This window comes from Plesiomonas sp. ZOR0011 (assembly GCF_000800945.1).
GTDB classification, from domain to species: domain Bacteria; phylum Pseudomonadota; class Gammaproteobacteria; order Enterobacterales; family CAMTGL01; genus Plesiomonas; species Plesiomonas shigelloides.
Map to the genome: position 1 here is coordinate 1 of NZ_JRKB01000037.1, position 57,671 is coordinate 57,671.

Sequence of the window (57,671 nt, forward strand, 5' to 3'; positions counted from 1 at the left end):
GATTGCCGCCGACATGCTCGGCGGCTAGCCACAGCATCAGAACGGCGGTTAGGCCGGATGCCAGTACCACCAAACTTTGTGACCACGCAGCAAGCGAAGCTTCTTGCGCCTGACGTTGCTGCCATTGACGCTCGGTCGCATCCAGTTGCTCACGAACACGGCGCAGGGCGCCGAATAACACCAGCTCCGCATTGGCTTGCAACCATTCCACCAGTTGCACCCGATAGCGGCTGCGCTGTGCGGTAATATCGCGTCCGATCGGTTTACCAGCATGGTAGAAAATCACCGGCAGGATCAGCAGCAAGGCCAGCATGATGCCACCCAAGGTCAGCGCCAGACGGGTATCCAGCAACGAGAGCAGCAAAGTGGTACTGCCGATCACCACCAAGGCGGAGAGCAAGGGAGAGATCAGCCGCAAATAGATGTGGTCGAGGGTATCGACATCCGCCACCAAGCGGTTTAACAGCTCGGTACGACGAAAACGCGCCAGACCACCCGGTGACAGCGGGATCAAACGGCTAAAGCAGAACACCCGCAGACGTGTCAGAACACGAAACGTGGCATCGTGCGAGACTACGCGCTCAAAGTAGCGGGTCGCGGTGCGGCCAATGGCCAAGCCGCGCACCCCGCCCGCAGGCAGCATATAGTTGAAAGTTTTAGCGGCGATAGTCATCCCCGCCAGCGCAGAGGCAGCAAGGAACCAGCCAGACAACGCCAACAGGCCGATACTGGCACCCAGCGCCAGTATCGACAAGAGAATGCCTAGGGTCATGCGGATCCAGTGACGGCGGTATAAAACAAGAAACGGCAGTAATACACGCACGGTCAAATCTCCTGGTTACGGTTGGCTAGCATGGCGGCAAAAGGGCCATCGCTACTGCTCAGTGTGGCAAAATCGCCTTGCTGAACCAGCTTGCCGTGATCCATCAGCCAGATTTGATGGCAATTGCGCACATCCTCCAGCCGGTGGGTGATCATAAAGGTGGTGCGCCCTTGGGCGGCGTGCGACAGCGCTTGCATCACCAGCTGCTCACTGCGCGCATCCAGACTGGCGGTCGGTTCATCCAGCAGCAAAAATTCGCCACCGCGCAGTAGCGCACGCGCTACGGCAATCCGCTGCGCTTGACCGACAGATAATCCTGCACCTTCATCGCTGACTGGGGTATCCAGCCCTTGCGGCAGACGGGCGATAAACTCATCCGCGTGCGCCGATGCGGCGGCGCGCTGAACCTCCGCCTCTGATGCGAGTGGTGCTCCGAGCAGAATATTGTCGCGAATCGTACCTTGCAGCAGGCGCGGATTTTGTCCGACCCATGCCAGATGGTCGCGCCAGCTTTGCGGATCAAGCTCGCTCAGCTCTTGGCCGTTCACCTTGAGTGAACCGCGGTAGGGCAGAAAGCCCAGCAGCACATTCATCAGTGACGTTTTCCCTGCGCCACTGCGCCCTACGAGCGCAATCTGCTCGCCTGCTAAAATCCGAAAATCAAGCGGACCGGCTAACACCGTTCCTTGTGGCGAGAGGATCTCAAGATTTTGCGCCCAGATATGCGGCATATCGGATGCGTGCTCGGCACTTGGCTGGCTGTTTTCATGCGCTGAACCAGCAGCTCGTGCTTGATACGGTTTATCTCCTTGGGCGGGTGTTTGCGCTTCTGCTGACAGGAAATCGACCAGAGTTTCGGCTGCACCAACCGCCTGCGCCTTAGCATGATAGAAGGTGCCTAAATCACGCAGTGGCTGGAAAAATTCTGGCGCCAAGATCAGGACCAGAAAACCGGCAAACAGGGTGACGCCCTGACTGTAATGGCCAAAGTTCAGCTCACCCAGATAGGAGAAACCAAAGTAAACGGCAACAATGGCAATGGAAACGGAGGTAAAAAATTCCAGTACGGCCGAGGACAGGAAGGCCATGAACAGCACTTCCATGGTGCGCTCACGAAAATCTTCCGCATCATGGCGGATATGATTCACTTCTGCATTTGCGCGGTTGAATAAACGCAGCGTTTCCAAGCCGCGTAAGCGATCTAAAAACGAGCCACTCAGGCGAGCCAGTGCCTGAAAATTACGCCGGTTAGCATCGGCGGCGCCCATCCCAACCAGTGCCATGAAAAATGGGATCAGTGGGGCAGTGACCAACAAAATCACCCCTGCCGCCCAGTTAATGGGGAAGACCACGCACAGCACGATCAGTGGGATAAATACGGCCAGATACATTTGCGGCAAATAGCGCGCAAAGAAATCCTGCATGTTTTCCACTTGTTCCAGCACCATGCTGGCCCAACTGCCGGCTGGTTTGCCGTTGATCCACGCTGGCCCCAGCTTTTCCAGCCGGTCGAGCACCAGTGAGCGAATTTGGCGACGCACTTCCATCCCGCAGTAAAAGGCGCAGCGTTCGCGCAAGCGGGTGACGATCGCCCGTAGTACCACGGTACCAACCAGCATCAGGAAATAGCGGCTCAGAGAGTCGCGCGGTTGTTGCAAGATAATCAGGTCATTAAGTAAAACGGCCAGTAACCAGGCCTGTAATGCGATGAGTAATCCGGAAACCACACCCAGCAGCATGGTCAGGCTTTGCCAGCGGCGTGCCAATTTACTCTGCTGCTTTAGCCAGCGAGTCAGCTCGCGTTGTTTGTTTTTATCCATGATGTGTGCAGTGTCTTAACCTACGGGGTTCTGGCTCATGACGTGTCTGCTTTGATGATTGGGTGGGTTTGACTCACCACACCGGCGTCGTATCAAAGTGTTATTGCCAAGCTTTGGGGTAAAAGCTCGCACGCCAAAAACGCAAAACCGAAAAACAACCGCTGCAAAAGACGGGATCCAATGCATCGGCCGTCAATACATAAACGGGAGCAAACTGCTCCCGCTTGCAGGAGGCGTATTCGTTATTTGAACTCAATGCGCAATGGTGTATGTGCTACACAGCATGTGTACACATGCATTACATATGCGCATAGTGAGCACAAATAGCGCACCAATTATTTGGTTAACGCATCCAGATAACGCTCTGCATCCAGCGCCGCCATACAGCCGGTACCGGCAGAGGTGATGGCTTGACGATAAATGTGATCCATCACGTCACCGGCAGCGAACACGCCCGGAATGCTGGTTTGGGTGGCGTTACCTTCGGTGCCTGATTGCACTTTGATGTAACCGCCATTTAGCTCCAGCTGACCTTGGAAGATCTCGGTATTTGGGCGGTGGCCAATGGCGATAAACACCCCGTTGACTGCCAGATCGTCGGTACTGTTGTTATCCACGTGACGCAGACGCACGCCGGTGACGCCCATGTCATCACCTAGCACTTCATCCAGCGTGCATTGGGTATGCAGCACGATGTTGCCGTTGGCTACTTTGTCCATCAGACGCGAGATCAGGATTTTTTCCGCCCGGAAGCTATCACGACGGTGGATCAGGTGTACTTCAGCCGCGATGTTAGACAAGTACAGCGCTTCTTCTACTGCGCTGTTACCGCCACCTACCACCGCCACTTTCTGGTTGCGATAGAAGAAACCATCACAGGTTGCACAGGCGGATACGCCACGGCCTTTGAACGCCTCTTCAGATGGCAGGCCCAGATAGCGAGCCGAAGCACCGGTTGCGATGATCAGCGCATCACAGGTGTACTCAGTGCTGTCACCGTACAAACGCAGTGGCTTAGATTGCAGGTCAACCTTATTAATGTGGTCGAAAATAATTTCGGTGTTGAATTTCTCAGCATGATCACGCATGCGCTCCATCAGACCTGGGCCAGTCAAATCGCTGGCATCACCTGGCCAGTTTTCCACTTCGGTGGTGGTGGTCAGCTGGCCACCTTGCTGCATGCCAGTCACCAGCACAGGATTCAGGTTAGCGCGAGCGGCATACACAGCCGCGGTATAACCGGCTGGGCCTGAACCAAGAATCAGTAATTTGCAATGTTTTGTCGATGTCATTGTTATTCTCCACGTACGACAGGTGTATGCCCGATTGTAGGTAAATTGGATACGCAAAAACAGCAAAAAAGCGTGGCAAAAAAACAAATGTGTCAGCTACGCTTCGCTGCTGGGCAAAACCCAGAGCGAAGCATTACGAGGGAAGGGCAAATCAGCGCTGTTACGCGCGTGCGGCATTGAGGATTTGGCTCAGTGGGGTAAAGCTGCGCTCTTGGCTACGCGCCACCGGCTCAGAAATCAATTGGCTACGGTACACACTCAAACCGTTGGCCAGATGGGGATTAGCGCGCATGGCCGCGATGGCTCCTTGATTAGCCAATGCCTGCACGAAAGGTAGCGTGGCATTACACAGCGCTTGGGTTGCAGTTCGGGCAACTGCTCCCGGCATGTTGGCTACGCAATAATGAATAATGCCTTCTTCGGTATACAGAGGTTCGGCATGCGTGGTCGGGCGTGAGGTGGCAAAGCAGCCACCTTGGTCAATGGCGACATCTACCAGCACCGAACCGCGCTTCATCAGACGCAAATCTTCGCGTGATAACAGTTTGGGCGCGGTTGCGCCGGGGATCAGTACCGCGCCAATCACCAAATCCGCCTCTTGGATATGCGCCTGAATCAATTGGCTAGAAGGGATTAGCAGTTTCACACGCCCAGCAAACTCACTATCTAAACGGCGTAATGTTTGGATATTGTTATCAAACAGCGTGACATCAGCGCGTAGGCCACAGGCCATGCGCGCGGCATTAGCACCCACCATGCCACCGCCGAAAATCACCACGCGGCCGGGTTCGGTACCCGGAACGCCGCCTAATAACACCCCGGAGCCGCCTTGTGCCGTTTCTAGCGCATGCGCGCCGGCTTGTACTGACATACGCCCAGCAATTTCTGACATCGGCGCTAACAGGGGCAAACCACCGCTATTGTCGGTAACGGTTTCGTAAGCGATGCAAATTGCATCACTTTGCAATAAATCGTGCGTTTGCTCCAGATCAGGAGCCAGATGGAGATAGGTAAAAAGCAGTTGTCCGGGTCTGAGTTTGGTACGTTCTACTGTTTGTAGCTCTTTTACTTTGACAATCATCTCTGCATTTGCGAAAACATCATCTGAGGAAGAAACGATACATGCTCCCGCAGCAATGTAATCTTTATCGGTAAATCCGATATGAGTGCCAGCATGGGATTCAACAAGGACTTGGTGCCCGTCGGCAACCAGTGTTCTGACTCCCGCAGGGATCATGCCAACGCGATATTCATGGTTTTTGATTTCTTTCGGGATGCCGATAATCATCTGAAACCCTCATGGTTAATGGTGAATCAGGCGGTGTAATAACAGAAACGCTGGTTATGTTGCTAGTATATAACGAGTAGGTTGGCAGAGTGTTTCTTTTTTCGAGCTCAAGCAGCAATTAATTCACGCAAGGACGTAAACGGGTGGAACAAAATGGTAGAGAATAAAAAGCGGCCAAGCAAAGATCTCGACAGAATCGATCGTAATATTCTGAACGAGTTACAAAAGGACGGGCGTATCTCCAACGTTGAATTATCAAAGCGAGTGGGTCTGTCACCAACCCCGTGTCTTGAACGGGTTCGGCGTTTAGAGCGTCAGGGTTTTATTAATGGCTATACTGCATTATTGAACCCGCATTATCTGGATGCATCCCTGCTGGTGTTTGTGGAAATTACCCTGAACCGTGGGGCAGCCGATGTATTTGACCAGTTCAATGCGGCGGTACAAAAGTTAGAAGAGATTCAGGAATGCCATCTGGTATCCGGTGATTTCGACTACTTGCTGAAAACCCGTGTGCCAGATATGTCGGCATACCGTAAGCTGCTGGGGGAAACCCTGCTGCGTCTGCCGGGTGTTAACGACACCCGAACTTATGTGGTAATGGAAGAGGTCAAACAGACTAACCGTCTGGTGATTAAAACCCGTTAAGCATGAGAGATGCAAAACAAATTCAGCTTGGTTAAAATACTGGTCATTCATCCAGACTGAAACGCTCGAGCGGCTTTTGCCGCTCGGCGTATTTTTGGTCTTTAGCTATTGCCTCCTGGAGAGACATACTTGAGCCAGGTACTTGTGGAAAAGAAAATCAGAAACAGTAAAAAACTGAGTGGATTGCACCGCATCATGGAAGCGATTCTGATTGTCGGTGTTGTGTTTGCGGTTTATATGATGGTGGCCCTGCTCAGCTTTGATCCCACAGATCCCAGCTGGTCTCAGGCTTCGTGGCATGATGCAGTCAAAAATATTACCGGCAGTGTCGGTGCATGGATTGCCGATGCGTTATTTTTATCTGTCGGAGCTCTGGCCTATACCATACCTCCTATTTTAGTGATTGCGGCTTGGGTGTTATTTCGCCGCCGCAGTGACGATGAACGCTTCGATTTTCTCAATTTGGCATTACGCCTGATTGGCGTCGTATTACTGATTGGCGCGTCCTGTGGATTAGCCGCGATCAGTGTCGATGATTTCTATTATTTCCCGTCCGGTGGTTTTATCGGTGCGGCCATCAGTGATTACACTGTCCCTTGGTTTTCCCGTATTGGCGCTACGCTAATTTTGCTGTGCGTGTGGGCGGCGGCGGTGACTCTGTTTACCGGTTTGTCATGGTTGACGTTGGCGGAAAATATTGGTTCTGCCATCTTAAATCCAGTGGCTTTTATTACCAATGGTGCGCGCAGTCGTAAACAGCAAGCGGAAGACGATGAGTTCGTTGCCGATGATGATGTTGCCGATCTGCCGCCTGCGGATGAAGATGATATTTTGCTGGGTAAGCAAGAGCCGACAATACCGCCGATGCGTCCTCTTAGCGCTTATGATGATGAGAGTGAATTAGATGCGGCGCCGACGCCGAGCGGTAATAGTGCGGATAAAAGTCAGGCGGCAACGCCAGCAAACCAACCTCAGCATGCTCAGCCAGTGTCGGCTGCTGCTATTGCTGCTGGCGCGGCTACCGTAGCGCCTGCGGGGCAGGCTGCGGCAAGCAGTGCGATGACAAATGCACATGCTACAGCTCCGCACATTACAGCGACGAACGCTACGCCTAGCCATAGCGTGGCGCAGAATCTGGCTGTAAACAATGCACCCGCGGTGCATAGCCCTGTAGCCCGTAAGCCAACGGTCTCTTTCTCGGCGGCGGATGATGAGCAGGGCAGTGACTATACGCCGGTATCGATGTTTACCGATGCGAATAACCACGCGAATGCGAATTCTGAGAGCAATTCTGCCGCGAGCCAAGACGCGAACGACGATAACTGGTTTGAACCGAAGATTGATTTCGCTGGCCTTGATGATCTGATCAAGCAAGAAGAGCCGGTCAATCCTCGGGCCGCAGAGTCAAGTTCTGCACCAGCGCATCAGTCTAACCAAGCTGCGGGAATGTCTACTTCGGCATTTTCACGCAAGCCGGCCAGTGTTGATGCAGCTTTTGACGTGGACGATGTGTTGCCGTCATTTGGCTCCGCGTTGGCCGATGATCCATTTATGCCAGCGTCTGGCTCGGCGTCTGCGGGTCTGCAAGCCGCCTCTTTGGCGGGGATGGTCGCTGCGGGTGCCGCTTCAGCTGCAACCTCTGCACCGGCCGCTGCGGCAACGGCGTCTGCTGTTGCTGGTGGATCGACCGCGTTTGGTTTCGCTGATAGCGGTGCTAGCGATACTGAGACGCCTGCTGCGCGGCCGCAGGTGAAGCCGAACGTGCCTGAAATGCCACGTCCGAATCCGGTGAAGATCCCGACCCGCCGCACGTTAGCATCGCTTGGCATTAAGTTGCCGTCTGAGCGTATGGCTGAGCAGCGTGAACGTGAGATGTTGGAGCAACGGGAGCGGGAGCAGGCCGAGCGTCAACGCGCCGAAGAGGCGTTGGCGAAAGAAAAATCCCTGATCCCTGGCGTAGAAATTCCTTCTTTCTTTAATGCGTTGGAAGACGATACCTCGGCGTTTTCGTTCAGTGCTCGTGATGACGAGCCTCAGGTGAGCGTGCGTCCAGCCTCTGCTGCAGCGGAGTCTAATGCCGCAGACGCGGCGAGCGAGATATCTCCGACTTTGTCTACTTCACCGGTCTCGCCAGCGGCGAATGCTGCGGCAAGCTCTTATGCGGCTCGTGGCGCACAAGTGGCCGAAGACGATGATAGCCACATGCCATCATTCTCAGCCATTCAAGATGATCGTGATGAATCGGTAGCAAACGAGCAATTTGCGGCTGACGCGCAAGCTGATGATGAGTCGGATGAGGACGCGCAGTTCAACGCACGGTTACGCGCCGAATTTGAAGCGCGTGAACAAGAGCGTCTGGCGCGTGCGGTGGAAGCGGTACGCCGACCTTTGCAGACGGAAACCTCCGCGTTAGTGCGTCCGCAAACAAGCCGTGAGCCTGTCGCGCCAACACATGCGACAAGCAATCCGATGACGCACACCGCGGCACCGTTTACCTTTGAGCCGGTGCGTGAAGAGCCGTCCATGGATGACTCTGTGAATGATGTGGCAGCTGATGAGCCTGCTGCACCACACGCTTTTGCATCAAAACCGTCGACATCGAGCGCATCGGCATTCATGCCGGCTACAGAGTCTGCAGCGGCTTTTACTCCGGCAGGGAAGGCTGAACCGGAGCAGGATGACGCAAACGACGAGGCGAACAGCGAACAGCAATTCCATGCTGCTGAAATTATGCGGATGCGCAAGCGCGCAGAGCAGGAGCACATGGCTTTTTTGCACCCGTTCTTGATGCCACAAGAAGATGTGATGCCAAAGCCGACCACGCCATTGCCGACGCTGGACCTGCTGGCTGAGCCGCCGCGTAACAATATGCCGGTGAGCGAGCAAGAGCTCGAGATGACGGCGCGCTTGGTGGAAGCGCGTCTGAACGATTACCGCATCAAGGCTGATGTGGCCGAGATCTCTCCGGGGCCTGTGATCACACGTTTTGAGCTGGATCTGGCTCCGGGCGTGAAGGCCGCGCGCATCTCCAATCTGTCGCGTGACTTGGCGCGAGCGCTGTCAACAACGGCGGTGCGGGTGGTGGAAGTTATTCCGGGTAAATCCTATGTGGGATTGGAGTTGCCGAATAAAGATCGCCAAACCGTTTACCTGCGCGAAGTGCTGGACTGCGATAAGTTCCGTCAGAGCGCATCACCACTGACCGTGGTGCTGGGTAAAGACATTGCCGGCGATCCGGTGATTGCTGACTTGGCGAAAATGCCGCACTTGCTGGTGGCGGGTACTACCGGCTCGGGTAAATCGGTCGGCGTGAACGCCATGATCTTAAGTATCTTGTATAAAGCGACGCCAGATGAAGTGCGCTTTATCATGATCGACCCGAAAATGCTGGAGCTGTCAGTCTACGAAGGTATTCCACATCTGTTGACCGAAGTGGTCACCGATATGAAAGATGCTGCCAACGCGCTGCGTTGGTGCGTGGGCGAGATGGAGCGTCGTTACAAACTGATGTCGCTGCTCGGCGTGCGTAATATCAGCGGCTATAACGATCGGGTGGTGGAAGCGGAGAAGATGGGCCAACCAATCCCTGATCCGTTGTGGCGTCCGGGCGATAGCATGGATCCGATGCCGCCAGCGCTGACCAAACTGCCATACATCGTGGTGATGGTGGATGAGTTCGCCGACCTGATGATGGTGGCCGGTAAGAAGATTGAAGAGCTGATTGCGCGTCTGGCGCAAAAAGCACGCGCCGCGGGTATCCACTTGGTGCTGGCAACGCAGCGTCCGTCAGTGGATGTGATCACCGGTCTGATTAAGGCCAACATCCCAACGCGGATTGCGTTTACCGTATCCAGCAAAATTGACTCGCGCACCATTTTGGATCAAAGCGGCGCTGAAAGTCTGCTGGGGATGGGGGATATGCTCTATCTTCCGCCGAACTCATCTATTCCTGAGCGGGTGCATGGTGCTTTTGTTCGCGATCAGGAAGTGCATGCGGTCGCCCAGGATTGGAAAGCGCGTGGTCGTCCACAGTATATCGATGCCATTTTGGCCGGCGATAGCAGTGAAGGCGGCAACGGCTACGACAATATGGATGAAGAGCTGGATGCCCTGTTTGATCAGGCGGTACAGTTCGTTACGGAAACGCGCCGTGGCTCTGTCTCTGGTGTACAGCGTAAATTCAAGATTGGCTACAACCGCGCGGCGCGGATCATCGAGCAGATGGAAGCGCAGGGGATTGTGAGTGCGCCGGGCCATAACGGTAACCGTGAAGTGCTGGCTCCGCCGCCAATCAGAGATTAAAACGTTAACGGTACATAGCGCGGCCAGTGCTAATACCTAGACTTGATAAAATCGAGCGTAGGTAATAGAGCTGGCCGTTGCACAATTTCGCATCTCATGCTGGACACTAAATGCAAACTATACCCAAACAACGTGAAGTTGCAGGTAGGCGGCAAGTGAGTGAATCCCCATGGGCATAGGCAAACTATGTGATTGGGGTGAACGAACATTGGTGTGAACGAACGTAGTCAACACCGCTGCAGCTTCAAGTAAGAAGGGTATACATGGTCTAAGTGTGCTAGCGATAAATGTTCAACATGATGATGCGCTATACGATTATGAGTGCGCAGTGCGTGCGTTAACCGACGTTTAAACGGTGACCGCTGACACTGGCCTTGATGGCAATGAAGGGAGTGACAATGAAAAAGTGGTTTATCACCTGCGGTATTGTTCTCGGCATGATGTCATCCACGGCATGGGCTGATGCCCGTTCTGATTTGCAGAGCCGACTGGGAAAAATTAATTCATTCAGCGCCTCGTTTGAACAGACTGTGACCGGTCCGAGCGGCGCGGCGATCCAACAAGGCGAAGGCAAACTGGCAGTGACGCGCCCAAATCTGTTTCGCTGGGAAGCTAAAACACCAGACGAAAGCCTGCTAGTGACTGACGGCAAAACCTTGTGGTTTTTCAATCCGTTTGTTGAACAAGTCACGATTAGTAATCTGAAAGATGCGACCAGCAATACACCGTTTGTCCTGCTGACGCGTAACAATCCTTCCGATTGGGCCAAATACAACATCACCCAGAAAGGCGATCAGTTCACGCTTAAGCCTATCAAGTCTGATGGCAACATGAAGCAGTTTGACCTGACTGTCACTCCGGCCGGGGTGATCAAAGGTTTCTCAGTGGTGGAAATGGATGGTCAAAAGAGCCAGACCGTTTTGAATCGCTTCTCCACATCGGCGGTGAGCAAGTCACAGTTTAGCTTTACTGTCCCGAAAGGGGTTGAGATTGACGATCAGCGTAACTGATAGGTCACCATTGCCGCGCTCCGACTGATATGGGCTCGGTTGTTCATTGGTTGTTGCCATAAACACTGTGAACAATATTGCGATCAACAACCTCGCGCGGCAAACCAGATCTACAAATACTTGTGACATGTAAAACGCGGAAAAGAATTCAGCAAATAAGGCTGCGTGGTGAGTAATTTATCTTTGGATTTTGCGGCAGATTTTCAGCCGCTGGCCGCACGGATGCGTCCGCAGACACTGGATCAGTATATTGGTCAGGCACACCTGCTCGCGCCGGGAAAACCGTTGCGCCGCGCAGTTGAGGCAGGTCATCTGCACTCGATGATCCTGTGGGGGCCTCCGGGTACCGGAAAAACCACCTTGGCAGAAGTGATTGCGCGCTATGCCAATGCCGATGTCGAGCGCGTGTCGGCGGTGACATCGGGTATCAAAGAGATCCGTGAAGCGATCGAGCGTGCTCGGCAAAATCGCGATCGGGCGCGGCGTACTATCTTGTTCGTCGACGAAGTGCATCGGTTCAATAAAAGTCAGCAAGATGCGTTCTTGCCGCATATCGAAGATGGCACGATCACGTTTATTGGGGCGACGACCGAAAACCCGTCTTTTGAACTCAATAACGCACTGCTATCTCGTGCGCGGGTTTATCTGCTCAAATCCCTCACCGAAAACGATATTCTGGCAGTGCTTGAACAAGCCATGCAGGATAACGTGCGCGGTTTAGGCGGCCAGAATATTGAACTGCCGCCTGACACGGCTTTAGCACTGGCGCAGCTGGCGAACGGCGATGCGCGAATGTCCCTTAATTGCCTAGAGCTGATGGTGGACATGGCCGCCGAGCAACCGGACGGCCGCAAAATTCTGACTCCAGAGTTACTGCGCGAGGTCGCCGGTGAGCGCAGTGCGCGCTTTGATAATAAAGGCGACCGCTATTACGACCTGATTTCTGCCCTGCACAAATCCATTCGCGGCTCTTCTCCGGATGGTGCACTCTATTGGTATGCCCGCATTCTGACCGCCGGTGGCGATCCGCTCTATGTCGCACGGCGGTTGTTGGCGATTGCTTCGGAAGATGTGGGCAATGCTGACCCGCGTGGGATGCAAGTGGCGATCGCTGCATGGGATTGCTTTACGCGCGTTGGACCGGCGGAAGGCGAGCGCGCCATTGCTCAGGCGATTGTGTATTTGGCCTGTGCACCGAAGAGCAATGCAGTGTATACCGCATTCAAAGCGGCATTAGAGGATGCGAAACAGCATCCTGATTACGATGTACCAGACCATCTGCGCAATGCGCCAACGCGATTGATGAAAGAGATGGGGCTCGGCGCGGAATACCGTTATGCCCACGATGAACCGAATGCTTATGCAGCCGGAGAGAGTTATTTCCCTCCTCAATTGCAGGGTACGCGTTACTATCATCCGGTTGCGCGTGGGCTGGAGAGCAAGATTGCTGAAAAATTATCCTGGCTGACTCAGCAGGATCAAAATAGCCCGATAAAACGCTATCAGTAACTTAGCCTTTGCGTTAATGTGTGTAATATAGGGTGCAGGTCTGCACCTGTTAGTCTTTTAACAGTCTATAAATTTCTCTAAAACGATAAAAAGCGGGATAAAAATGCTCGATCCGAATCTGTTACGAAACGAGCTGGACGTGGTGGCCGAGAAGCTGGCCCGTCGCGGCTTCAAACTGGATGTTGATACACTCAATGCCCTGGAAGAGAAACGTAAAGTTCTGCAGGTAAAAACAGAAAATCTGCAAGCTGAGCGTAATGCTCGTTCCAAAGCGATTGGTTTGGCTAAATCGCGTGGCGAAGATATTCAGCCATTGCTGGATGAAGTTGCTTCCATGGGAAGTGAGCTGGATGCAGCAAAGGTTGAGCTGGATCAGCTGCAGGAAGAGTTACGCGGTATTGCGCTGAGCATCCCGAACATTCCTTCAGATGAAGTCCCGACTGGTAAAGACGAAAACGATAATCAGGAAGTCCGCCGTTGGGGTACACCGCGTCAGTATGATTTCGACGTGCGTGACCACGTTGATCTGGGCGAAATGGCTGGCGGTATGGATTTCGCGGCTGCGGTTAAGCTGACCGGTGCACGTTTTGTGGTACTGAAAGGCCAAATCGCTAAGCTGCACCGTGCGTTGACCCAGTTCATGCTGGATCTGCACACCACCGAGCACGGTTATCTGGAAACCTATGTTCCTTATCTGGTGAACCAGGAAACCCTGTACGGTACTGGTCAGCTGCCGAAGTTTGGTAACGATCTGTTCCACACCAAGCCGCTGGAAGAAGGCGATCCAACTTTTGCGCTGATCCCAACCGCAGAAGTGCCAGTGACCAATTTGGTTCGTGGTGAAATTCTGGAAGAAGAATCTCTGCCTCTGAAGATGACTGCGCACACGCCGTGCTTCCGCTCTGAAGCGGGCTCTTATGGCCGTGATACCCGTGGTCTGATTCGTATGCACCAGTTTGATAAAGTTGAGCTGGTTCAAATCGTGCGTCCAGAAGACTCCATGCAGGCGTTGGAAGAGCTGACCGGCCATGCTGAGAAAGTACTGCAGCTGCTGGGTCTGCCATACCGTACCGTGCTGCTGTGTACTGGCGACATGGGCTTTGGCTCTCACAAAACTTACGATCTGGAAGTATGGCTGCCAGCGCAGAATACCTACCGTGAAATCTCCTCTTGCTCCAACATGGGCGATTTCCAAGCACGTCGTATGCAAGCGCGTTGCCGCTCTAAGACCGATAAGAAGCCACGTCTGGTTCACACCCTGAATGGCTCAGGTCTGGCAGTTGGCCGTACTCTGGTCGCGATTCTGGAAAACTATCAGCAAGCTGATGGCCGCATCGAGATCCCAGAAGTTCTGCGCAGCTACATGGGCGGTTTGACCCATATTGGTGGTTAATCCCTCCATGCTGTATCGCCCAACATAGGGCGCAGTATCGAAATACTAAAAACCCGCTACGGCGGGTTTTTTTATACCTACGTTTTATTTGTCCAGTTTATGGCTTGCTCAGGAGCTAGCCGGTGAAAAGACGCTGATGGCAGCTTATCGAGATGCTGCTATCCCCTTGCTAACCAGTGGCAAATTGTCAGAGCCTGACTACCCTTACCACATATGCTCGGCAGTAAAATCGGACTGTGTCAGGCGCATTCATCGGCTTACACACTCGGGTGCGATAGCTGCGTTTAGCAATAGTCGCGTTTTGCGATAGGGGAAGCGAAGATGAATGATCCAGATTTCTTTCTAGGCACTGACAGCACCGTTCTGTGTGGTTTATTGCTAGCGTTGATGTTGCTGGCATCAGTGATTGGCTTTACTGTCGGGCGCTTGCGCCACAGTGAAGATGATACCAATGGTGCGACGGTGCAGATTGAGTCGGCGCTATTTGGTCTGCTCGGGCTATTGCTAGCGTTTACGTTTGCAGCCGCGGCGAGCCGTAACGAAACGCGCAAAGAGCTGATGGTGGATGCCTCTAACGCGATTGGCACGGTCTATCTGCGTACGTTTCTCTACGAACCACAAACCGGAAGTACGCTGCGCGTGCATCTGAAAGACTATCTCGACCAGCGCATTGCGTATTATGACGTGCGCAGTGATATTGCTGCGATTCGGCAGGTATTAGCCAAAACCGATCAGCTACAAAATCAGTTGTGGGGGCAGGTGATGCAGGCGTCACGTCAACAGGAGCATTATCTGGCGTCGATGCAGATGATCCCGGCGATGAATGAGATGTTTGATTTGGCCAGCAGCCGCCTCTCGTATGATCGTACGCATATCCCCGATATTTTGCTGATTGTCCTCACTATTCAGGCTCTGGCTGCGGCATTTGCGAATGGCTATAACAGTTCAAAGAGTCGGCACTTTAACTTCTTTGCGTCGATTGGTTTTGCACTGCTAACGGTGATGGTGGTGTACCTGATTTTGGACTTGGATAGACCTCGGCGTGGCATCTTGAACTTAGATGTGCAGCAGCAACTGTTTACGGAGCTAAGGAGCAAAATGGATGCGGATGCCAAATTAGCTCTGCCTTTCTCAAAGCCGCAGTAACCTAAAAAATATCTTTACGCTCAAGCTGTTGCAACGGTTTGTGGATGAGCAGCTTGAGCGTTGAGCGGTGTTTATATCAGCAATGAGTGAGTTACTTCGGCAAGTATAGGCGCGTGGATATGATACTGTATGAGCCGGATAACAATACTGTATATCCATACAGAAAAATGTAAAATTAGGCTTGCAACGAAAGCGGATAGTGCTTATCTTATACTGTATAAGCATACAGTGTTTGAGAGGCTATCATGGAACTGAGCATTTCCCGACCCGATGATCTGTTCACCTACCGTCCAGTGGCATTTTTTAATGATACAGAGTCGTCGTTATTGTCCTCACCGTCTTTGGTGTCTGGCCGGCAGCGTCTTGATCTCAACTTACACTGTATCAAACGACCGGATGATACCTTTTTCGTCCGTATCAGCGGGCTGTCGATGGTCGACTCAGGCATTCGCCCAGGCGATATTCTGGTCGTAGACCGTATTTTAGCGCCGAAAAAAGGTGATTTGGTGGTGATGATGGAGCAAGGCGAAGTCGTGGTGTATGAGTTGCAGGTAAAACCTGAACTGAAATTGCTATCACTGAGCGCCGATCACGCTGATCGCGTGGGTATGGAAAGTCTGTCTGAATTGCAGCAGATGGGGCAAGTGGGCATTGTGACCAGCATTATCCATCATATCCGCCAGTGATATGTAACATGCTTAACGAAATGCGTGGCACAGGGAAGGCGGTAAGCGCACTAGCACCTCTAGCACCTTTTAGATACTAGGTGACTGGTAGAGTCCGGTATTGCTCGGTGCGAGTACCGCCAGAAGTAAGACTGGCCTTGTGTCCTACGGGTATAGCGCCTGTAAAATCTGTGGAGCCTTTGACGCAGTTACTCGGTCTTTTCCTTGAATTCACACAAGTCTTCGATGATACACGAGCCACAGCGTGGTTTACGGGCGATGCAGGTATAACGCCCGTGCAGGATCAGCCAGTGGTGCACATCCAGCTTAAATTCAGCTGGGACGACTTTGAGCAGCTTTTGCTCCACCTCATTGACGTTCTTACCCGGTGCAAATCCCGTACGATTAGAGACGCGAAAAATATGCGTATCGACTGCAATGGTCGGCCAACCAAAGGCGGTGTTCAGAACCACGTTAGCCGTTTTGCGGCCAACGCCCGGCAAGGCTTCCAGTGCTTCACGATCCTCTGGTACTTCCCCTTGATGCTGTTCTAACAAAATCCGGCAGGTCTTGATGACATTTTCTGCCTTGCTGTTAAATAGCCCAATGGTTTTGATGTACTCCTTGAGCCCATCTACGCCTAAATCCAAGATAGTCTGTGGTGTATTGGCGACCGGATAGAGCTTATCGGTCGCTTTATTCACACTTACATCGGTGGCTTGCGCCGACAGCATCACCGCTATCAACAGCTCAAACGGCGTACTGTATTTCAGTTCAGTGGTAGGTTTGGGATTCTCTGCCCGCAGGCGTTCTAAGATCTCGATCCGTTTCTTCTGATTCATTACTGCCGCTTTAGCTGTGTTTGATTAATGACAACTGTGAATTTTCTTCAGATCGTCCGCCGAAGCTGAAGGCGCTGGCGTGGCAGCGCGATTTTTCATGCGCTGGTCGATCATGTATTTGGCCGCAAGCATCAAACCTAAGCCGATAAATGCGCCAGGAGGCAAGATGGCCAGCAGGAAACTGTTGTCTAGATGGAAGACCTCAATGCGCAGCACTTTGGCCCATGAGCCCAGCAGTAAATCGGCACCATCAAACAGCGTCCCTTTACCGATGATTTCACGCAGGCTTCCCAGCACAAATAAAGCTAAGGTTGCGCCTAAACCGGTAGCGAAACCGTCGAGTGCCGAGTCAGCCACGTTGTTCTTGGCGGCAAAGGCCTCGGCACGACCGATCACGATACAGTTGGTGACGATCAGCGGGATAAAAATCCCCAGTGACTGGTACAGTCCAAATGCATAGGCGTTGATCAGCAGCTGTACTGCCGTAACCACTGATGCGATGATCATGACGTAAATCGGGATCCGAATTTCACTCGGCACCCACTGGCGAATCGCTGAAATCACTACGTTAGTACAAACCAGCACCAACATGGTGGCCAGACCCAGCCCTAGCGCGTTGGTCGCGGTTGAGGTCACGGCCAAAAGAGGGCACAGGCCGAGCAGCTGAACTAGGGCCGAGTTATTCTTCCACAGACCTTGAACGAGAATGTCACGTGAATTGTTCATATACACTCCGGTGATGCTGGCCGTGAATTATTCGCCACAATCAGGTTGCTGAGTAAACAGCGCCTGACCATGGTGACGGACATAAATTAGCGTGTTCTTCACGCCACCGACAACGGCACGTGGGGTGATTGTCGCGCCGGTAAATTGGTCGAACATGCCGCCATCTTTGCGTACTGCCCAACGAGGGTCGTTATCGTCATGCAGCACTTTGTCTTTAAAGCTTAAGATCCAATCAGAGATCCGCAGATCGATTTTATCTCCTAAGCCCGGTGTTTCGTGGTGTTCGAGCACGCGAACCCCCAACGATTCGCCACTGAGGGTTGCGCCAACCATCAACTGAATCGCACCGGAATAGCCGTTCGGCGCGGTGCTTTCGATAGCCAGAGCCACTGGTTTGCCATCTAAACGCGCCAGATAGGCTTTGTGTGGGACGGCTGAGCCGAGCAGGGCGGGATCAGTTACCATGACACATTCTTTGAGAGGGTCATTGTTGTACAGGTTAGAGGGCAATACCTGATTGAGCAGGATCTTTTGCTGCTGCTTGGTTTGTTCGGCAATGCGATCTGCCGTAAGCAGATTGACGACCACGACAGTGCCAACGGCAATCAAGGCAAAGACGGCCAGCGTAATACCGTGCCGGCGCATGGTTGGTAACATGGAGACTCCTTAGCGTCCGTATACGCGTGGCTGGGTATAGTGGTCAATCAGCGGCACGGCCATGTTGGCGATCAGTACGCCAAAGGCGACGCCGTCAGGGTAACCGCCGAGAGTCCGGATCAGGTATACCATCAGTCCGACCACGGCACCAAAGATCAAACGACCGCGGAAGGTCGTAGATGCGGTCACTGGATCAGTTGCAATGAAAAACGCACCGAACATGGTTGCACCAGAGAACAATTCAAACAGCGGCGTGCCGCTTGCGTCTGGCGCGACCAGCCAACCGATCGTAGAAGCAATGGTCAGCGTCAGCAGGAAACTGACGGGGATCATCCACTGGATGGTTTTGCGGTACAGCAGATACAGACCACCGAGTAAAAAGCCGATGTTGACCCACATCCAACCTAAACCGGCAAAACTGCCGAAGATCGGCTTTTGCATGATTTCGTGGGCAGTCAGACCGTTTTTCAAGCTGGTTTTCAGCGTGTCGAGTGGGGTGGCTTGTGTCACGCCGTCGATGTCCAGCATCAGCTGATGCAACGTATTCCCTTCACCGGTATGGCCGGTGAAGATGACGTTCAAGCAATCCATAAAGCTGACCGGTTCGCTTTGTAATCCTAGAACCGGTAACCACGAGGTCATCTGTACGGGAAAGGAGATCAACAAGACAACATAGCCCACCATCGCTGGGTTAAACAGGTTTTGCCCTAAGCCGCCGTACAGCTGTTTGGCAATAATGATGGCAAACAAGGTACCGATGACAATGATCCACCAAGGTGCGAGTGGCGGGATACAGATCCCAAGCAACAGACCGGTCAGCGCTGCCGTACTGTCTTGCAGGGTTTTCCACACTGGCTTTTTGCGTAGTAGCAGCACTGCGCTTTCTGCGAGTACGGCCACCACGATGGCTAATAGGATTTGGATCAGGTTACCCCAGCCAAAGAAGTAGCACTGCGCAGCGATACCCGGAATACAGGCGAGCATCACCTGCCGCATTATGACGTTAGTGCTGCGGTGGTTATGCGTGTAAGGGGAGCTTGCTATTTTGAAAACCATTTATTCCTCACTCGCCTGAGTTTTTGCTTGTTCCTGTGCCGCTTTACGCGCTTTAGCGCGAGCAATGGCAGCCGCTACCGCCGCTTTACGTGGATCAACCGCTTCCGCAGTGGCATCGCTTGGCGTTTCCGTGTTTTCAGCATTAAGCGCTACAGTTGACGGTTCGCTGTAATTAGCGGCGACTGTGGTATCAGTACCTTGTTCTTGTGCTGTTTTACGCGCTTTAGCGCGAGCAATGGCATCCGCTACCGCCGCTTTGCGTGGATCAACCGCTTCGGCAGTGGCATCGCTTTGCGTTGCCGTGTTTTCAGCATTAGGCGCTACAGTTGCCGGTTCGCTGTGATTAACGGCGGCTGTGGTATCAGTACCTTGCTCTTGCGCGGCTTTACGCGCTTTAGCGCGAGCAATAGCAGCGGCGACGGCCGCTTTGCGTGGATCAACCGCTTCGGCAGTGGCATCGCTTGGCGCTGTCGAGCTTTCAGCATTAGGCGCTTCGGCTACCGGTTCGCTATGATTAACCGCGGCCGTGGTATCAGCACCTTGCTCTTGCGCGGCTTTACGCGCTTTAGCACGAGCAATAGCGGCAGCTACCGCCGCTTTGCGTGGATCAACCGCTTCGGCAGTGGCATCGCTTGGCGTTGCCGTGCTTTCAGCATTCGGTGCTACGGTTGCCGGTTCGTTGTGACTAGCTGCAGCTGTGGTATCAGCACCTTGCTCTTGCGCGGCTTTACGTGCTTTGGCGCGAGCAATGGCAGCAGCTACCGCCGCTTGGCGTGGATCGGTGTTCTCACTGCTGTCTGCTACACTAGACGCGGGTGCTGTTGATGACTCCACATTTTGCTGCGCAGCTTTACGCGCACGCTGTTCTCGCGCCAGTTGTTTGCGCGCTTCGCGTGCGGCAGCCATGGAGTCATCGGCAACCACAGGGGCACTTTCAGCATCCGGCGTCAGTGGACGTAATTGTTGAATCGGCTGTGCATCAGCTGACGGTACTGCTGATTCTGGCGCGGCGCTTTGTGCTTGTTTGGCTTTAATACGCGCCAATGCCGCTTGTACCGGATCAACTCCTTCGCTGCTGGTTTGTGAGGCGCGACGGGCTTGCGCGGCTTGTTGGGCACGCTGTTCGCGCTCTTCTTTTTCGCGTTGCAGACGTTGTTGCTTGGCTTCAAAGCGCTGTTTAGCGATTTCAGACTTACGCTCTTCGCGGCGAATCTCCCACAGCTCTGCTTTTTCTTGGCGGTAGTACTGCACCAGCGGGATATTGCTCGGGCAAACATAGGCACACGCACCGCACTCGATACAATCTATAATGTTGTATTGGCGTGCTTTGTCATGCTCTTTACCGCGGCTGAACCAGTACAGTTGCTGCGGCAACAGATTAACCGGACAGGCATCCGCACAGGAGCTGCAACGGATACAGGCCTGCTCGGCATGCTCTTCGCCAAATTCTGCAGCGCCAGGCGCTAAAATACAGTTGGTGATCTTCACCACGGGAACATCCAGATGCGGCAAGCTAAAGCCCATCAGTGGACCACCGATGATGATCTGACCATTCCCGGCGGTGCGGCGATAACCCGCGTGGCTTAGCAGGTGCTGCACCGGCGTACCTAAACGCGCCCAAATGTTACCTTTGTCGTGAATGGCATCACCGGTCAGGGTAACGACACGCTCGATCAGTGGTTCGCCTTCGATAATGGCGCGCTTAATGGCAAAGGCGGTACCGACGTTTTGCATCAACACACCGATCGCTGAGGAGTGTTTGCCTTTAGGCACTTCCATCCCCGTGAGGATCTTGATGAGTTGCTTGGCACCACCAGACGGATATTTCGTTGGAATAATGCGCAGCTGAATATCTTCGCTGCCATCAAGGCTTTTACGCAGGCTTTCGATAGCCAGACTCTTGTTATCCTCGATACCAATGACGACCTGCTCTGGGCGCAGAATATGGCGCAGGATCCGAATCCCTTCGATGATTTCATCGGCGCGATCTTGCATTAAGCGATCGTCTGCGGTGATATAAGGCTCACATTCTGCGGCGTTGATGATCAGCAATTTGATCAGGTTTGCGCCGCCGGTGAGCTTGGCTGCGGTAGGGAAGCCAGCGCCGCCAAGACCGGCAATACCTGCCGCTCGAATCTTGGCAATCAACTGCTCAGGGGAGAGCAGATGGTAATCTTCAATCTGTTCGCGTTCGACCCACGTGTCGTTGCCATCCGGCTCAATCACCACGCAAAGATCGCTGAGTCCAGAAGGATGCGCGATGGTGCGAGGCTCGATTGCGACAATCGTACCTGAGGTCGGGGCATGAACTGGCAATATGCGTCCGCCGCCGTGATATTGCGTCAGCGGTTGTCCTTTGAGAACCTTTTCACCGGTTTTAACAATCAGATCGCCAGCTTGACCCGCGTGCTGTTGCAGTGGCACGACATAATAGGGCGCCAGATCGATTCGGCGAATCGGAGTATTGTTGGATTGTGACTTCATTTCCGGCGGATGGATCCCACCGTCAAAATCCCAAATACGGCCGCTCTGGATGGCCTTAATCACACTGGACATAACTTAACTAACGACCTTTACTGGAATGGTGTTCAGATCCCACTTCCATGTGTCGGGGGTCACACTGACCGGCTGCATTTCAATGCAATCCGTCGGGCAGGGGGCAACACACAGATCACAGCCGGTGCAGAGATCAGAAATAACGGTATGGACTGACTTAGTCGAGCCGATGATGGCATCAACCGGACAGGCCTGAATACATTTGGTGCAGCCGATGCACTGTTCTTCGTGAATAAAGGCGACAAATTTGCGTGGCTCGGCATTCTCTGCATTCGCATCTGCGGCAGGAGGCTCGACGCCCAGCAAGTCAGCAATTTTCAGTACAACCGCTTCGCCACCTGGGGCGCACTTGTTGATTTGCTCACCATTGCTGACCGCCTCGGCATAGGGTCGGCAGCCAGGATACCCACATTGCCCACACTGGCTTTGCGGTAAAATCGCATCGAGTTGATCGACGATCGGATCGGCTTCAACTTTAAATTTGATGGAGGCGAAACCCAGTAATACGCCAAACAGCAGCGCTAGCCCGATCAGTGCTAACACGGCCCAAAACAGAGTCATCATTTTTTATTTAACCAGTCCGGTAAAGCCCATAAACGCCAGTGACATCAGTCCGGCGGTAATCAATGCAATCGATGAGCCTTTAAAAGGGGCCGGAATATCGGCCAATGCAATACGCTCGCGCAGTGCGGCAAACAAAACCAATACCAGAGAAAAGCCCACCGCAGCGCCAAAGCCATACACGATAGACTGCATAAAGTTATGAGCCAGATTGGTGTTCAGCAGCGCGACACCCAGCACCGCACAGTTGGTGGTGATTAGCGGCAAGAAAATGCCCAACAGGCGATATAACGCAGGGCTACTTTTGCGCACCACCATTTCGGTGAACTGCACGACAACGGCAATAACCAGAATAAATGAAAGAGTACGCAGATAACCGATGCCAAACGGGAGCAGAATAAAGCGATCCATCAGGTATGAGCACACCGATGCCAGCGTCATAACAAATGTGGTGGCTAAGCCCATTCCAATGGCCGTTTCCAGCTTTTTGGAGACGCCCATAAAAGGACACAAGCCGAGAAACTTGACCAAGACAAAGTTATTAACGAGCACTGTTCCGATGAGCAGCAAAAGATACTCAGTCATCCGGTCTACCTTTCATGATAAAAAACCGAGGTATTATCGGCAATTATAACTCTGCCGACAACCGGACAATCGATTTCGCCCTAATAAGCGGACAAGAAACACGCACCATAAAGGCACGTGTTTCTTAGGGGATAGGCTGAAATTATGATAATTATCAGTTTATTAACTTACCATACGCAACAATTCGGAATCTTGCACCGGTTTAGGCTTCGCCACGATATAGCCTTGAATCGCATCCACGCGCAGATGCGCTAGCATGGTTTTGTCTTCTTGCTTTTCCACATTTTCCGCAATGATTTTGGTACCTAAACGATGCAGCGTATCGATAAATAAACGTAATACCTGCTGCAAAGATTTGTTGGCTTCAATATCACGGGTATAACGTGGGTCGAGCTTCACAAATGATGGCTTATAACGTGACAGCAACGCTAACCCATCAAGCTGTTGGCCAAAATGACACAAACATACCCGCACCCCATGTTGGTGCAGTAAGGTGATCAGTTTGCCGGCATTGTCAGGGTAGGTCTGGATCGCTTCCGTTTGGATCTCCATCACCAAGTGTGGTGTAACTGCAGGGTTTTTCTCCAGATACTGAGTTAACCAATATAAAAACTGCGGTTCGTTGATGGTGTGAAAGCCTAAGTTAACCGCCAAAACCCCATCACCTTTGAAACCCTGCAAAATGCTGGTGATCTTGGTCAGCAGCATCATATCCAGCTGTGCCATACGACCATGATATTCGGCCATCGCGATCACTTTGTCGGTCGACATCGCCCCTTTGGAGAAGGTAAAGCGCGAGAACAACTCATGGTATTTCGGCATGCTGTCGTTCACGCTCAGCGTGGTCTGGATATTGAACTCCACATCCGCATTGGCGATTTGCTGATCTAACTCGCTAAACCAGTCATCCACTTGAGGCTGTTCGGTATGATCAACTTGCCAGCAGCGATGGGGCAGTGATGAGACAATGCGCAGGCTCTCTTCTGCTTGAGTCAGTGCAGCACCCCACTGGTTGCCGTAGAAAGAGATAAACGCGATATTAGCGGCTCGTGTGATTTGGTGGCGTTGCGCCAGTTGTTCCAGCGCTTGGGCGCAGCGCTCAGCAAGACGCTCGGGCTGCTCAATTTGGTGCGCCGAGGCGACCCATGCGAACATCGCACCTTCAAAGCGGTATAACTGTCCAAGGGGAAGGCCATGCAGAGTTAATTGTTCTGCGATCTCTTGAATGAACAGATCGCCGAGTTTGGATCCTCCGCGTTGATTCAGCTCAGTCAGAGGCGTGGCGTGGATCAGCGCTAACCAGTGCTTAGCCCCGTTTTCAGGCAGTAACGAGAGCTGATGAATGAAGCTCGCACGATTTGGTAAGCCAGTGAGTGGATCGCGGTTCACGTCTTTAGCAATCAGGTCGAGGCGATGCTCCAACTCGGTTTTTTCTTGTCGCCAACCTTGCGCATATTTTGCCGCTAATTTCGCTTCTGGAATTTCGCCGGCACTGGCAGCCATATTCAGACTTTGCTCCAGCTTAATCAAACGTTCAGAAGCGTTTTTCTGGTTTTGCATTATTTCCAGAGTGAGTAATGTGCCACAAATAAGCAATATTGCAGGAATGCTAATGCTTAAAGACAATGAATATGCACTTTGAATATAAACAACACCTGTGGTTAACACAAAACACAAGAGAGCACGCCAAATAGCAGCTGAACGGGACAGGGCTATATTCATCGAATTCATTTTCTCTTTAACAGAATACAGATGATTTTATTATATCAGCCTATTGAGCTTTATTATTTTATGCCCTGAATTGTTGCGTGACTCCGCTCGCAAACTTCTCTGATATTTTTCAAGGATATTACATATCAGCTCGTCACGATATGATATGAGCCCAAAAATCCTTTTTTCTGTCGCTAGCCGTTTGTCGGCTTCGATTAAATGCTGCTAGCGCTAGCCGATGATGTGCAGTTGCTATTGTCGCGCTGTCTAATTCGTGAGCCGTTATCCAATTTCCCTTTGTGGGCTGTAACAAAACTGTAAAGCGAGAGCGTAATTTGTTGCTTTGGCGTGATTTGTCAAGCCTTAAACTGTCGCGAAGACGGATTTTATCAACTGATTAATTTGTTGATATAAAACAATATTTATTGTGTTGACTTCTGTTTTTTTCTGTTGTTCACCAAAAGTTATCCACTAAATCTGTGGATAAGTGTGTGGGCTATATTTAGACAATTCCATACAGCCCACGTTTTCTCTGGGTTAAGACACCTCGACGCTTTTTGTCAGACACAGCTGTAAGAACGAGGTGAGGGGCGTGTAATTTTTCTGTGATGTAGCGCACAGCAGTGGCGTCTTTTTGACCCTGCGCTGTCAGTATACAGACATGCATGTCAGCTGTGTCTGCTAACCCGTTAGTTAACGCGAAAAGTAATCGGTTACAGCGCCGAACAACAAAATAAAGAGGGAACTATTTGATGGTAAATTGAGCAGGTGATTAAGCACAGGTTGGCCATAGCATTATGTTTATGGGTGCAAATGAGCGCTACTGTTTATTGCTCACCAATTTTGAGTTCTGTTTTTTGTTCACTAAAGGGCAAACTCAATAAGTAATTATGGGTAATAATTACGCTTTAATGACAGCCATATTTAAATTAGATAACGCGCATGATTGCATATCGAATAATGCAATATTGTAGAAAATAAGAATTCGTACATTGCCCTTAGTAAGGTTTATCTATAACAGGATTTCCTTTCAACTGTTTTTGACTGCGCGCAGATGTGCAGAAGCAGATGTGCAGAAGAGGATAAGAGAAAGAGATTACAAAGGCACTGAGTGTGTAAAACGCACCGACGAGGCTACGATTTGGCCGCAAAAATTTCCCAGTGCTGGCTGTATTCGGGCTTTTTTCATCAGTGGCTCGCCAGGGTAAGGTTTGTGGGGATGCTGCTGGCTGAGCAAATCATCGCGCCGTCTAAATCAGCGATGGGATAGCGCTCGAATTTCTGCGGGGAGCCGCGCATAATACCGTTATATCCGAGACAAACGAGATGATATAGCAGGTAGGTATGAGTAAAAACTTTGAGCTGGTATCTGAGTTTGCACCCGCAGGCGATCAGCCGGAAGCGATCCGCCAGTTGATCGATGGCCTCGACGCAGGGTTGGCGCACCAGACCTTGCTGGGGGTAACCGGCTCCGGTAAGACCTTCACTGCGGCAAATGTGATTGCTAGCCTTAATCGGCCCACCATGATCTTGGCGCCCAATAAGACCTTGGCCGCTCAGTTGTACGGCGAGATGAAAGCCTTCTTCCCGCATAACGCCGTGGAATACTTCGTTTCCTACTACGACTACTATCAGCCAGAAGCGTACGTGCCGAGTACCGATACCTTTATCGAGAAAGATGCATCGATCAACGATCACATCGAGCAGATGCGTTTGTCTGCCACGAAAGCGCTGATGGAGCGACGTGATGTGGTGGTGGTGGCTTCGGTGTCGGCGATTTATGGTCTGGGCGATCCTGATTCCTACCTGAAAATGATGTTGCACTTGCGCCGTGGCGATACGCTAGATCAGCGTTTTATCCTGCGTCGTTTGTCAGAGCTGCAATACACCCGCAACGATCAGGCATTTCAACGCGGGACTTTCCGTGTGCGTGGCGAAGTGATTGATATTTATCCGGCAGAATCAGACGAACATGCGGTGCGTGTGGAGCTGTTTGATGACGAGGTTGAACGCTTGTCATTGTTTGATCCGCTGACTGGGCAAGTGCAGCAGGATGTTGCGCGTTATACCGTGTATCCGAAAACTCACTATGTGACGCCCCGCGAGAAGATCTTAGAGGCGATCGAGAAGATCAAGGTCGAGTTGGTCGAGCGTAAGCAGGTCTTGCTGGATAACAACAAGTTGCTGGAAGAGCAGCGCATCAGTCAGCGTACGCTGTTTGATATTGAGATGATGAATGAGCTGGGATATTGCTCAGGCATTGAAAACTATTCGCGCTACCTCTCTGGCCGTAATCCGGGCGAGCCGCCTCCAACCTTGTTTGACTATCTGCCTGCTGATGGCTTGCTGATTATCGATGAGTCACACGTTACGGTGCCGCAAATCGGCGCTATGTATAAAGGTGACCGTTCGCGTAAAGAAACGCTGGTGGATTATGGTTTCCGTCTACCATCGGCGTTGGATAACCGCCCGTTGAAATTTGATGAGTTTGAGGCGCTGGCTCCGCAGACCATTTATGTATCGGCAACGCCGGGGGCGTATGAGCTGGAGAAATCTGGCGGCGAGGTGATCGAGCAAGTGGTGCGTCCGACGGGCTTGTTGGATCCGGTGGTGGAAGTGCGTCCGGTAACCACTCAGGTGGATGATTTGCTGTCGGAGATCCGTTTGCGCTCGGCGATTAATGAACGGGTACTGGTCACCACGCTGACCAAACGCATGGCCGAAGATCTGACCGAATATCTGGAAGAGCATGATGTGAAGGTACGCTACCTGCACTCAGATATTGATACTGTCGAGCGGATGGAGATCATTCGCGACCTGCGTCTTGGCCTGTTTGACGTGCTGGTGGGGATTAACCTGCTGCGTGAGGGGCTGGATATGCCGGAGGTGTCGCTGGTCGCGATTCTGGATGCGGATAAAGAAGGCTTCTTGCGCTCCGAACGTTCATTGATTCAGACCATTGGTCGTGCGGCACGTAACCTTAACGGTAAGGCGATTTTGTACGGTGATAGGATTACGCCATCAATGGCGCGTGCGATTGGTGAAACAGAACGTCGTCGTGAGAAACAACAAGCGTTTAACGAACGTAACGGGATTACGCCGCAAGGGCTGAATAAAGCCGTGGCCGATATTCTGGATGTCGGAGGGCGGGTTAGCAATAAAGGTCGCCAGAAATCCAAAGGCCGTAAAGTGGCTGAGTCTGAGGCTAGCTATCAGGTGCATTCGCCAGCAGAGGCGGAGCAGAAGATGCGTGAGCTGGAGCAACAGATGTATCAACATGCGCAGAATCTGGAGTTTGAGGAAGCGGCGGGGATCCGCGATCAGCTGCAGGCACTGCGAGAGGCGTTTATAAAAACTTCTTGATGCGTGATGTGTGAATAGTGAGACGCATAAAAAAGGCATTGTTGGTTATCCTAACAATGCCTTTCTTTTTTCTGCTATCTAAACGTCGGTTGGCTTAAGCATCAACGTGCAACGTCAATTCAGCGGATTGATCTGCAGTGCTTGCTCGATCGCTTGCTTGAGCAAGTTACGATCGTGACGATACGGAATATCGTCAGCTTCCAATTGCGTTTGAACGATGCGACGTTTTGGACCATCCTCATCACGCAACACGCTGACATCAATATGCGGACCGACAATCACACCAGTAATGCAACGACGGCCAATGTGGCGCTCGATAATCTGCAGTTTCTCCGCGATATTCAGCTGTGCCGCCGGGCTGTGCTCTTTGGCCAGATTGCCGATATACAGCACATGGGCTGCGGTGGCGTTAGACAGTGCAGTTGCTATCTCACGGTTAAGCAGAGGTGGCAGCAGGCTCGTCATAAAGCTGCCCGGGCCAATTAAAATCAAATCAGCGCGTTCAATGGCGGTAATGGCTTCACGCGTGGCACTGACTTCCGGCACCAATTGCAGTGATACTGGTAATTCGGTGAGTGCATCGATATTGACCTCACCAAACACTGACATACCATCGGCACAGACGGCGGCCAAGTCGACAGGCTCTTCCGACATCGGGATGATGTGCGCATCTACTTTCAGTAAGCGGCGCACCAGATTGATGGCATCTAACGGACGGACGCTCAAGTCATCTAGCGCCTTGAGCATCAAATTACCCAGATTATGGCCAGACAGTTCGCCTTCGCCGGCAAACCGATATTCAAACATGGCCGACGCAATGGTTGGCTCGGTGATCAACTGGTTAATACAGTTACGGGTATCTCCCCATGCGATGCCGCCTTCAGAGGTGCGGATCCGGCCGGTGGAGCCGCCGTTATCGGTGGTAGTGACAATACCGGTAAGGCGGTGACCTAAAAAGCTCAGCGACGAGAGGACACGGCCTAGACCATGTCCACCACCAATGGCTACCACATGGTTCAGATCTGCAAGCATCGGGTTACGCATAAGTTTTATTATTTCTTGAAGAGGTAAGAGTAAAGATACTCGAAGTGGCGTAACCTTAAAAAACAATCCGGCAAAACACAATCCAGAATATTGATTTACCGCACGTTCTGCCTTGTATCTGCCGGTTATTTAATCCGTTCGTTGGGCAATAATTCCAGATGGCCTTCGGCATCGAAATACCAGCCTTTGATAATTCCATGTGATGACATGTCCTGAAATCCGGCTAATACCTCTTTAGCTTCGACAAGGGCTTCGGCATCGCTGTAACCATGCATGCGCTTGAGATATTTGGCAATGTCGATGAGACCGGCAGACTCAGTGATATTGCTCATGCTGTTTACCTCCAAGACGGTGATGGAGTAAATCGAGGGCGTTATTGTGAGTTAGTATGATCGCAATCAATCAGATTGCCAGTCAGCGCACCAGAATATCTCTTTTAATACAGTCTGTTAGGTTATAAAAAACAATGCCGACCTTCAGGTCGGCATTGTGTTAGTGCAAATTGTTTTAGCGCAAAATGCGTGGGTGACGTTTATTCTTTTTCCAGATACAGCGTTTGACTTGGGAATGCCATATCTGCGCCGCGGGCGTGCACAATATCGATGATATCCAAGTACACATCTTGCTGAACTTTCAGCCAATCTGCCCACACCGTGGTTTTGGTGAAGCAATACACCATGATGTTGATGGAGGAGTCCGCGAACTCGTTCATGTACACCAGCAGTGTCTGAGTAGTATCGATATCCGGATTATTTTGCAACATGGTGCGGATGTCATCGACAATCACGCGAACCAGCTTGGCGTCTTCATAGCGCAGGCCAATCTCGGTTTTGATGCGGCGGTTAGTCATCCGACCCGGGTTTTCCACGCTAATGGATGAAAATACCGAGTTCGGCACATACAGCGGACGATGGTCGAAGGTATTAATTTTAGTTAGACGCCAACCAATCTCGGCCACGGTGCCTTCAATATTACGGTCTGGTGAGCGGATCCAATCTCCCACATTAAACGGGCGATCGAAGTACAGCATGATGCCAGAGAAAAAATTGCTGATGATGTCTTTACCGGCCAAACCGATGGCGATACCGCCAACACCACCGAAGGTCATCAAACCAGAAACGCTCAGGCCAAAGTGTTGACCGGCCATCAGAATCAGGATCAGTACAGTCACGGATTTCAACAGGCGTGAAATGGCCTTGGAGGTCGTGATGTCATTGCCTTTGGCAATCAGTGACGCCTCGATTTGGCTAATCAGGGCAAACACATACTTAATGGTGATAGCCGAGAGCAAGATAACATTCGTGGTGCTGATCCAACCGGTATAAAGCTCGGTAAAGTGATGCAGCAGTAAGTAAATGATCTCGGTAACCGTTAGCGCGATGATGCCCCATAGCACGATAGAAGAGATGCAGGTGATCACTGCGGTGACCGTTTTGCGTCGATGACGGCCACTGTGCTTACGCTTGAGGAAAAAGAACCATAAGGCCAGAGCGGCCAGTGAGATGACCGCCAACGTGGCAAGGTCAATCATGAATTTGGAGTGAAACAGGGAATAAACCGAACTCATATCTGTCTAGTAGTCTTAAAATTGTGGATGTTATTTACTGGTATCTGATATGTCACTTATCAGGCCGGGATCGGAAAATACCTGCGACTGAAAAGGGTTTATTCTAGCGTCTGGTTTTTAAAATAAAATGGAAGAAAGGATAAGATTTGTAAAGTGCGAAAAAGTCTGCGGCAGTAGAGTACTGCAAAGATCAAAAAAACAACATGCTGCTATCAAATAGATTACTACGTTCATTCTTATATGGCCTTAGCGGATACCGTTCAGAGGCGAGCAGTATAGCGGAGTGCCGTGAATGCAGGCTTTTTGAGAGATACAAATCCGGTAAACAAGTACGTCAAAATATGACTTCATTGTCTAATTATGAGCCGCATGATTATTTCCTGTGAGGTAAGTGAGTTAGCATACTGATAATCAAGGTGGATTTATAAAATCCGCATATTTGTTTTGCCCGTTATTATCAATGCTGTGATGATGAATATTGTGTTTTAGAATGAATTTATCGCTATTCAATTGGCATGATTAATTAATCATAATCGGCATAGTATTTTAATTTTGCGATGGGATACGGGTATTCGCGTAACCCCTTGGTATCAGTCTGGTGTAAGAAATTCGTTGATATCGTGTAAGCACAAGAGGGGCTGTGCATAATGCTGAAGAAAACAGCCTGCGTTTCTTCCATGTTGTCTTATCGAGTATGTGCTTTGTGTGCTGCTTTACACCGATAAGTTGCTTACGCAAGGCTGTATGTGATGAACCTGTGAGGGCTGCAAGCCTAATTGGCCATTGGCGCAGGTTGATCTGGGGTTACCGATGACTCATCGCTGCTGGAGGAGTCGGAATAATCAGATTCGGCGCCACTGCTGTCATTACAGCGTTCGGAGCCACTCCATGGAGTGTCATTGTCATCGGTATTGCGTACATTAGAGCAAGGCTCAGTGCTGTTGTCTTGTGTCTGTTCTGGTTCGGCGGCAAGTGAGTTACCAGAGAGCCCAAGCAGTAATGCTAGGCTGAGAGCTGCATATTTCATCATTGATTCTCCAGTAAAAACGACTAAAGGTGTACCGCAGTGCTCCGTCTCTTTTGGGTAGAGAAAAAAGTGACTCAGCAAGAGGCGTGAACTCACGGAGCGGCATAGATCAGTATAGATAGGATGTAGCGTTTTATCCCAAAACATAATGGAACGTTGTGTTTTAATGCTGATATAAAGAGAGTGATAGAGCCTGTAACCTTACTTTAGTCGGCATTCGAAGTAAGCCTGCCATTGAGCGAGTTCTGTATCAGTTGTGTAGTGAGTCGGTAATTGGTCGGTAATCGTAGGCAGTGGACGATAGAAGTGAGCGATACGCTCAGTACTACAGACATCTAGCGAGACATATCCCGAGATAGCGGGACATCGGTCGATACAATAATTGCTATTGATAATCATTATCATTTAGTGTGTAATGCAGATCTCATGCAAGGGAGATCGGCTCATGACTACATTACCAGTTGCAGTACCCGCACCACGGCGGGCCAGAAAAATCAAACTCGCTCTGATGGGGCCTGCTTTTATTACCGCGATTGGCTATATCGATCCGGGTAACTTCGCCACCAACATTCAAGCCGGCTCTACATTTGGCTACCAGTTGCTGTGGGTGGTGGTATGGGCCAATGCCATGGCGATGCTGATTCAGCTGCTTTCTGCAAAGCTGGGTATTGCAACGGGTCAGAACTTAGCCGAGCACATTCGAGCTAGTTACCCGCGTCCGCTGGTGTGGTTTTACTGGATTCAAGCCGAGCTGATTGCCATTGCCACTGATTTGGCTGAATTCATCGGCGCCTCAATCGGTTTCAAGTTGTTATTTGGTGTATCGCTGTTTGATGGCGCGATTTTGACTGGTCTTGCTACTGTATTGATTCTGGCTTTGCAGCAACATGGGCAAAAGCCGCTGGAAATCATCATCGGATTGTTTTTAATGTTTGTGGCGGGGGCCTATGTTTGTGAATTAATCTTCTCCCGCCCAGATATCTCCGAGTTGGGCTGGCATATGGTGAAACCACAATTGCCGGATCAAAACGCACTGATTTTGTCTGCCGGTGTGTTGGGGGCGACTATCATGCCGCACGTGGTATATCTGCATTCAGCGTTGACTCAGCGGGGCAGTCGTGAAGATCGCAAAGAGCGTTATGCGGCGACTAAAATGGATGTTGCGGTTGCGATGACCATCGCCGGTTTTGTGAACATCGCCATGATGGCGGTAGCGGCTGCGACTTTCTACTCTGCTGGTCACACCGGTATTACGGAGTTGGAGCAAGCGTACCAGACTTTGCATCCATTGCTGGGTGAGGCGGCGGCAGTGATCTTCGGCTTAAGTTTGGTTGCGGCGGGTTTGTCATCCACCGTGGTGGGGACTTTAGCTGGACAAGTGGTGATGCAGGGCTTTGTGAACTTTAGCATTCCACTGTGGGTACGCCGCGCGGTGACTATGCTGCCATCTTTTATCGTGATCTGGTGTGGGATGAACGCCACTCACGTGTTGGTGATGAGTCAGGTATTCCTCAGCTTTGGTATTGCACTGGCCTTGATTCCATTGCTGCGCTTTACCGGCGATCGCCAATTGATGGGGGATTTAACTAACAAGCCGCTGACACAAGCCGCTGGTCGTCTGATTGCGGTAGTGGTGATTACCATCAACTTGTATCTGCTGGTGACCACGTTTACCGGATTTAACGGCTTTTAATGCGCAAATAACGCACAGATAACGTACAAAACGCCACTCCTAACGTGTTAAGTTCCATCCAAAGCCGCACAGCATGAGGTGCGGCTTTTTCATTTTCGGCTATTGATTTGATAAAGCGCAGTAATCGCCTGAATTGCTGTATAAAACAGCACTTGCCCTAAGAGAGTGTGATTACCAAAACAATATTCCACATTCTCATTGTCAGTTCAGGGACGCTTTATTTACAATGCGAAGAGACGTTATTTTATTGTGGTTATGTCGTAACGCACACTCAACGCAGTGGACATTGCCGCCAAAAACTCCGAAGCCGCTTTTGCCTACGTTCTGCAGCAGCTTGACTCATTCAGGCACACAGAATAGGGCATGACGGCCGTAGCACAGATGATGCTACCGGGTTCGGTGAGAAATTACCGGGCCTCCCGACATTGGAAAGGTGTTTTCAGGTGCAGCAACTCAAAGACACGTTTGACCGCGGGTTCTATTACCTGCGTTTGTCGATCACAGATGTCTGCAACTTTCGTTGCAGCTATTGCCTGCCGGACGGTTATCGGGCGCAGGCGAATACCTCATTTCTGCGCGCCGATGAAGCTCGCCGGATTGCTCAGGCGTTTATTGCGCTGGGCACAGACAAGATCCGTCTGACCGGTGGTGAGCCGACATTGCGTCGCGACTTTATCTCTATCGCCTCTTCGATTAGCGAATTGCCGGGTTTACGTGCCTTGGCGGTGACCACCAATGGCTATCGTATGGCCCGTGATGTCCCGCTGTGGAAAGAGGCGGGCATTACGTCGGTGAATGTCAGTCTAGACAGTCTCGACCCGCGCCAGTTTCATCAAATCACCGGTGAAAATCGCTTTAGCCAAGTAATGGCGGGCATTGATGCCGCTTTCGAGGCCGGTTATCCGCAAGTGAAAGTGAACACCGTGCTGATGAAAGGCTTAAATGATCATCAGCTGGATCAGTTTCTGGCGTGGATCCGTCATCGTCCGTTGCAGCTGCGTTTTATCGAGCTGATGCAAACCGGCGAGATGACCTCGCTGTTTCGTGACCATCATATTTCTGGCTCGGTGATCCGCGACAAGCTGCTACTCAATGGCTGGCAGCTTAAACCGCGCAGCTACAATGCCGGTCCGGCGCAAATCTTTACGCATCCCGATTATCAGGGCGAAGTTGGCCTGATCATGCCGTATGAGAAGGATTTTTGTGCCAGCTGTAACCGGTTACGGGTTTCGGCGACCGGAAAACTGCATTTGTGCCTGTTTGGTGATGATGGCATCCCGCTACGTGATTTGCTGGAAGATGACAGCCAATTACCTTTACTGCGCCAACGCGTGCAAGATGCTCTGCTGCATAAAAAGCAGAGCCATTTCTTGCATGAGGGCAATAGCGGTCAGACACCACATTTGGCGTCGATCGGCGGGTAAGTCGTGCATGTCATTGCCGCTGTCGGTAGTCAGTCAGGTTGGCGCTGAATCAAGCTTTAAAAAACACGATAAAACCCGATTTAAAACCAAGTAGATACAAAACGCAGTGAATAAAGCGTACGGAATAAAAACGTACTGCCAAAAGTCATGATTGGGCAGGCAAGGCTGCCTTATCACACAACATCGCACTCATCATGAAGGAGTTACCCATGGGACACGCCCACGCTGAATTTATGCCAGCCAGCATTGCTGTACTGACTGTGTCAGATACCCGCACCGAAGAGAACGATACTTCCGGCCAATATCTGGTTGAGGCGGCGCTGGCCGCAGGACACCGTCTGGCAGATAAGCGCATCGTGAAAGATGACGTGTACCAGCTGCGCGCCGTGGTTTCACAGTGGATTGCCGACCCAAGCGTGCAGGCTATTCTTGTCACCGGCGGTACCGGCTTTACTTCCCGCGATTCTACCCCAGAAGCGCTGCGTCCACTGTTTGATAAAGAAGTGGAAGGCTTTGGTGAGTTGTTCCGTCAGATTTCTTATCAGGAAATTGGCACCTCTACGATCCAATCACGTGCGCTGGCCGGTTTTGCGAACCACACTGCCATTTTCGTGATGCCGGGTTCTACGGGCGCTTGCCGTACTGCGTGGGAAAAGATCATTGCTGATCAGCTGGATGCGCGTCATCGCCCATGTAACTTCATGCCGCATCTGCAGCAGTAATTTCGCCAACACGGAAAAGGACAGGAGCATGACTCAATTAACCCACCTGAACGAACGGGGCGAAGCCAATATGGTGGACGTTTCCGGTAAAGCGGAAACCGTGCGTGAAGCCAGAGCGCAAGCCTGCGTTGAAATGCACGCAGAAACGTTGGCCATGATCGTGGAAGGGCGGCATCCGAAAGGGGATGTATTTGCCACCGCGCGTATTGCCGGCATCATGGCCGCCAAACGTACGTGGGAACTGATCCCGCTGTGCCATCCACTGCTGTTATCCAAAGTGGAAGTGCAGCTGGAAGCCCAGCCGGAGCGTAATCGGGTGAGAATTGAGAGTGTGTGTCGTCTGACGGGTAAAACCGGCGTAGAGATGGAAGCGTTGACTGCCGCCTCGGTGGCAGCGTTGACCATCTATGACATGTGCAAAGCCGTACAAAAGGACATGCAGATCACCGATGTGCGTCTGCTGTCTAAAACCGGCGGTAAGTCCGGGACATTCACCGCGGAGGCATCATGATTCGGGTGTTATTTTTTGCGCAGGTGCGCGAGTTGACCGACACCGGTGAAATTGAGGTGGCTGAAACCTATGCTACCGCTGAATTGTTGCGTGCGGCCTTGGCGGCGCGGAGTGAGCGCTGGGCACTGGCGCTTGATAAAGAAAATCTGCTGGTGGCTGTTAACCAGACGCTGACGTCATTATCTCACCCGCTGCAAGACGGGGATGAAGTGGCCTTTTTCCCACCGGTTACTGGAGGTTAAGCAGATGCAGGTACAGGAAACCCGAATTCGGGTCAGTGAAGACGATTTTGATATTGCTGCCGAATACACGTGGCTAAATCAGGACGACAGCTGTGGCGCGGTGGTGACCTTTACCGGCAAAGTGCGCAATCACAGTCAGCAAGGCAGCGTGAACGGCCTGCACTTGGAGCATTATCCGGCGATGACCGATAAAGCTCTGCGCGACATTATCAGCGAAGCGCGTGCACGTTGGCCGCTAGGCCGTGTCAGCCTGATTCATCGCGTGGGTGAGCTCGGCAGCGGTGAGCAGATTGTGTATGTCGGGGTTAGCAGTGGCCACCGCTTGGCGGCATTCGCAGCAGCAGAATTCATTATGGATTATCTCAAGGTGCGGGCACCTTTTTGGAAAAAAGAGCAGATGCCAGACGGCGCGCGCTGGGTGGAAGCCAAAACCAGTGATCAGGAGGCAGCACGCAGATGGCAAAGCGAATAAGCACACCGATGATCTACAACAGACTACACAAAGGGCGCGTTGCGGCCAGCACATTGGCTGTGGTGGCGATATTTAGCCTGTCACCGGCGAATGCGGCCACGTTGAAAGTGGCGGTTGCGGCGAACTTTAAGCCCACATTAGAACAGTTGGCGACGCAATTTCAGCAGCAAACGGGCGAACAGGTTGCCATCTCGTCAGCCTCTAGCGGTGTGCTGTATCAGCAGATTGTGAACGGCGCGCCGTTTGATCTGTTCTTGTCGGCGGACAGTGAACGCCCAGAGCGTTTAGAAAAGGAAGGGCGGATAGTTCCTAACTCGCGCTTTACTTATGCTCGTGGCCAGTTGGCGCTATGGAATACCGGCACACCAGTGGGTACCGATCCTAAGCTGTGGCTGGGGAAATTAGCCATCGCGAATCCACGAACGGCGCCTTACGGTGCGGCTGCGCAATACTGGTTAGAGCAGAATGGGGCGTGGAATATTGCCGGCCTGACGCTGGTCACCGGAGCCAATATTGCCCAGACGTATCAATTTGTGCAAACCGGCAATGCGCCCATGGGGCTGGTGGCTTATCCGAATGTGAAAATGGCGCACCCGCAAGGGCAAGTTTGGTTGCTGCCCGCCGATGCCTATCCGGCCATTGAACAGCAGGCGGTGATTCTGGCGTCAAGCTCGCAGCCTAAGGCGGCCAAGGCGTTTGCCGACTTTCTGCGTAGCGATGCCGCCCGTAGCCTGATTGAGTCGCATGGCTATTTGGCGCAGTAATGTAGCGCGCGTGGGAGGCGATGATGTCGGAGGCTGATTGGCTGGCGGTTCGTCTGACCTTACGGCTGGCTGCGACTACCACGTTGATCTTGATGCTGCTGGCACCATCGTTGGCGTGGTGGTTGGCGCGAAGTCGTTCGCGTATTCGTCCGCTGATTGAATCATTGGTCGCTTTGCCCTTGGTGCTGCCGCCGACAGTGCTGGGTTTTTACTTGCTGCTGGCTTTCTCACCTCGCTCATTGCCCGGTCATTGGTGGCTGGAGATGACTGGGCATACTCTGGCGTTTTCATTCACCGGTTTGGTGCTGGCCTCCGTGATTTATTCGCTGCCTTTTGCGGTGCAACCCTTACAAAGCGCGTTTGTGAATATGGGGGATAAAGAGCTGGAAGTGGCGGCAACTCTCGGTATGGGGCGTTTGGCCCGTTTTCGCCATATCGTGGTGCCGATGGTGCTACCGAGCTTTATCATCGCTGCGACCTTGAGCTTTGCCCATACCTTGGGAGAATTCGGCGTGGTGCTGATGATTGGCGGTAATATTCCGGGGCAGACTCAGGTGCTGTCGATTGCGCTCTTTGATCATGTGGAAGCGATGGATTACCAAAGCGCACATTATCTGGCCGGAGGGCTCTTACTGTTTTCCGTGGTGCTGCTGACCTTGGTGTATGGCGTGCTGCAAAAACGTCAGCAAAGGCGGTTTCAGTAATGTTGCAGGTTGATATCACGCATAGGCTGCCGGATTTTAGCTTGCAGGCTGCCTTTACACTGCCGGAGGAGGGGATCCACGGCATCATCGGCCACAGCGGTGCCGGTAAAAGTACGTTGCTGCGCATTCTGGCGGGTCTAATTCCGGCGCAGCAAGGTCAGATCCACTGCGGTGAGGTGTGCTGGCAAAACGGCACGCAAAGTTTACCGCCCGAGCAGCGTTCAGCAGGCATGGTGTTTCAAGATAGCCGTTTGTTTCACTGGTTAACGGTACAGGAAAACCTGCAACTGGCTGCGCGTTTTGCGAAAGGAAATAGCCCTGAACCGGCGCAATTGGCCGAGCGACTAGGGTTTAGCGCGTTGCTGGATATGCCAGCGCGAGCGTTATCCGGCGGGCAAAAACAGCGGGTAGCGCTGGCTCGCGCTTTGATGGCCACGCCGCGCTGGTTATTGCTTGATGAACCTTTGTCAGCACTCGATCATCATGCGCGCCGGCTTTTACTTGATGAGATTGCCGCCTTAAGTCGTGAACTGGCTTTGCCGATGTTGTATGTCAGCCATGCGATGGAAGAGGTAGTCACGCTTTGTCGTCAGGTGGTGCTATTGCATCAAGGCCGCGTGGAAGCCACAGGCTCACCGGTGAGCTTATTCGCCGATCCGGCGCTATCACTGGCGCAGCACCCTGATGCGGCTGTGCTGTTGGAAACCACAGTCAGTGGTTATGATCATGATGGACGACAAATCTTAGCCAGCTGTGGCGGTCAAACGTTGCGTATTCCCGGTGATATTCGAACGGATGCGCGTTTACTGCTGCGCGTGATGGCGCGGGAAGTGATTTTATCGCGCGCGCCGTTACACGGCTCAAGTCTGCAAAATGCCTTGCAGTGCCAAGTGACTTGTATCGGTCAGCCGCAACAGGGCATGGTGATGGTGCAACTGAGTTGTGCTGGACAACCGTTGCTGGCACGTATTTCCTATCGCGCACTCAGTCAACTGGACTTGCATCTGCACGATACCGTATTGGCTTACATTAAAGCCGCCGGTTTGGTGGATGGGGGCACGGTCTAGCAAGCGAGCTCGTGAATTAGCGAAATTGCAAAAATCATTCAATTAGCGCACTAAACGCTCTAGGGGATAAGGGCACTCAAGGGAATATAAGCGCTCTAGGAGATAAGGGATAGAAGATAGCCCCAAGAGCGCTAATTAGTTTAGGTAGGCGCAGTATTAATCATCGCTGTATTGGCTGTATTGATAGAGCGATTAACGCGGCGCATTGCCACCACAGACATCACACTGCGGATTCTGATTCAGCTTCATCTCTCGAAACTGCATCATCCGCGCATCCACCAGCAGTAGACGACCGGTTAATGGCGTTCCCATCCCCGTGAGTAGTTTGATGCATTCGGTCGCTTGTAGGCTGCCAATCAGTCCCACCACGGGCGATAAGATCCCATTTTCCATGCAGCTACCGGCATGTTCACCAAACAGACGGCTCAGACAGCGATAGCAAGGCGTACCCGGCGCGTAGGTGAATACGCTGACTTGTCCTTCCATCCGAATCGCCGCGCCAGATACCAGCGGCACACGATGCTGCGCGCACAGACGATTGAGTTGATTGCGTGTTGGCGCGTTATCGGTGCAGTCCAACACAATCTGCTGCTGGGCAATCAGTGCAGATAAGTCATCATCCTCTAATTGTGCACAAATGGGTGTCAGCTGCACGTACGGATTGATGCTCTGCAGGCTCTGCGCGGCAGATGTGACTTTGGCTTGGCCGATCCGCGCGTCAGTATGCAGAATTTGCCGCTGTAGGTTAGACAGAGACACATGATCAAAGTCTAGCAGCGTCAGGTGACCGATGCCCGCAGCCGCCAGATACTGGGCTGCCGCACAGCCCAAACCACCGAGACCGACAATCAGCACTGACGCGCCTTTCAGCGCTTCTTGCCCAGCAAAATCACATTCGCGCAGCACTATTTGCCGATTGTAGCGCAGCTCTTCTTCATGGCTGAGCGTAACGCTAGGAAAGTGTGGCGTTGAGTTAGCATCGGTATGCGTCATCAAGTTCAGCCTCCCAACAGGGCGTTAAACGGCTCGACAGTAACCCATTCACCGGCCGTGACCGCACCACGCTCTTGCTCCAGCACGATAAAGCAGTTACCGCCGGTAAATGAGCTAAACACATGCGAGCCTTGATGACCGGTGCTGGTGACGCTCAACTCTGTTTGGCCGGTGTGTGGATCCACTTGGCTGCGCAAAATTCCGCGTTGGAAATCCAGTCGGCCCGGCGTTTTTTTCAGGTTGCTGTCGCAGCGAACCTGAAAACGCTGTGGCGCTTGGTAAGCGGTGTGGCCACTTAAGGCGGCAATCAACGGCTGCACCAGTTGATAGAAGGTGACGGCCGCAGATACCGGATTACCCGGTAAACCACAGAACCAAGCGTGCTGCAAACGACCAAAGGCAAAGGGTTTGCCCGGTTTAATGGCCAGCTTCCAAAAACCGATATCCCCAGTTTCATCCAAAATTTCTTTGGTGTAATCCGCTTCGCCAACGGATACGCCACCGGAGGTGATCACCAAATCGGCATTGTTATCGGCTTGGTGAAATGCGTTACGCAGTGCTTGCGGATCGTCAGGGATAATTCCCAAATCGAGGATCTCGCAACCGAGTTTTTCCAGCATTAAACGGATGGTCAGACGGTTGCTATCGTAAATCTGGCCATTTTCCAGCGGTTGGCCCGGTTCACGCAGCTCATCGCCGGTCGAGAAAATTGCCACTTTCAGACGGCGACACACCTCGACTTGTGCAATACCCAGGGAAGCCAGTACCGGTAAATGTGGCAATGTCAGTTTTTCACCTTGTGCGACCACGGCATCGCCACAACGAATATCTTCGCCAGTACGGCGAATATTCTGGTTCAGTCGTACCGGCGCGGTGAAGCGAATACCGTGTTCTGTGCTTTCGGTCTGTTCTTGCATGATCACTGCATCACAGCCGTCGGGAATGGCGGCGCCGGTCATAATGCGGACACACGTGCCTGCAGGCCATTCTCCGGTAAACGGTGCACCAGCAAACGCTTTGCCCGCTACGGGGAATTCAGCCTGTTGTGCCAGTTCAGCAATGCGTACGGCATAGCCATCCATCGCAGAGTTATCAAACGGCGGAACGCTGAGCGGAGAGGTGACGGGACGTGCGGTGATCCGATCCAACGCTTGCTCCAAAGATACCTGCTCGGGTGTGCAAACGCAGGAAACGCGCTCCAGCATCAGTGTCAGGGCCTGAGATAAGGTACGCAAACCGGGGGTAGAACAGCAATCCATGTGATACTCCAGCGTCGTATCCGGCCGGTCTGATGCCAGCCGGGAAAAATGATGCGTTATTATAAAGCACAGCAGGCAGCTTGCGGGAGCGCACAGTAAAAAAGCTGTGTGCTAGCAGCGGTTACCGTCAACGACTACGCTTGATAATGTGTATTTCGTAAGAATGTATTAATGCTCTACAACAGAGTAGGGCGTACAGATGATATTTGTTATCATATGCGAATAAGAACAGCTGTCTTGCCTGCTGAGAGATAATCGGTGGATTTGCCGCAATACCCTGACTAAATGCAAGGTAGATTTTTTCTCAGTAATGTTTATGCTTCAGAAAGATGCTTATCTGAAGCGTTTTATAAACGGATAGGTAAAAAAACTCTGGCTGCGTAAATATCATCCTAAAACGAACGAAAGCAGCCGTTAATGTGGAGAACCGTTATGTCATCGCTAACTGAAGAGGCTATTAAGGTTCGGGCGGCTCTGGAAATGCATGGTTTGGAAACACCGATGCAGCAGAGTGGTTTGGATAAAAATACCCGTAAAGCGCAAATCCAGCATCATATGACGGAAGTTATGCGACTGTTGGAATTAGATCTCGGTGATGACAGCCTGTGTGAGACTCCGCGTCGCATCGCCAAAATGTACATGGACGAGATCTTCTCCGGTTTGGATTACGCCAACTTTCCGAAGATCACCACCATTGAAAACAAAATGCACGTGGATGAAATGGTCACGGTGCGTGATATCCACCTGACCAGCACCTGTGAACACCATTTTGTGACCATCGATGGTGTGGCGCACGTGGCTTATATCCCGAAAGACAAGGTGATTGGTCTATCTAAGCTCAACCGTATTGTGCTGTTTTTTGCCCAGCGTCCGCAGGTGCAAGAGCGTTTGACGCAGCAAATTTTGGTTGCGCTGCAAACGTTGCTCGAAACGGATGATGTGGCGGTTTCTTTAGATGCCGTGCATTACTGCGTGAAAGCGCGTGGGATCCGCGATTCCAGCAGCTCAACGCTGACGATGGGGTTAGGTGGCGTATTCAAAACTGAAGCCAGTCGTCGTCAGGAATTTTTGAGTTCAGCGCGTCGCTAATCCCCGTTGCAGTAAGCGCATAAGATGATTAACTGCAATTTCAGGCCATTTACGTGTATAATGGCCTGAGTTGCTCAAATACGTAAGCTAAATACGTAAAAAGGCGCAAATGTGCGCCTTTTTTGATCTGTACTCACCGTTAAAAGCGGTTTACTGAGCGGGCAGTCTAGCTGCAGTTCGGTCTTCTTTTTCTGTATGATAGATCATACAGAATGTCAGTCATTTTCGTTGGCTATCCCCCCATTCTCATGGTGACCAAGATGACGGGAACGTAATCCCGCTCTGTGTGTCCAACGCTATTGTGCGTGATGACTGCATGATCATTCGGGCTTGCGAGATGGCAAGCCGCTGATACACCGCATATTTGTGCGATGTGTAGACAGCGTAAGGATAAATTTGGGATAGCTGTTAAAGCCGTTCGGGCTTTCTAGAGAAAAACGACAACAATAACTATGAGAGGTTGCATGCAAGAACGTTTGGCTGTGCTGGATGGTGCCCGTGGCGTGGCGGTACTGGGAATATTGATCCTCAATGTGATCAGCTTTGGCTTACCTCAGGCCGCTTACTTGAACCCCGCATTTGCCGGCCTGCCTTCGGTTTCTGATATTTGGGCCTGGGGCCTGCAGAATGTCCTTGCGGAGCAGAAATTCCTGACCATTTTCGCATTGTTATTTGGTGCTGGCTTACAGCTGCAATTGCGCCGAGGCAAAGGCAATGAAGAGATGAAATCGCGGCTGTCTTGGTTGCTGATTTTTGGCGCACTGCATGCGATATTTTTGTGGGATGGCGATATTTTACTCCCGTATGGTCTGGTTGGTTTGATGTGCTGGCGGATGATCCGCGATGCACAAAGCCCACGCAGTATGCTGCGTTTTGGTTTGGTGCTGTACTGCTTAGGTTTGCTACTTCTGCTGATACTGGGCTGGTTGAGTATTAATGCCGCGCCATCGTCTTTCTGGCAACCGGATTGGCAAACACTCGATACTGAGATCAGTACCAAACTGGCCGGTGGCGTGGTGGCCATGAAGTATCGTTTCCATCAGATGATTTCTATGCTGCTGGTGGTGATTTTGCAATACGGCTGGCAGCTCGCGGGCATGATGGTCGCCGGTGCTGGCTTGGTGCGCAGCGGATGGCTGCAGGGTAGTCGTCTGCCTCACCAGTATCGACGCAAAGCGCTGATTTTGATCCCGCTCGGCATTTTGATCCAATTACCGGGGGTATGGCTGAATATCAGCGGTGGGTGGAGCTTCCATTGGAGCGCGTATTTCGGTCAAATCCCACGTGAAATTGCTGCGCCGATTCAGGCGATGGGCTATTTGGCGCTGTGGTATGCGATTTTCCCTTCCATTCAACATACGCGCTTTGCGCGTGCGATGGTGTCAGTCGGACGCATGGCGCTCAGTAACTACATACTGCAGACGCTGCTGTGCTACATGATTTTCTACGGTTTTGGCTGGTTCAATCAATTGAACCGTGTGCACCTGTTGATGTTGGTTCCGGTGATTTGGCTGGTGAATATTGCGTTTTCAGTGCTGTGGCTACGTCATTTCCGCCAAGGGCCACTGGAGTGGGTGTGGCGCAAATTGGTGTATTGGAGTACCCATCATCACCGTCAGCATGAATCATGGTAAGGCCGCTGTTGGTGCATAATCATAATGTTGTAGTCATAACAGTTGATGTAACCACACGGCTAGCAGTTGTTCTGTCATATAAGTCAGCTTGGTGATAAGTCAGTTTTGACATTAGTCCGTTTCGCTTGAGCAAGTCGGCTATTGCCAGTCAAAAAAAGCGCCTCTTCTCTCTGATATCTCGAAAGATATAGGATGAAGGGGCGCTTTTTTATCCGTCAGAATTATCAATCAGAGTGATCAACTTGTATCGCGCAGAATGTGTATCCGATACAGTTATTGGTGCTTTTCTTTCCCTGTTGGATTGTCTTTATTTGTTTCTGATTGGGCTTCTACTTTTGGTTTAGTCTGTGCCTCTTTTCCCTGCTCAGGTGTTGGCGTAACGGGTTTTACACTGGATGAGACGCTAGGTGCCACAGCTTGCGACTGTGATTGCGCAGGGACAGGCAAGGCAACCGGCACGGGCTCGGTGCTTGGCTTGCTGTCAGCACTGTGATCGATATTGTTACCGATGTTGTGGCTGTTATCCGACGGTAGTGCGGCGGGTGGTGTTGTTTCTGTAGTGGGAGCGGTTTCTGTCGCAGGCGCAGTTTCTTTCGGTGGCGGAATGACCACATCCCCTTCTGGGATCGGCTCTTTCGGGCCTAGGAAGCGCGGTTGGCTGCGTAGCAGATAGAGATCCGACACCGCCGCCAGACGTGCAAATACTTCCCGCACGCGCGTTTTAATGTAGTCATCCGGCATTGGTACCGCGTAGCACACCGCATTGATATCGTAGTGGTGGGCAATCAGCAGGGCACGCTCACAATGAAAGCGCTGGGTGATGATGATGAACTTTTCAGCATCGAAAACTTTCTTGGCTCGCACTACGGAGTCAAGAGTGCGAAAACCGGCGAAATCCAGCACGATCGCTTGTGGCGGTACGCCAGCTTTAATTAAATCGCGACGCATATTGCGCGGTTCGTTGTAGCTGATTAGTGCATTATCGCCACTGACCAACAGGCGTTTGACTTTACCGAGGTGGTACAGCGCGGCAGCGCCTTCAATGCGGTGAGTATAGAAGTTATTCAGAACGCCGGTACTGACGTATTTGGAGGTACCGAGCACTAAACCGATCGGTGTTTCCGGTAAATCTTGCGGGTTTTCATAGATAGAATCAGCGAACCACCAGCTGATCCCCCGATCGAGCAACACAAGAGCAAACGCGGCACAGAGCGTGAGAAATACGACATATCTTAAGCTTTTACGCCACATGACTATTGTTCAACCTTTGCGTGTTCCTGTGTGCAATCAGAGTGCGAAGTGTCGCCGTTATACCCTTCCTACTTGAAGCCGCAGCGGTGTTGGCTACGTTCGTTCACCCCAATCACATAGTTTGCCTATGCTCATGGGGATTCACTCACTTGCAGCCTACCTGCAACTTCACGTTGTTTGGGCATATAAACCCTGTTACCACTGTGTTGTACATGACAATTATTAATTCTGGGCTCTTAAAACTGGCCCGAAGGTCAGTGGCCATGAGAGCCTTGTTATCAGCAACCATCTCAAACCTGATTGGACAATGGCTGCAGATATGCTGGTGTAAGCAGTATGCGGCGATATGCATGGTTTGTCTGAGAGTAAAACCCCGAAATTAAACCAGTCACCGGAAAACGACAATGCCTACCATAAACTTATTTCGTTAAAAAATAATAAAAAAGGGAGCTAATGCTCCCTTATATCGTCTTACTATACCACGAATCAGAATGAGGTACGTTTATACTGACGGTAAACCGCTTGCCAGAAGTTTTGCTCGATGTTTTGCTCCAGCGCCTCGTCAGAGGTTTGTACGGCAACACCTTCGAACTGCGCGGTCTTCGCCACTTGCAGCGCGATGTACTTGCTGACGCGTTGGATCTCAGACAGACATGGCAGCAGAGAACCTTCACCTTGGCTGGCCAGTGGCGAGCAGTCAGCCAATGCACGGCTTGCTGTCATCAGCATGGCATCAGTCACGCGACGCGCGCCAGAAGCCAAGACACCCAAACCGATACCAGGGAAGATATAGGAGTTGTTGCACTGGGCAATCGGGTAAGTTTCACCGTTGTGCAGGACTGGGGCAAATGGGCTACCACTGGCAACCAGCGCGGCACCATCGGTCCAACGGATCACATCTTCAGGACGCGCTTCCACACGTGATGTTGGGTTAGACAGCGGCATCACGATTGGACGCGGGCAGTGCGCGTGCATCTCACGGATGATCTCTTCGGTAAACAGACCCGGCTGGCCAGATACCCCGATCAGGATGGTTGGCTTGCCGTTACGCACAACGTCCATCAAGGAGATCATGTCAGAAGACAGATCCCAGTTTTGCAGTTTGTCATGCTTTTGTACCAGCTTGCTTTGGAAATCCAGCAGGTTTGGCATCTGATCCGTCAGCAGACCAAAACGGTCAACCATGAACACTTGTGCACGGGCTTCTTCATCACTCAGACCTTCCGCTTTCATCTGGGCAACGATTTGCTCGGCAATACCGCAACCGGCAGAGCCTGCGCCCAAGAAGGCAACGCGTTGATCACGCAGCTGGCTACCGGCAGCGCGGCTGGCGGCAATCAGGCAGCCCAATGTGACCGCGGCAGTACCTTGGATATCATCGTTAAAGCAGCACAGCTCATCGCGATAGCGGTTCAGCAGGGGCATGGCGTTTTTCTGCGCGAAGTCTTCGAACTGCAGCAGGACGTTTGGCCAGCGGCGCTTCACGGCTTGGATGAATTCGTCCACAAACGCATCGTACTCTTCACCGGTGATGCGCGGGTGACGCCAGCCCATGTACATTGGGTCGTTCAAGCGCTGTGGGTTATTGGTACCTACATCCAGCACGACTGGCAGGGTGTACGCTGGGCTGATGCCACCACAAGAGGTGTACAGAGACAGCTTACCGATTGGGATCCCCATACCACCGATACCTTGGTCACCGAGACCTAAAATACGCTCACCGTCTGTCACCACGATCACTTTTACGTTCTGCTTGGTGGCGTTTTGCAGCATGTCATCAATACGATCGCGGTTCGGGTAGGAGATGAACAGACCACGGTTACGGCGATAGATATTAGAGAATTGCTCACACGCCTGACCTACAGTCGGGGTGTAGATAACCGGCATCATCTCTTCGAGGTGATCATTGACCAGACGGTAGAACAGGGTTTCGTTGGTGTCCTGAATATTACGCAGGAAGATGTGGCGGTTGATGTCGCTATGGAAACTGGTGAATTGTTCGTAGGCGCGATTGGCTTGTTCTTCGATCGTTTCGATAGCTTCCGGCAGCAAACCTTCCAAGTTGAAAAACTGACGCTCATCTTCCGTGAAAGCGCTGCCCTTGTTGAGCAGAGGCGTTTCCAACAGTGCTGGACCGGCATAAGGGATGTACAAAGGACGCTTGCTGTCCTGATTGATTTCAGTAGTCATATTCATTGTGTGTTTGTAGGAAAGGCACCGCCGATCCTAGGGCGATGTAACAGAAAGTAAATTGCCGAAGACCATAAATGTGCGGACGCGCAAGTTATTGGTTTCAGCAACTGACCGATTGAGACTGAATACGCTGAAAATCGCCGATAAATCATATAAATAATGTGAGCCGATTCAGGATTATGACCAGCTCACTGTGACCCTGATTCAAAATTATACGTAACCAACTAACAACCCATGCATAACCAATACATAGCTACTACTTAACTAGGATGCATTGTCTCAAGGTCAATCGTGAGCCGGTTTTTGTCTTAATGTTGCTTACTGGCCGTGTCTGGGATCTGTGTTTGCGCCTCGGAAAGTAGAGTGTCGCCCTGATAAAGCTTAACCGAGATATGTACCTTATCTTGTGACGAAAGGGTAAAGCGCAGGGTGGATAGCGCCTGATCTTGTCCGGCAGTTAACGTTACATCCTGCTGCTGGGTGGTTCTGCTGGTGCCCGATGGGCCGGTTTTGTTGACGCTCACGCTGTAGCTGCATTCACAGGTTTGTGCGCTGCGTGCGTGGGTAACGATATCTGTCGTTTGGTCGTTCTGCTGGCGGGTAAACCAGATTTGACTTTGCACGGCGCCGGCGAGTAATAAGGCAAGCATAGGATCTCCCTGTCATCAATGTGATGTGGTGGAAAAGATGCGATGGAAAAGGTGAAAAATCAGTACCTAGGGTTTTCAGTGAGCATGAGTTAGCGGCCATCAGCTCTCTACGTTATTGGATAAAAGATAGGTCAAAAATTCGCAGGTTGCTCACAGCGGCGGTTATCCCCACCTGAAAACAACAAAACGGAGCAGAGCCCCGTTTTGTTCGTATCTCACTGAGCGGCGATTACTCGCGGCAGAGTCAGCGTGTATCAGTTTTGGTTTACGGTCGCAGAGTTGTGACCACCATACTGAGTGACACTGGCCAAGTCGTTGTAAGCGCTCTGAGTCACGGTTACGTCGTTGTGATGACCGTTTTGGTAGGTATCAGAGTCGTTGCGACCACCAGACTGCGTGATGTTAGCATCGTTGCTACGACCAATTTGATCGACATCGATATCATTTTTCCAGCCACTCTGTTTTACTTTGGCGTCGTTATAGTTACCAGTTTGAGCGACATCGATATCATTTTTCCAACCACTTTGTGTTACATCTGCATCATTGTGATGTCCTTTTTGAATGACATCAGTGTCATTTTTCCGTCCTCTTTGCGATACATCAGCAAAGTTATTGTTTCCAGATTGTTTAACGGTGGTGTCGTTTGAACGGCCACGTTGGTTAACTTCAGCTTCGTTGCCATTGCCATTTTGTTTGACGTAGACGTCATTCATATGACCGCGTTGTTTAACATCAGCATCGTTTTTACGACCAGATTGCTTTACATCAATTTCATTGTATTTACCACTTTGAGCAACAGTGGCATCATTTTTTCGGCCACGCTGATCGATATCGGTTTCGTTACCCCGACCACTCTGACTAACGTGAGCATCATTACGTTTTCCGCGTTGCTCAATATTGATATCATTAAAACTACCACTCTGATCTGTAAGCGCAGAGTTAAATGATCCACTTTGATAAATGGTCGTATCACTATTCAGTGCACCGACTTGGGTTGAGTTAGAACTGTTTTTAGTTCCCAGTTGTTTAACATCAATGGTTACATTCTGTGAACTGCTTTGCAGAGTGTCTGCTGTGTTTCCATTACCAGATTGGTAAATAGTGGAAGTTTGGTTGGCAGCGTTAACAGATACGGCACCGATAATTGCAGCAGTGATGATAGACAGATTCAACATTTTCATGGGGAATATCCTTGTTTCGCCTTTCATGATTGTATATGAAATTGAGCTACTCAATTACGTTGGGTTAGAGTAATTGGTAACCCTGCACCGTGTTGCACGACTGCAGCGCTAAGGCTCGTGCCATATTGATTGATATTGGCCTGATTACCCGAACCATATTGAGTAATCGATGCGTAATTGTTATATCCGTATTGGTTAATGGCTGCATCGTTAGAAGAACCATATTGGCTAACGTATGCTTCGTTACCTGAACCATACTGCGCAACAGAAGCCGAGTTATTATTTCCGATTTGTTCAGCAAATGCTGTATTGTTGGTGCCATGCTGAGTCAGATAATAATCGTTAACATTGCCGTGTTGTTTTACCGTGGCTTTGTTAAGTGTACCGTCCTGTGCTATTTCGGTATTATTCCAGTTGCCAATTTGTTTTACATATGCTTGGTTTAACGTTATTTCATCTGGAGCCATATCCACAGCCGCATAAGTTTGGTAACTTAATGCCAGCAAAATAGATATGGCCAGACAACCGATTTTTCGCTGCATTATATTTACTCATGTCGTTGGTAATGTTCTCAAGACAGGAGTAAGTATTGGTTTGATATTTGATTACCAAAATAAAACTAATTTCTTATTTTTTTCGAGTCTGATGGATGAAAGTATTAATTCTTTTGGTGGGGTGTTGGCTAACTTGTTGTGGGGTATGATGATTTTTTAATGCATCTTAATGGTGTGATAAATAAAAGATAAAAAAAAGAGAGCAATATTGCTCTCTTTTTTATTGATAAGGGTTTAATACCCCGGCAAGAGTTAAATAGCCAGAGGTACATCCTCTTTCATATAACGTTGAATTATAGCGTTATTTATGTCAGACGGATTTTGTAAAGACCACAGGTTTTGCCTAATACCTTCCACAATCAGATGAGCAACACCGGCTTCAAGTGCCGACATCATACACATCATGACGGGCTCGTTTGTGGTAAAGCCGGCCTCCAGCTCCAGTAGGCGTTGGTATTCGATAAATCGAAATACGCCCGCGGAGAACTCGCTAGAGAGGATAGTCTTGCTGGTATTGACGGACAGCAAGACTTCCCCAGTTCGGACGTCAACGGCGCGTAAGTTGACGGCGACCTGATCGACTCGATACTTGCCGTCAGCACCGATCCCGAAGTAACGGGCGCCGGCACCCCCGGTTTTGATATCTGAGTCGTAACCGATAATGGCTCCTTCAATCAGCACATTGGCTGAGAGTAACGAAGGTAGCGGGTTTTGGTTATTGGCTGCCACAGTGCCGTTTTCCTGGGCGGCACGGATAATTTTTCGCTCGTTCAGCAGGTTCTGTAAACCTTCCCGCTCCAGTGGCACGAACCAGCCGGAGTCTTTTAACGCCGATGTCAGCATGGCGTTGCCGCTTTGCGGTACAGCGGTTGAGAAGTTACTGGCCGGTAGAGGTTTAAACTGACCGGTTTCATCCTGTACGCTATAAACTGAAACGATAATTTTTCCGTTCGGTTTGGGTAGTGCTACCAAGTCTTTGTAGGTGCTGGCACGTGGTAGTAATGTCGGTTTGGCCGCTTCCTTAGGTACTTCTGTAATTGAACAACCCCCAAGTAAAACGGCAATGATCAGTATCATTGCTCGCATAGTGCTTACCTTTCTTATCAGTTAGAGAGCCGTCCATTGACTTCAATGGTGGATGTTTGCCCGGTTTTCTTATCCGTGATCACCACAAAGAGTTGTCCTGAGCTAGCGCCACCTTGCACTTTGACGGAATAATCATTGGTGGAAATAGATTGTCCGGGCGTAGGATTGCTGAGCAAATCACTGATCAGGTTAGATTGCAGCATTTCAGTCAGGTTATCCAGTGATGATGGTCCAGCAATTGCGTCTTCAAATGCAGGGTCTTTATAGCTGTTTTGCGCTTGTGCGTTCGACATCAGATATGAGCCGTTGAGCGGGTTGCCGCCGAAGTTCGGATTGACCGGCTGGTAGATTAGCGGGCTGCTGTGTGCAAGAGCACTGAACAGTAGCACGGGGGCAGCCAGGAGGGCTTTGTGTTTCATACTGTCTCCATTAAAACTCATCAGCGGCAAGTTCGCTGGTTTTGAGAAGTGCCTTATCGATCAATATCTTGGCCATATTGTCAGAGGTGACAGTAATCGCCTGATCGACAACCTGTTCCAGATTTCTCCGGCTTGGAAATAACACAGTCCTGAATAAAATATTTTGCTCATTCTTTATGGTAATTATACTTCCCCAACGAGCACTCGGTTTTTCTTGAATGGATAAGTTGATTTTTTGGCTGGCTTGCCATTTGTCACTGAATAGACGATAAAAATCGTGACCGATAGGGGTAATGGTTCGGTTAGTTATAAGACCGGGGATTTCAACTTCAACGGCAGAGGCCTGCGGAGCAGGAAATGCGGACAGCAGGAACAGCAGTCCTGCCGTAGCGAGCGTTTTTCCGTAAATAAAATTCATCGTCATGGCTCTGCATGTTATTTATTATTATCCGCCAGATTCATTCCGGCAGGGTCTTATCGCTAAACTTTATTACTGCTTAAGATTCTCTTCAGCCCAGTAAATGGCTTGTGTCCGATTACGCACGTTGATTTTTCTGAATAAATTATAAAGATGTGACTTTATGGTATGCTCGCTTACAAACAGCATGCCGGCGATTTCTAAATTTGAAGAACCAGAGCGAAGTTGCTCGAGAATTTCTTTTTCGCGCATAGTGAGCTGTGGATAACTTGTGCTACTTCGCTGATGTATGCGCAAATGCTCTATTAATAAACTAGATAAAGTTCTAGGCAACCAAAGCTCTCCGTTTATAATTGACTTAATTCCTTTCGTTAGAGTGTTTTCGTTATCTTCGTCACGAAAAACACCGCTAATTGTTGGCCAAGATAAAATCTCTTCAGACGTTATACTTTCTGGCATGTTGAATAGTAATGTTTTGATTTCATGACGATGCTGAAATAGGTTATATTGCCAACGCTTTATCTCTTTTGCATCCATCTCAGACAAATCGAACAACATTAAAGTTAAGTCAGCAGGAAGAACATCCAATGGACTTAATAAGTTATGCACACTTACCGGTAGAGCAGTCTTATCCCGCAATGTCCTGCTGAGGGCACTGGTCTGCAAGGATGGTTTGGTAATTAGCAGCAAATGAACGTTTTTTTCCATCATAAGCTCTACTAGTAATCTTTATTATTAGGGATTAATACCAATATAGAGTATTAATCGTATCCTTTCTGTTATTTTTAAAGACAGTAAAAAAGTATGAAATCTTAGGTTAAACAAATTGTTACGCTTGCATTCTTGGTTAAATATTAATTATTCGATAACCAAATATTCTAATGATGGGTTTTATATGCAGAAAAGATAGTCTGCGATTAAGCCAGACTATCTAATCAAAGGCGGGAGGAATCAGAACCGCGGGTTGAATCTTTAGCGTGATGCGCGTTGTTCCCAGTGGGTAATAAAGGCGGTGGCAGCAACAATAATGGCCGCGCCAAGCCACAAGCGACCCGGTGGCGCCCAGCCGAACACCAACCAACCTGCGGCTACGTTAATGGGCAGCTTGAAGTTGTCGAACGGTTGCACGAATGAGGCATCCGCGCTGGCGTACGCTTTGGCGATTGCCATCTGCGCAAAGGCGGTGAGTAAACCAACCAAGCCCAGCATTACTGCGCCCGTGCCCTGTGGTACGGTGAATTCCGGCAGCGCCAACAGAAGGTTAAATGGCGTAATCAAGATCAGCAGGTAAACCACCATGGTGGTTGGCGAGTCATGGTGTGACAGCTTTTTCACCATCAGCGAATAGCTGGCCCAGAAAAACGCCGCAGCCAGAGGGAGTAAGGTGATCAGCTGAAAATTATCTGACCATGGCTCCAAAATGATCATGGCACCGATAAAGCCACTGAGGGTGGCAATCCAGCGCGCGGCGCCCACTTTTTCGCCTAAAAATAGCCCAGAGCCGAGTGTGGCGAACAGCGGCGAGGTCATGATCAGCGCAATACCTTGCCAAATTGGGATTGGATAGGCGAGCGCCCAAAGCCAGCATTGAATTCCGATCACCGACAGGAAAATTCGGAAGATATGTTGCCCCAAATGCTCCGTACTGAGTGAGCGGCGTAATCCGACTTTTAACAGCCACGGCAGCATCACCACCAGCGCAACCAGATATTGGTAGAGGGCAACAGAAGTGGACGGGATGTGCATATTAATGCTGACATACTGAGTCAGGGTATTAATGGCTGCAAAGGCCATTCCGGCCAGAATCATCCAACTGGCGCCTATCAGCGGCCGGTGTGTACGCAAAGTCATGGCAAGCTACTACGGTAATTAATCGGGTGGTTAACAGGTCATCTTACAGACGCTGGATAGTTTACCGATTTCATGCGCAGAACCTAGCAAAAAGACCGCCGTGACTTTCGACTCTAGACTGTTTGTTCGCTAAATCAGCAGACTGCACACAAAAATGTGACAGGGATTAAATCCACCATCTTACGCAGCCGTGTGCCGAATAACGAAAAATACGATACCGATTAAGTGCCAAGGGGATGTACTGAAGAAAAAAGACGAAAGAAGAAAAGATATGCGGCAGGAGGGGAAACTCCATCGTCATCAACAATGGCCAATGCCGTTCTTGGTGACGATGGATGAGCGAAGCCGGTAGGTGCGAATGTAACCTCTACAAGCTAGGCGTAAACTACACGCGCAGACAGGTGATCTCGCTAACACCTAGCGCGCGCAGAGTCGCTTCGGTTGCCGCTTGCTGACTTAAGATAGCCGTTTGACTTTCTACCAGTACCGCGCGGCAAATATTCGCCGCAGATTCACCTGACATGTTCAGATTGATCAGCGCAGCTTGCAGCGGAGGCAGGCTTGGGTTGAAGGCCGCATTTTCTGCGTACATGCCCTGATAGATCGTGCCGGATTGCATTTGCAACGCAACCCCTGCATAGCTTTGGCTGTAAGGCGCATGGCTATGGTTGGCAGCCTCTAACGCAGCACTGACCAGCGGATCTGTGGTACGAGTTTGCATCCCGTGATCTTGGGCATCCATCAACAAGGTGGTGATGTTCAGATCGCGCGGGCCGAATGCATCCGGCAAGTAATCATACAGCTTACTTGGTGCACGCTCTGGCAGGTGAATTTTCAGATCTGGCGCAGCATTTAGCTCATTCATGAACTGGCGGCAGTGACCACATGGCGAATAGTTGATCGTAATGTCAGTCAGGGCTTTCTCGCCGCGGATCCACGCATGGGTAATGGAACTTTGTTCGGCATGCACGGTTTGTTGCAACGCAACATCGGCAAATTCCATATTGGCACCAAAATACAGATTACCGCTTTCACCACGGCTGATCGCGCCAACATAAAACTTTGAAATAGGGGCAACAGAGTAGGCGGCTGCAACGGGCAATAACGCCAATGACAGCGCTGGTACATCCAGTCCGGTTACCGAACAAATAGCGGAAACGTCTTCAGCGCGCAACCAGCCAGCAAAACCAGTTTCTGATAAATACGGGGTTAATGCGGCAGATAACGGCGCAGGCAGGTTGGCAAGGGCGGCTTTAATTCTCTCTTGCATCCGCTTTGTACTCCTGTTTATTGATGGGATCAGGATTTTAGAGATATGCCATGCAATAAAGCGTGATTAAGATCACTTAACTATGCAATTGCGTGTTATTGCATTTCATGATGTGAGATCTGTCGCACGTATTCCTCCATGTCTTCACCAAGATAAACCGGCGGCTGCACGTGATGAGTTAATGGATCTATAGGCATTTAGCAGTATAGCTGGGCAAACCAAAGCCAGAAATGGTGCAAACATCCTGAGCCATACACATGAAAAGTTCTTGTGTGCGCTGTCGTGGTCAAAGTCTGACGGCCAAAAAAAAGCCTCCTAGAAGGAGGCTATGAAACAACAAGATGATTTCGCTGAAATACGGGCAGGGTATGCGGGAGTTCAACCGTAACCTGATTGCCCAACACTCATCTCAAAATAAAAAACTCAAACTAACAGCCAATATGACCAGAATGACCAGAAAATGAGACAGTGAAGCATTCTTACGTGTAGAGCGTGCGTTGTTTTAGCACGCTCTACTCCCCTAGGAGTGAAAATAGGGGATAGAAAACATGGAATAGGGAAGAGCCTTTATCCCAACAATTTGACCAGCACAGGGAAGATGAAAGGCGCAATCAGTGAGGTAATCACACCACAAATCACCAGTGCCAGTGAACTAAACGCACCTTCCACATAATCTTCTTCCGCACAGCGTGCAGTACCTAAGGCGTGAGAAGCATTACCCATCGCCAAACCGCGAGCAGAAGGATGACGAATTTTCAGCCAACGCATATAAATGTGGCCAAACACCGCGCCCAGCAAACCCACATAGATAACGGCAACAGCGGTAATCGCTGGAATACCCCCGATGTTTTGTGCCACCGCCATCGCAATGGGTGTGGTCACTGATTTAGGCGCAATGGAGGCGGCCATTTGTGGCGAAGCGCCCATCCACAGCGCAATTACAGTCCCGCTGACAATTGCAAATAGAGAGCCTAAAAAGCAGATCCCGATAATGGATTTCCAGCGTGCACGAATCTGGTGCAACTGTTCATACAGCGGAAAGGCTAACGCCACTACCGCCGGTTGCAATAACTGGTTCAGTAACTGGCTACCGGAAAAATACTTATCGTAAGGAATACCGGTCGCGACCAGAAAACCGATCAGGACAATCATCGAAATCAGTAACGGGTTCATCAGCGGTGATTTGACTTTGGTCGCCAGCCAACGGGCTGCGAAAAATACCGCTAAAGTCAGAGGTAAAGGCCACCAGTTCATGATCATTTTTCTCCGTTACCACGTGCTGCGGACTGATCCGCTTTGTTGCTGTTTGCTACGTTTGGCTGTTCCGCTTCGACCGTTTCCGGTGCATCTGGCGTACCGGCCATCAAATCGGATTTAGCGTGAATGCGTTGGTACACCACGGATACCGCAGTCATCACAATCAGCGTACTGACGGTGGTGGAGACCAAAAACGCCCCCATGCTGCTGGAGAGATCACGGTAATGGTTGATCAGACCGACACCGATAGGAATGAACAGTACCGCCATATAGCGGATAAACAGATAACATCCCGGTTTCACCCAATCGGCTTTCACAATCTGCAGACTGAGCAGAATGAACAGCACCAGCATACCGATGATGCTGCCGGGGATATTAAGATGCAGCCAAGCAGACAGGCTGTTTCCCACCCATAAACACGCAAAAATAAGTACAAAGGCTCGGGCATAGCCCCATACATTGCTGACGTACTGTGACATAAGATTAGACAACACTCATTAACCTGAAATCATCATACAATTATTCTATAGGATGTGCCATAGATCACACAAATTAATTGTGTCGGATTATGGGCGTAGGGATCTGTCAGACATTAGCATACTCACTGTCACTCACCCACGCTTATCTGCGTGCTAGCGCACAAATGAGTGTAGTAATTTGATCATCATTTCTTTTCTGTGATGTATAGACAAAGGCAAAAGCAGGTTGATAGACTAAAAACGTTTCTGGTGACAACCGGAAAACATGAAAGTTCGGATGAAGGTATCAGGAGAGTGGAGAATCGACTCCACGCCGAAGAAGTAAATCTTTCAGGCGCTGTTATTCAACAGCAGGGACTGTTACTGGACGAGCCCTTGGAGAGATCCATTGAGTTGGACGCCGAAGGCGCAAGGTGGCTCCCGCCACTCAAACGCTCAGGCAAAAGGACAGGGGAAGAGATGTGCGGAAGGCTGGCCGAAAGGGCAGTCTGCGTTGTGTTATGAGTTTTTTCATCAGCTGTAAACGACCACATATCTGTTTCTCCTCCTAAAACGGTCAGCTTTATCGCCCTTAAGGAGGAATGTTGTGTTTGACCTGCAATCCGTATTGCAAACCATCGATAATTTTGTCTGGGGTGCGCCGCTGTTGATTCTGCTGGTGGGAACCGGTGTTTACCTAACAGTACGTCTGCGCCTGATCCAGATTTTCTCTCTGCCGCGTGCATTTTCCTATATGTTTCGTTCCGAGCCGGGCCAAGGTGCGGGTGATGTGAGTGCCTTTGCTGCGCTCTGTACCGCGCTGTCTGCCACTATCGGTACCGGTAATATTGTTGGGGTAGCCACGGCAATCAAAGCCGGTGGGCCGGGTGCGCTGTTTTGGATGTGGATGGCGGCATTC

General features: G+C 50.9%; 50 protein-coding genes, 2 pseudogenes and 2 riboswitches (1 of these 54 running past the window's edge). Of the genes and pseudogenes, 21 read left to right on the forward strand and 31 right to left on the reverse strand.

The features are described from left to right. From L975_RS07040 to ald, 4 genes are all read right to left on the reverse strand, one after another. Nucleotides 1–823, reverse strand: an 823-nt coding sequence (locus L975_RS07040) for an ABC transporter transmembrane domain-containing protein (RefSeq protein ID WP_047707903.1), incomplete at its 3' end; no start/stop codon positions are given. A gap of 2 nt (nt 824–825) precedes the next feature. Beyond that, nucleotides 826–2,643, reverse strand: coding sequence for a cysteine/glutathione ABC transporter permease/ATP-binding protein CydD (gene cydD / locus L975_RS07045; RefSeq protein ID WP_047707906.1), 1,818 nt, complete (start codon nt 2,641–2,643; stop codon nt 826–828). 335 nt (nt 2,644–2,978) lie between these two features. Continuing rightward, nucleotides 2,979–3,935, reverse strand: coding sequence for a thioredoxin-disulfide reductase (gene trxB / locus L975_RS07050; protein ID WP_047707908.1), 957 nt, complete (start codon nt 3,933–3,935; stop codon nt 2,979–2,981). A 160-nt stretch (nt 3,936–4,095) separates the two neighbouring features. Continuing rightward, on the reverse strand, nt 4,096–5,223 hold the full coding sequence (gene ald, locus L975_RS07055) for an alanine dehydrogenase (protein ID WP_039045322.1): 1,128 nt from the start codon (nt 5,221–5,223) through the stop codon (nt 4,096–4,098). A gap of 153 nt (nt 5,224–5,376) precedes the next feature. Here ald and lrp point away from each other — a divergent pair, with 153 nt between their 5' ends. The 8 genes and pseudogenes from lrp to L975_RS07090 all read left to right on the forward strand — a co-directional run bounded on the left by lrp (nt 5,377) and on the right by L975_RS07090 (nt 15,917). Next, nucleotides 5,377–5,871: a leucine-responsive transcriptional regulator Lrp gene (gene lrp, locus L975_RS07060; RefSeq protein ID WP_010861779.1), complete on the forward strand. Its 495-nt coding sequence runs from the start codon at nt 5,377–5,379 to the stop codon at nt 5,869–5,871. A gap of 195 nt (nt 5,872–6,066) precedes the next feature. After that, nucleotides 6,067–6,561 (forward strand): annotated as a pseudogene (locus L975_RS18715) (DNA translocase FtsK 4TM domain-containing protein); the annotation flags it as partial. Nucleotides 6,562–8,646: 2,085 nt separating this feature from the next. Next, nucleotides 8,647–10,173: pseudogene (locus tag L975_RS18720) on the forward strand (DNA translocase FtsK); the annotation flags it as partial. A 398-nt stretch (nt 10,174–10,571) separates the two neighbouring features. Continuing rightward, complete coding sequence (gene lolA / locus L975_RS07070; RefSeq protein WP_039045320.1) at nt 10,572–11,183, forward strand: outer membrane lipoprotein chaperone LolA; 612 nt, start codon at nt 10,572–10,574, stop codon at nt 11,181–11,183. A gap of 168 nt (nt 11,184–11,351) precedes the next feature. After that, nucleotides 11,352–12,692: a replication-associated recombination protein A gene (locus tag L975_RS07075; RefSeq protein ID WP_047707950.1), complete on the forward strand. Its 1,341-nt coding sequence runs from the start codon at nt 11,352–11,354 to the stop codon at nt 12,690–12,692. A 103-nt stretch (nt 12,693–12,795) separates the two neighbouring features. Further along, a complete protein-coding gene (gene serS / locus L975_RS07080) occupies nt 12,796–14,085 on the forward strand; it encodes a serine--tRNA ligase (RefSeq protein ID WP_039045318.1) in 1,290 nt (429 codons plus the stop codon). Nucleotides 14,086–14,406: 321 nt separating this feature from the next. Further along, nucleotides 14,407–15,231 (forward strand): hypothetical protein, encoded by an 825-nt coding sequence (locus L975_RS07085; protein ID WP_010861773.1) that lies wholly within the window; start codon nt 14,407–14,409, stop codon nt 15,229–15,231. 245 nt (nt 15,232–15,476) lie between these two features. Then, complete coding sequence (locus L975_RS07090) at nt 15,477–15,917, forward strand: LexA family transcriptional regulator (protein ID WP_052181326.1); 441 nt, start codon at nt 15,477–15,479, stop codon at nt 15,915–15,917. A 188-nt stretch (nt 15,918–16,105) separates the two neighbouring features. On the opposite strand, the gene nth is transcribed toward L975_RS07090, so the two are convergent. From nth to L975_RS07130, 8 genes are all read right to left on the reverse strand, one after another. Beyond that, nucleotides 16,106–16,738, reverse strand: coding sequence for an endonuclease III (gene nth, locus L975_RS07095; RefSeq protein ID WP_047707910.1), 633 nt, complete (start codon nt 16,736–16,738; stop codon nt 16,106–16,108). 24 nt (nt 16,739–16,762) lie between these two features. After that, nucleotides 16,763–17,464 (reverse strand): electron transport complex subunit E, encoded by a 702-nt coding sequence (locus L975_RS07100; RefSeq protein WP_010861770.1) that lies wholly within the window; start codon nt 17,462–17,464, stop codon nt 16,763–16,765. A 27-nt stretch (nt 17,465–17,491) separates the two neighbouring features. After that, nucleotides 17,492–18,121 (reverse strand): electron transport complex subunit RsxG, encoded by a 630-nt coding sequence (gene rsxG / locus L975_RS07105; RefSeq protein WP_010861769.1) that lies wholly within the window; start codon nt 18,119–18,121, stop codon nt 17,492–17,494. Nucleotides 18,122–18,130: 9 nt separating this feature from the next. Continuing rightward, nucleotides 18,131–19,177 (reverse strand): electron transport complex subunit RsxD, encoded by a 1,047-nt coding sequence (gene rsxD / locus L975_RS07110; RefSeq protein ID WP_047707912.1) that lies wholly within the window; start codon nt 19,175–19,177, stop codon nt 18,131–18,133. Beyond that, nucleotides 19,178–21,733, reverse strand: coding sequence for an electron transport complex subunit RsxC (gene rsxC / locus L975_RS07115; RefSeq protein ID WP_047707913.1), 2,556 nt, complete (start codon nt 21,731–21,733; stop codon nt 19,178–19,180). A gap of 3 nt (nt 21,734–21,736) precedes the next feature. Then, nucleotides 21,737–22,297 carry an electron transport complex subunit RsxB gene (rsxB, locus tag L975_RS07120; protein WP_010861766.1) on the reverse strand — a complete coding sequence of 187 codons (561 nt, stop codon included), beginning with the start codon at nt 22,295–22,297 and terminating at the stop codon, nt 21,737–21,739. Nucleotides 22,298–22,300: 3 nt separating this feature from the next. Further along, nucleotides 22,301–22,879: an electron transport complex subunit RsxA gene (rsxA, locus tag L975_RS07125; protein ID WP_047707916.1), complete on the reverse strand. Its 579-nt coding sequence runs from the start codon at nt 22,877–22,879 to the stop codon at nt 22,301–22,303. Between the two features lie 162 nt (nt 22,880–23,041). Beyond that, complete coding sequence (locus L975_RS07130; protein ID WP_039045313.1) at nt 23,042–24,439, reverse strand: EAL domain-containing protein; 1,398 nt, start codon at nt 24,437–24,439, stop codon at nt 23,042–23,044. A gap of 1,494 nt (nt 24,440–25,933) precedes the next feature. Here L975_RS07130 and uvrB point away from each other — a divergent pair. Next, nucleotides 25,934–27,952 carry an excinuclease ABC subunit UvrB gene (uvrB, locus tag L975_RS07135; RefSeq protein WP_047707918.1) on the forward strand — a complete coding sequence of 673 codons (2,019 nt, stop codon included), beginning with the start codon at nt 25,934–25,936 and terminating at the stop codon, nt 27,950–27,952. A gap of 114 nt (nt 27,953–28,066) precedes the next feature. Here the strand turns inward: uvrB and yvcK are convergent, their stop codons facing one another. The 4 genes from yvcK to L975_RS07155 all read right to left on the reverse strand — a co-directional run bounded on the left by yvcK (nt 28,067) and on the right by L975_RS07155 (nt 31,593). Beyond that, on the reverse strand, nt 28,067–28,996 hold the full coding sequence (yvcK, locus tag L975_RS07140) for a uridine diphosphate-N-acetylglucosamine-binding protein YvcK (RefSeq protein ID WP_039045311.1): 930 nt from the start codon (nt 28,994–28,996) through the stop codon (nt 28,067–28,069). Between the two features lie 125 nt (nt 28,997–29,121). Beyond that, nucleotides 29,122–29,328, reverse strand: coding sequence for a hypothetical protein (locus tag L975_RS07145; RefSeq protein ID WP_047707920.1), 207 nt, complete (start codon nt 29,326–29,328; stop codon nt 29,122–29,124). 200 nt (nt 29,329–29,528) lie between these two features. Continuing rightward, the gene (locus tag L975_RS07150) at nt 29,529–30,563 is read right to left on the reverse strand and encodes a mechanosensitive ion channel family protein (protein WP_010861760.1); all 1,035 of its coding nucleotides are present in this window, start codon (nt 30,561–30,563) and stop codon (nt 29,529–29,531) included. A 772-nt stretch (nt 30,564–31,335) separates the two neighbouring features. Then, nucleotides 31,336–31,593, reverse strand: a complete 258-nt coding sequence (locus L975_RS07155) for a hypothetical protein (RefSeq protein WP_039045309.1) — start codon at nt 31,591–31,593, stop codon at nt 31,336–31,338. A 442-nt stretch (nt 31,594–32,035) separates the two neighbouring features. Here L975_RS07155 and L975_RS07160 point away from each other — a divergent pair, with 442 nt between their 5' ends. The 9 genes from L975_RS07160 to modC all read left to right on the forward strand — a co-directional run bounded on the left by L975_RS07160 (nt 32,036) and on the right by modC (nt 39,189). Next, nucleotides 32,036–33,283 (forward strand): Nramp family divalent metal transporter, encoded by a 1,248-nt coding sequence (locus L975_RS07160; protein WP_047707922.1) that lies wholly within the window; start codon nt 32,036–32,038, stop codon nt 33,281–33,283. Nucleotides 33,284–33,570: 287 nt separating this feature from the next. Next, nucleotides 33,571–33,735, forward strand: a riboswitch (molybdenum cofactor riboswitch). After that, the gene (moaA, locus tag L975_RS07165; protein WP_047707924.1) at nt 33,727–34,707 is read left to right on the forward strand and encodes a GTP 3',8-cyclase MoaA; all 981 of its coding nucleotides are present in this window, start codon (nt 33,727–33,729) and stop codon (nt 34,705–34,707) included. It overlaps the preceding riboswitch by 9 nt. Before the next feature lie 209 nt (nt 34,708–34,916). Next, complete coding sequence (gene moaB, locus L975_RS07170) at nt 34,917–35,429, forward strand: molybdenum cofactor biosynthesis protein B (RefSeq protein WP_010861756.1); 513 nt, start codon at nt 34,917–34,919, stop codon at nt 35,427–35,429. Nucleotides 35,430–35,457: 28 nt separating this feature from the next. Further along, entirely contained in the window at nt 35,458–35,940 is a 483-nt protein-coding gene (gene moaC, locus L975_RS07175) for a cyclic pyranopterin monophosphate synthase MoaC (RefSeq protein ID WP_047707926.1), read from the forward strand. Continuing rightward, nucleotides 35,937–36,182: a molybdopterin synthase sulfur carrier subunit gene (gene moaD / locus L975_RS07180; RefSeq protein WP_010861754.1), complete on the forward strand. Its 246-nt coding sequence runs from the start codon at nt 35,937–35,939 to the stop codon at nt 36,180–36,182. Before moaC ends, moaD begins: the two co-directional genes overlap by 4 nt. 4 nt (nt 36,183–36,186) lie before the next feature. Beyond that, nucleotides 36,187–36,654, forward strand: a complete 468-nt coding sequence (gene moaE, locus L975_RS07185) for a molybdopterin synthase catalytic subunit MoaE (protein ID WP_039045305.1) — start codon at nt 36,187–36,189, stop codon at nt 36,652–36,654. Further along, nucleotides 36,639–37,418: a molybdate ABC transporter substrate-binding protein gene (gene modA, locus L975_RS07190; protein ID WP_156121126.1), complete on the forward strand. Its 780-nt coding sequence runs from the start codon at nt 36,639–36,641 to the stop codon at nt 37,416–37,418. The genes moaE and modA overlap by 16 nt, the downstream gene beginning before the upstream one ends. A gap of 23 nt (nt 37,419–37,441) precedes the next feature. After that, on the forward strand, nt 37,442–38,122 hold the full coding sequence (gene modB / locus L975_RS07195) for a molybdate ABC transporter permease subunit (RefSeq protein ID WP_039045304.1): 681 nt from the start codon (nt 37,442–37,444) through the stop codon (nt 38,120–38,122). Beyond that, nucleotides 38,122–39,189: a molybdenum ABC transporter ATP-binding protein gene (gene modC, locus L975_RS07200; RefSeq protein WP_052181328.1), complete on the forward strand. Its 1,068-nt coding sequence runs from the start codon at nt 38,122–38,124 to the stop codon at nt 39,187–39,189. Before modB ends, modC begins: the two co-directional genes overlap by 1 nt. A gap of 192 nt (nt 39,190–39,381) precedes the next feature. Here the strand turns inward: modC and moeB are convergent, their stop codons facing one another. Together moeB and moeA are read right to left on the reverse strand one after the other, a co-directional pair. Next, nucleotides 39,382–40,182: a molybdopterin-synthase adenylyltransferase MoeB gene (gene moeB / locus L975_RS07205; protein WP_052181329.1), complete on the reverse strand. Its 801-nt coding sequence runs from the start codon at nt 40,180–40,182 to the stop codon at nt 39,382–39,384. Nucleotides 40,183–40,187: 5 nt separating this feature from the next. Beyond that, a complete protein-coding gene (gene moeA / locus L975_RS07210; RefSeq protein WP_047707928.1) occupies nt 40,188–41,441 on the reverse strand; it encodes a molybdopterin molybdotransferase MoeA in 1,254 nt (417 codons plus the stop codon). A 432-nt stretch (nt 41,442–41,873) separates the two neighbouring features. On the opposite strand from moeA, the gene folE reads away from it, so the two are divergent. Both folE and yeiB read left to right on the forward strand, forming a co-directional pair. Continuing rightward, nucleotides 41,874–42,530 carry a GTP cyclohydrolase I FolE gene (gene folE, locus L975_RS07215; RefSeq protein ID WP_010861747.1) on the forward strand — a complete coding sequence of 219 codons (657 nt, stop codon included), beginning with the start codon at nt 41,874–41,876 and terminating at the stop codon, nt 42,528–42,530. Between the two features lie 464 nt (nt 42,531–42,994). Beyond that, entirely contained in the window at nt 42,995–44,164 is a 1,170-nt protein-coding gene (gene yeiB / locus L975_RS07220) for a DUF418 domain-containing protein YeiB (RefSeq protein ID WP_010861746.1), read from the forward strand. Nucleotides 44,165–44,437: 273 nt separating this feature from the next. On the opposite strand, the gene L975_RS18725 is transcribed toward yeiB, so the two are convergent. The 13 genes from L975_RS18725 to L975_RS07285 all read right to left on the reverse strand — a co-directional run bounded on the left by L975_RS18725 (nt 44,438) and on the right by L975_RS07285 (nt 56,788). Then, nucleotides 44,438–45,415: an ElyC/SanA/YdcF family protein gene (locus L975_RS18725; RefSeq protein WP_052181330.1), complete on the reverse strand. Its 978-nt coding sequence runs from the start codon at nt 45,413–45,415 to the stop codon at nt 44,438–44,440. A 486-nt stretch (nt 45,416–45,901) separates the two neighbouring features. Then, nucleotides 45,902–47,605 carry an NAD-dependent malic enzyme gene (locus L975_RS07230; RefSeq protein WP_010861744.1) on the reverse strand — a complete coding sequence of 568 codons (1,704 nt, stop codon included), beginning with the start codon at nt 47,603–47,605 and terminating at the stop codon, nt 45,902–45,904. A gap of 311 nt (nt 47,606–47,916) precedes the next feature. Continuing rightward, entirely contained in the window at nt 47,917–48,258 is a 342-nt protein-coding gene (csgC, locus tag L975_RS07235) for a curli assembly chaperone CsgC (RefSeq protein ID WP_047707930.1), read from the reverse strand. 254 nt (nt 48,259–48,512) lie between these two features. Next, on the reverse strand, nt 48,513–49,439 hold the full coding sequence (locus L975_RS07240) for a hypothetical protein (protein WP_052181331.1): 927 nt from the start codon (nt 49,437–49,439) through the stop codon (nt 48,513–48,515). 50 nt (nt 49,440–49,489) lie between these two features. Then, nucleotides 49,490–49,981 (reverse strand): hypothetical protein, encoded by a 492-nt coding sequence (gene csgB, locus L975_RS17230; RefSeq protein WP_052181332.1) that lies wholly within the window; start codon nt 49,979–49,981, stop codon nt 49,490–49,492. Between the two features lie 264 nt (nt 49,982–50,245). Next, complete coding sequence (locus L975_RS07250) at nt 50,246–51,079, reverse strand: CsgG/HfaB family protein (protein WP_039045301.1); 834 nt, start codon at nt 51,077–51,079, stop codon at nt 50,246–50,248. 17 nt (nt 51,080–51,096) lie between these two features. Then, nucleotides 51,097–51,498, reverse strand: coding sequence for a curli assembly protein CsgF (locus L975_RS07255; protein WP_047707933.1), 402 nt, complete (start codon nt 51,496–51,498; stop codon nt 51,097–51,099). Nucleotides 51,499–51,508: 10 nt separating this feature from the next. Then, nucleotides 51,509–51,916 (reverse strand): curli production assembly/transport protein CsgE, encoded by a 408-nt coding sequence (gene csgE, locus L975_RS07260; protein WP_010861738.1) that lies wholly within the window; start codon nt 51,914–51,916, stop codon nt 51,509–51,511. A 72-nt stretch (nt 51,917–51,988) separates the two neighbouring features. Next, nucleotides 51,989–52,624: a biofilm master transcriptional regulator CsgD gene (gene csgD, locus L975_RS07265; protein WP_177326625.1), complete on the reverse strand. Its 636-nt coding sequence runs from the start codon at nt 52,622–52,624 to the stop codon at nt 51,989–51,991. A gap of 264 nt (nt 52,625–52,888) precedes the next feature. Continuing rightward, nucleotides 52,889–53,767 (reverse strand): DMT family transporter, encoded by an 879-nt coding sequence (locus L975_RS07270; RefSeq protein ID WP_072033031.1) that lies wholly within the window; start codon nt 53,765–53,767, stop codon nt 52,889–52,891. A 385-nt stretch (nt 53,768–54,152) separates the two neighbouring features. Next, nucleotides 54,153–55,037, reverse strand: coding sequence for a cytidine deaminase (cdd, locus tag L975_RS07275; RefSeq protein WP_047707937.1), 885 nt, complete (start codon nt 55,035–55,037; stop codon nt 54,153–54,155). A 567-nt stretch (nt 55,038–55,604) separates the two neighbouring features. Further along, the gene (locus tag L975_RS07280) at nt 55,605–56,297 is read right to left on the reverse strand and encodes a CidB/LrgB family autolysis modulator (RefSeq protein ID WP_047707939.1); all 693 of its coding nucleotides are present in this window, start codon (nt 56,295–56,297) and stop codon (nt 55,605–55,607) included. Then, complete coding sequence (locus L975_RS07285) at nt 56,294–56,788, reverse strand: CidA/LrgA family protein (RefSeq protein ID WP_230400788.1); 495 nt, start codon at nt 56,786–56,788, stop codon at nt 56,294–56,296. The genes L975_RS07280 and L975_RS07285 overlap by 4 nt, the downstream gene beginning before the upstream one ends. 350 nt (nt 56,789–57,138) lie before the next feature. Further along, nucleotides 57,139–57,234, forward strand: a riboswitch (glycine riboswitch). A gap of 125 nt (nt 57,235–57,359) precedes the next feature. Here L975_RS07285 and L975_RS07295 point away from each other — a divergent pair. Then, on the forward strand, nt 57,360–57,671 hold the beginning of the coding sequence (locus tag L975_RS07295) for a sodium:alanine symporter family protein (protein WP_230400789.1). Its footprint extends 1,053 nt past the window's final position; only the first 312 of its 1,365 coding nucleotides appear in the window; the start codon lies at nt 57,360–57,362; its stop codon lies beyond the right edge, outside the window.

What these genes read in the sequence shown, in the direction of transcription:
- uvrB (WP_047707918.1), top strand. Translation starts at nt 25,934, where the DNA reads ATGAGTAAAAACTTTGAGCTGGTATCTGAGTTTGCACCCGCAGGCGAT.
- csgD (WP_177326625.1), bottom strand. Translation starts at nt 52,624, where the DNA reads ATGGAAAAAAACGTTCATTTGCTGCTAATTACCAAACCATCCTTGCAG.
- moaC (WP_047707926.1), top strand. Translation starts at nt 35,458, where the DNA reads ATGACTCAATTAACCCACCTGAACGAACGGGGCGAAGCCAATATGGTG.
- csgC (WP_047707930.1), bottom strand. Translation starts at nt 48,258, where the DNA reads ATGCTTGCCTTATTACTCGCCGGCGCCGTGCAAAGTCAAATCTGGTTT.
- csgB (WP_052181332.1), bottom strand. Translation starts at nt 49,981, where the DNA reads ATGCAGCGAAAAATCGGTTGTCTGGCCATATCTATTTTGCTGGCATTA.
- csgE (WP_010861738.1), bottom strand. Translation starts at nt 51,916, where the DNA reads ATGAATTTTATTTACGGAAAAACGCTCGCTACGGCAGGACTGCTGTTC.
- L975_RS07150 (WP_010861760.1), bottom strand. Translation starts at nt 30,563, where the DNA reads ATGAGTTCGGTTTATTCCCTGTTTCACTCCAAATTCATGATTGACCTT.
- L975_RS07085 (WP_010861773.1), top strand. Translation starts at nt 14,407, where the DNA reads ATGAATGATCCAGATTTCTTTCTAGGCACTGACAGCACCGTTCTGTGT.
- lrp (WP_010861779.1), top strand. Translation starts at nt 5,377, where the DNA reads ATGGTAGAGAATAAAAAGCGGCCAAGCAAAGATCTCGACAGAATCGAT.
- L975_RS07270 (WP_072033031.1), bottom strand. Translation starts at nt 53,767, where the DNA reads ATGACTTTGCGTACACACCGGCCGCTGATAGGCGCCAGTTGGATGATT.
- modA (WP_156121126.1), top strand. Translation starts at nt 36,639, where the DNA reads ATGGCAAAGCGAATAAGCACACCGATGATCTACAACAGACTACACAAA.
- rsxA (WP_047707916.1), bottom strand. Translation starts at nt 22,879, where the DNA reads ATGACTGAGTATCTTTTGCTGCTCATCGGAACAGTGCTCGTTAATAAC.
- L975_RS07230 (WP_010861744.1), bottom strand. Translation starts at nt 47,605, where the DNA reads ATGACTACTGAAATCAATCAGGACAGCAAGCGTCCTTTGTACATCCCT.
- L975_RS07240 (WP_052181331.1), bottom strand. Translation starts at nt 49,439, where the DNA reads ATGAAAATGTTGAATCTGTCTATCATCACTGCTGCAATTATCGGTGCC.
- modB (WP_039045304.1), top strand. Translation starts at nt 37,442, where the DNA reads ATGTCGGAGGCTGATTGGCTGGCGGTTCGTCTGACCTTACGGCTGGCT.
- cdd (WP_047707937.1), bottom strand. Translation starts at nt 55,037, where the DNA reads ATGCAAGAGAGAATTAAAGCCGCCCTTGCCAACCTGCCTGCGCCGTTA.
- ald (WP_039045322.1), bottom strand. Translation starts at nt 5,223, where the DNA reads ATGATTATCGGCATCCCGAAAGAAATCAAAAACCATGAATATCGCGTT.
- L975_RS07155 (WP_039045309.1), bottom strand. Translation starts at nt 31,593, where the DNA reads ATGATGAAATATGCAGCTCTCAGCCTAGCATTACTGCTTGGGCTCTCT.
- L975_RS07090 (WP_052181326.1), top strand. Translation starts at nt 15,477, where the DNA reads ATGGAACTGAGCATTTCCCGACCCGATGATCTGTTCACCTACCGTCCA.
- cydD (WP_047707906.1), bottom strand. Translation starts at nt 2,643, where the DNA reads ATGGATAAAAACAAACAACGCGAGCTGACTCGCTGGCTAAAGCAGCAG.
- moaD (WP_010861754.1), top strand. Translation starts at nt 35,937, where the DNA reads ATGATTCGGGTGTTATTTTTTGCGCAGGTGCGCGAGTTGACCGACACC.
- modC (WP_052181328.1), top strand. Translation starts at nt 38,122, where the DNA reads ATGTTGCAGGTTGATATCACGCATAGGCTGCCGGATTTTAGCTTGCAG.
- L975_RS07280 (WP_047707939.1), bottom strand. Translation starts at nt 56,297, where the DNA reads ATGATCATGAACTGGTGGCCTTTACCTCTGACTTTAGCGGTATTTTTC.
- yvcK (WP_039045311.1), bottom strand. Translation starts at nt 28,996, where the DNA reads ATGCGTAACCCGATGCTTGCAGATCTGAACCATGTGGTAGCCATTGGT.
- rsxC (WP_047707913.1), bottom strand. Translation starts at nt 21,733, where the DNA reads ATGTCCAGTGTGATTAAGGCCATCCAGAGCGGCCGTATTTGGGATTTT.
- L975_RS18725 (WP_052181330.1), bottom strand. Translation starts at nt 45,415, where the DNA reads ATGTGGCGTAAAAGCTTAAGATATGTCGTATTTCTCACGCTCTGTGCC.
- rsxB (WP_010861766.1), bottom strand. Translation starts at nt 22,297, where the DNA reads ATGATGACTCTGTTTTGGGCCGTGTTAGCACTGATCGGGCTAGCGCTG.
- yeiB (WP_010861746.1), top strand. Translation starts at nt 42,995, where the DNA reads ATGCAAGAACGTTTGGCTGTGCTGGATGGTGCCCGTGGCGTGGCGGTA.
- L975_RS07145 (WP_047707920.1), bottom strand. Translation starts at nt 29,328, where the DNA reads ATGAGCAATATCACTGAGTCTGCCGGTCTCATCGACATTGCCAAATAT.
- L975_RS07255 (WP_047707933.1), bottom strand. Translation starts at nt 51,498, where the DNA reads ATGAAACACAAAGCCCTCCTGGCTGCCCCCGTGCTACTGTTCAGTGCT.
- trxB (WP_047707908.1), bottom strand. Translation starts at nt 3,935, where the DNA reads ATGACATCGACAAAACATTGCAAATTACTGATTCTTGGTTCAGGCCCA.
- moeA (WP_047707928.1), bottom strand. Translation starts at nt 41,441, where the DNA reads ATGGATTGCTGTTCTACCCCCGGTTTGCGTACCTTATCTCAGGCCCTG.
- moeB (WP_052181329.1), bottom strand. Translation starts at nt 40,182, where the DNA reads ATGACGCATACCGATGCTAACTCAACGCCACACTTTCCTAGCGTTACG.
- folE (WP_010861747.1), top strand. Translation starts at nt 41,874, where the DNA reads ATGTCATCGCTAACTGAAGAGGCTATTAAGGTTCGGGCGGCTCTGGAA.
- moaE (WP_039045305.1), top strand. Translation starts at nt 36,187, where the DNA reads ATGCAGGTACAGGAAACCCGAATTCGGGTCAGTGAAGACGATTTTGAT.
- L975_RS07160 (WP_047707922.1), top strand. Translation starts at nt 32,036, where the DNA reads ATGACTACATTACCAGTTGCAGTACCCGCACCACGGCGGGCCAGAAAA.
- L975_RS07100 (WP_010861770.1), bottom strand. Translation starts at nt 17,464, where the DNA reads ATGAACAATTCACGTGACATTCTCGTTCAAGGTCTGTGGAAGAATAAC.
- rsxG (WP_010861769.1), bottom strand. Translation starts at nt 18,121, where the DNA reads ATGTTACCAACCATGCGCCGGCACGGTATTACGCTGGCCGTCTTTGCC.
- serS (WP_039045318.1), top strand. Translation starts at nt 12,796, where the DNA reads ATGCTCGATCCGAATCTGTTACGAAACGAGCTGGACGTGGTGGCCGAG.
- rsxD (WP_047707912.1), bottom strand. Translation starts at nt 19,177, where the DNA reads ATGGTTTTCAAAATAGCAAGCTCCCCTTACACGCATAACCACCGCAGC.
- L975_RS07250 (WP_039045301.1), bottom strand. Translation starts at nt 51,079, where the DNA reads ATGCGAGCAATGATACTGATCATTGCCGTTTTACTTGGGGGTTGTTCA.
- L975_RS07130 (WP_039045313.1), bottom strand. Translation starts at nt 24,439, where the DNA reads ATGCAAAACCAGAAAAACGCTTCTGAACGTTTGATTAAGCTGGAGCAA.
- lolA (WP_039045320.1), top strand. Translation starts at nt 10,572, where the DNA reads ATGAAAAAGTGGTTTATCACCTGCGGTATTGTTCTCGGCATGATGTCA.
- nth (WP_047707910.1), bottom strand. Translation starts at nt 16,738, where the DNA reads ATGAATCAGAAGAAACGGATCGAGATCTTAGAACGCCTGCGGGCAGAG.
- moaB (WP_010861756.1), top strand. Translation starts at nt 34,917, where the DNA reads ATGGGACACGCCCACGCTGAATTTATGCCAGCCAGCATTGCTGTACTG.